The sequence below is a fragment of the Pseudoalteromonas aurantia genome, from assembly GCF_005886875.1.
Classification (GTDB): Bacteria; Pseudomonadota; Gammaproteobacteria; order Enterobacterales; family Alteromonadaceae; genus Pseudoalteromonas; species Pseudoalteromonas aurantia_A.
Genome location: NZ_PNBY01000037.1, coordinates 1 through 42,931, shown reverse-complemented (window position 1 = coordinate 42,931; position 42,931 = coordinate 1). Strand labels below are relative to the sequence as shown.

The window sequence follows — 42,931 nt, the reverse complement described above, 5'->3', positions numbered from 1 at the left end:
TTAAGCATTTAAGCATTTAAAAATTAGTCTAAGTAAAGTTTTACGAAGACTGAGTCAATAATTAAGGCATAGTTATGTTAAAAGAAAATATTACTACTCAAGCTCTTTTTGAGCGCACCACTTTAGGCCCATACGAACTGAAAAATCATATTGTTATGCCGCCATTAACTCGTTCAAGAAGCACTCAGCCGGGTAATATTCCAAATAAATTGATGGCAAAATACTACGCACAGCGAGCGGGTGCCGGTTTTATGGTAACAGAAGGCACACAAATAGAACCTAGAGGACAAGGTTACGCCTGGACGCCTGGAATTCATTCGTTAGAACAAGTCGAAGGTTGGAAGTTGGTAACGGATGCTGTACACAAAAAAGGCGGAGTTATTTTTGCACAATTGTGGCATGTGGGTCGCGTTTCTCATACAAGCTTACAACCAGATAACACCAAGCCGGTTGCACCGTCAGCGATTACAGCTGATACTGTAAGTGTTTTTGTCGAAACCGCGCCTGGTGAGGGGGACTTAGCAAAGCCGAGCCAACCAAGAGAGTTACAAACACAAGAAGTGAAAGATCTTGTGAAAATGTATGCGTTGGCTGCACAAAATGCCTTGGATGCGGGCTTTGATGGCGTTGAGTTACATTGTGCAAACGGGTATCTCATTAATCAGTTTATTTCTGAACACACCAACCAACGTACGGACGAATATGGCGGCTCGCTTGAAAATCGTTTGAAGTTTTTAAAAGAAGTGGTTGTTGCTGTGAGTCAGGTCGTCGGGGCTGAACGCATGGGGGTTCGCTTTGCGCCGTTATTTGAAAGTACAACCGAGCAGCGGGTATATTTAGGCTTAGTCGAGTCTGATCCATTAAGAACTTACGCAGAAGCGATAAAATTACTTGAAGACGCTGGGCTGGCTTATTTATCTGTTGCTGAAGCCGATTGGGAAAATGCGCCGGGTTTACCGGTGGAGTTTTATCAGAAAGCGCGTCAGTTATTTTCAGGACGAATTATTTACGCTGGTAAGTATACAGTTGAAAAAGCGCTGAGAATTTTAAATGAGGGATATGGCGACCTTTTTGCTTTTGGACGACCATTTATTGCTAACCCAGACTTACCAGAACGGTTAAAGAACCATTGGCCACTAAACCAAGTGGACCCTAATACTATGTATGGAGGTACTGATGTCGGTTACAGTGATTACCCAACTTATGACCGGAGCAAACATGCATAAACGAACATTTAAACAGTTAAACATACACCCACCCCAAATTGACTATTTTTCATTCATTGCTTATCTTTTAAATTCAGCTTAAAAGATAGGCGATTTCCGGGCTTAACGTTTAGAGTGATCAGCTAACGCCTTCAATAAGCCTTAATAACTAACGGTGGATTAGGCGTGTTTCTTTAGCACTGAGTAGGCCAATTTCGCTATCTCTTTCAGTGTAAAGCGCATATTATCCGTTCAATTTTGAGAACTCGACAATATCTCATAGGTATTTTTTAAGGCTGGCAATAATTTTAAGTGGGTGTCAATGCTCGTTTCATCGGGGACAGGTCTAGGGCTACTGCTTCCCTTGCAAGTGAGTAAACAACAACTAAGCTGGCACTATAAAATAGCGCATAAGCGCCATGAATACACAGTGCAAATAATGTTTAACCCTAAGCAAACTGAACGCCAGCGACCTCAGTGACTATTATACTGTGTGCAGCTTTACGCACACAATATAGAAACTCACCATCAGGCTTTAAGCCGAGTAAATAGGGTTAACTTCCACCTTAGTCAGAACTGAGTTAGCGATAAAGCATAATTCGTGTGCTTGATGATGTAAGGCGCTGATCTGCGCATCAGAGACGACGACGTTCTCCCCCAAAATCACCAAAGGCTTTAACAGCACATGCGTCATCGCTTTTTTTCCGTTCGCATCTATTGCCAAAGTACCGATAGCATTATCCAGATAAGATTCAACGACCCATTTTTTCCGAGCTGCTAAATCAAGAAAAAATAGCATATGACAACTTGATAAAGCAGCCACAAAAGCTTCTTCTGGATCAATATTATTGGCATCGGAATAGGGGAGTGGCACAATACTCGGCGCTGACGATGCTGCAATGCATGTGCCTGTTGAAAACTGCCATTGATGGACTCGACTATACTTTAGGTCAACGAAATATTCTGATGGCTTTTTATACCATTGAATTGATGCTTTATATTGAGACACGTTTTTACTCCTTAGATAAAATGCCGTCTATGTTGCATCAGCGGCATAGTAATAAAAAGCGATAATACGTCACTCTAAAGTGAGTTAAACTCACAAAACAATCATACTCACGCTCTGAAAAACCATAATACCTGTGTATTACTGAAGCTTAAGAACATAAACTGAAAGGTATATGATAAAAACTCACACAACTATAAAATGAGCAATCAATTTTCTTACTCGGCTATCCATACATTTACGGTCGTCACGCAAACACTCAGTTTTAGCCGTGCCGCGGCCACATTGCACATCACACCTAGCGCCGTGAGTCATCAAATGAAATTACTCGAAGCACATATCGGTGTGCCTTTGTTCAAAAGGCAAGCAAAAGGGGTCGGGCTTACCGATGCTGGACACGCCTTAATGCACAGTGCAAACAAGGGGATTTCACTTATTCAAGTCGGCGTAGCAAATAGTATTGCAGCTGCTTCACAACGATCATTACACATTGCGGCTATCCCCTCATTAGCACAAAACTGGCTGATCCCCAGACTCTCACATTTTTATAAAGTCCACCCAGATATCAACGTCATCGTGCATGCCCAAGATCAATTAGTCGATTTTTCCACTGCGCCTATTGATGCCCATCTACATTTTGGCGACGGATATGCACAACAAGCATATGCACAATTTTTAGCCGATGAATATATATACCCGGTGTGTCACCCTCAACTTCTCTTGCAAAAAAGCAATGCTGATATTCAACACCTGATTGCGTCACACGCGCTATTACAGTATGACGCAGCCGCCGAAGATGCGCCCAGCAATGTCTCTTGGCAAATGTGGTTAAAAAAGCTAAATATAACCACCAGCCAACCTATGCAACACCGTCACTTTAGTCATGTGACTTTGGTATTAGAAGCCGCAAAACACCAACAAGGCCTGGCACTTGCGTGGCATCATATCGTTGATAATGACATAAAAAGTGAAACACTTGTACGGTGTCATACACAATCCTTAAAGCTTGATTACAGCTACTACTTAGTAAGCCCTGAACAACCCGAGCCTCATTCTGATCTGGCTATTTTTGCAACTTGGGTGCGCGATCAATTTCAGCATATGACAGCTAACGAGAAGGCAAGCACTTAACAGTGCTGAGCGTGCCTCACAAACTCAGAATAAATAGAATCTTTTATCAGCCTGTCAGGCGTAAAGGCATAATAATTTTGATATACATTGTCTATGACGCCAATAGCTCTCACATCGTAATGCTTTTCAATCTCCTCTTTTACTAACAATGGCGCTGCGAACAACCCAAAGCCTTGCTGGCCTAACGCTTTCATTAATGCGCTATCATCGACATGCCCAGCAATAGAGATCTCAATTGCTTGCTCTTCCAACCAGTATTTTATTGCACTCGTCATAGGGCTCGATTTAGCCGGTAATATAACAGGCACATCTGCCAGTGATTGCGGATAACTTTCTTTCAATGTATCCAATGACGCTTTATTACCAAAAAAACCCAGCTGACTTTTACCAATTTCGTGGCAAAAAGCCTTAAATGGTAGCGAACTATCTAATGGCTTATCAGCCAATACCAAATCTAATTTGTGCGTTGCCATCTGCGCCAAAAGCTCCGCTTGCTGGCCATCTACACAATGTAAGTTGGTGATCCGGTCATTCTCAATAAACGGGGAGAGCCACTTTGATACCAATGATTTGGGCAATGCATCTGAAATACCGACTCTTAAAGTTCTAGATATATGTTCTAAGTCACCTTGGGTCGTTTCTAGCCACTCTTCGGCAATTGCAAACATATCATCAGCGTACTGCTGCGTTATTTGTCCAAATTCAGTCAACCTCAGACCACGCCCTTCTCTTAAAAAAAGCGCTTTACCTAAACGTTGCTCCAAGCTGGTTATTTGGGCACTGACTGTTTGTGGTGTTAAATGCAGCACTTTACTGGCATTAGCAATGCTGCCATGTTTACTCACCTGCCAAAAGTAATACAGATGGTTATAATTTATGTTTGTTATCATTCGCTTTTACCGATGATTAAATAAGAAATAATCAGCTTTTATCTTTTTATATACCTTAGTAGATTAAACACAAGCCTGCAATAAAGGCGCGACTAAATACACTTAATTTATATTTGGATATAGCAATGAAGCTAAAATTGACAGTGAAGAACAAAGTAATGAATGCCGCTACAAGAGTTAAGCTGTCCAAGTTAGTCTCGACGCAGCTCACTCAATACGAAACCAATATTCGCCAGATTGATGTGCAAGTCAGCGATATTACTCATGCTCAACATACTGGTTTAAAGCTATGTCATGTAAAATTTGAGTTTGCCAGGTTTACCCGACATATCGGTAAAAGCCAAAGGAAAAGACTTGCTCCAAGCATTAAAACGCGCACTCAATAATAGTCAGCTTGTACTCTCGCAAAAATACAACCTGTCTTAATCACGAGAGTTGTCATCAATTGAGTCATGCTGATAACGCGCACTGATCACCTAAGTTCATGAAACAGTAGTATTGTACAAAAACATTTTTTCCCAAGCACTTGCAGCGGCACGGATGCCGCTTATTTCACACCATTTTATCTTAAAGTAACACCGCTTTCGGCCGATATATAACATACCGACTTATCTACGAATAAATAGTTAGAGTATTAAGGATGAAAATACACCAACCAATCGCCCCTCTATCACATAATCAATTATCAACACTCGAAGAAGGTAAAGCTAACAGTGTTAAGGATGAAACTGACCGTTCAGAAAAAAGCACTGCATCTCATCAACTATCAGAACGTGACCTTAAGCAGTTAAATAACAGTGAAAAAGAGGAAAAAACTGGTTCAAAAAAAGACAGCCTCCCTTTGCATATTCAAAAAATGCTTGAACAGATAGAAAAAATAAAGGAACAAATTGAGCAAGAGCAACAACGCCTAGTTGAATTAAAAGCGCGCTCAGATCTTAATGATCAAGTAAAACAAGATATGCAGTTACAACAAGCAAATTATGTGGCCCAATTACAAACTGAATTATTTAGCATGGCAGAAAATGTAAGAGAAGCTCTAAAAAATGCAGGTATTACAGACCCAGGAGTGTTAATCAGTGCAATGGCCTAAATATCGCGTTTTAAAAGCCGACCAATAGAACTTTCCCCAGTGCCATGCCTTCACGTTGGCAACTAAAGTCAATGCGGCTGTCTGCTTGAGTTTGATAAAGTAACTCAAGCTTTCGAAAAGGTGAGGCAACAAACTTAACCGTTTTTATCCGTAAGCTCATTTTGGTTTTTTTATCTAAAAACGCAAAAGCTGTCGCACTTAGCGCCTCTTTGCTCGCATCGAGTATTTCGCTGGTTACTAAATTTTGATGGATTGCTTGCTGTACTTCTTCTGGCGAAATAACCCGAACCCCACTGGCCATGACACAGGCGGCATAGACATCAAGTATACCAACCGCTCTTATCTTTTGGCTTTCTTTATCTTCATAAACAGCCATTAAACAGGGTACTTTAGTTTCATCAAATTCTTGCGCATGTATCGGCTTGATGCACAGTGAGTCGTCTACTTGTTTATGTATCAACCTTTCGAGCTGACTGAGCTTGGGTAATGCTAATTCACCGTTAACTTCTATGTCATCCAGTATAATTTCATTTTCTTCAGCGCCTTGCACAAGTGGCAGTAAATGTGCATGAAGCTCATCATCCGTAAATGGCTTTGACAATACAAACGAAGCACCCGCTGCGAAGGCTTGATCAATTTGTGCCTGCTCATCCACCGTGGTGATCATCGCCACCGTAATATTAAGCTGACGTTGTTTGATTGCTTGTAATAGCACTAACCCTGACATATCTGGCATATACCAATCCGTTAATACAATGTCAGGCTTCCAATTACCTATATACTGCAGCGCAGATTTAGCACTATTCGCTTTTTGAATTAATAACTTACGATAGCCGAATTTCTCTAGCGCACGATTTACGATTTCTAAGGTTGCTTGACTATCATCAACAATTAAGATTTTCACTCGGCACAACTTTTATAAAAACTTGTTTTTATTATAGGCATATTTTTCATCCATCACTAAACTGAATAGATATGATTGACAAAATTAACAATAAACCATCATTATGCCAAGCCTTCAATTACCTATTACTGTATATCAATACTTAGCCATTAATTTTGGCCTGCTAATTCTCGCAATCTGGTTTTATATCTTATTGTTAATATTACGCGAATTTAGAAAGTTTGCTTCATCGGTTAGTGCAGGCACTCACACGGCTTCATCAGCACAAAACGATGAAACGCTGGCCATGTGCCGAGAGTCCGTTGACAATGCACTTGGCTATATCAATGAACATAGTAATACCATTGCTGAACTGGCCAAAATACAAATTGCGCTAGAGCAACAATTAACCGACATTCGTAACTCGACGCAAGATCACATCACCAAACAAGAAGATCAATCAATTAAAGATCTCAATAAAAAACTATTAAAGTCTCACGCACTCATTCGAAAGTTACAAGGGGATTTAGATAAAAGTATGGATAAACTCAAAGTCACGCGGAAAAAGTTATATGACCAATACGATACCGTAGAGTCGCTTCAAAAAGAAAAAAAAGAACTAGAAGAAAAGTGCTTAGCGCTTGAAAACGAAAATGGCCAAGCTAATTCATCTCCACAACAGATGCAAAGAATGGTACTTACGTTTGAACGTGAAAAAGCCGATATGTTGGATACACTTAACAACTATAAACGTCAAATATCTGAGCAAAGTCAAGCGTTAGAACAACTTTCATTACAAGCGAGTAACACGGAAAATGGGCCTGAACTATCTGAGTTACAAGGAGAGTTAGAGCAAACAAAGTTAGCCTTAAAGCACCTAACAAAGGAAAAAAAATTCATAGAAAGTCGATATTTGGAAATTGTTAAAACCCAGCAAGACAAATCCTCTTAACCCACCAACAATTTGAAATTACACAACAGCAATAAAACAAAAATAAAACAAACTATTAACCTTGGTGACTTTTTATATAATAAAGTGTATTTTGTTCTCGTGACTTTTAAATTGAATAATAACTAACGAGACTTATACCTATTTTGAATAAGCTAGTAAAAACATAGAAAGGATTCGGGTAAACAACGTATGAGCTATATCGCAGATACCAGTGCGCAAGATACACAAATAGAAAAGCCTCGCTCACTGAATAAAATGATCATTTTTTCATTTTCAACCATTTTGACAGTCATTGTCAGTTATTTTTTTATATTGCCCTCAGTGGTAAATTGGACCAAAGGGACCAGTGCTGTTCACAAGGATAAACTTAACATTGCAGCTGTAAAACAGGGCCTATTCATCAGAGATCTCTCTGTACAAGGCAAAGTGATCGCTGCACGTCGACCCATATTATACAGCCCTGCGCAGGGGACGGTGACATATTTAGTCGAGGCAGGTGATAGCGTGGTAACACAACAAACTATTGCCATAATCGATAGCCCCGAATTAAAAAGTGAATACAACCAACAAATCGCAAACTTAACTCGATTAAAGAATCAGTTAGAGCGTGAAAAAATCCAAGTCAAAAAATCAAATTTAGAACAAGAAAATCAAATTGGACAAGCACAGGTGGCACTCAATGCAGCTAAAAGAGAAATGCGACGCTCAGGCGAAGCCATGAAAAATAAAATTATTAGTGACATTGATTATCAAAAAGCCAAAGACGATTTACAAAATGCCAAACGTGAATACGAACACGCTGTTAAAGAAGTTGCATTAATAAAAGAAAGTCAAAAGTTTGAAATTAAAACCCGAGAATTCGAATTGCACTCTCAGCAAGTAAAAGTAACCGAACTAAAGCGTCAAGTTGATGGTTTAAAAATTACATCACCAGTAACAGGCTTAGTAGGCAACTTAAGCACACAACAAAAAAATTCGGTTGCAAAAAATCAAGCACTTCTAAGTATTGTGGATTTGTCTGAATATGAGCTTGAAGTCCAGATTCCAGAGAGTTATGCAGACGACTTAGCCTTAGGGATGGAAGCTGAAATTACACTCAATCAAAGTCTTTACCAAGGCGAGCTAGTCGCAATCTCTCCTGAAATAGTCCAAGGGCGAGTTCAAGGAAAAATACGCTTTACTGATAAAAGCTTAACGGGACTTAGACAAAATCAGCGCCTGACAACCCGAGTGATTTTAGAACGTAAAAATAACATTCAATATTTGCCTCGAGGCCAGTTTTTGAAAACCTATAACGGGCAATTTGCCTATGTCGTCAGCGATAATTCCGCAGTGAAAACCCCAATAAAAATAGGCTCTCGCAGCCTAGGTAAAGTAGAAGTGATATCTGGTTTAAAAACCGGTGATACCGTGGTGATATCTGACTCAGATATTTTTAAAGATGCACCAAGTGTCCGTATCCTGAAATAAGAGATAATAATAATGTTAAAAATGAAAAATTTATCAAAAGCATTTCTTACGGATGCAATTAAAACGCAAGCACTTCACCCTTTTGATCTATCCATTGAGCAAGGCGAGTTCGTCAGTGTTATCGGGCCTTCTGGTTCTGGAAAAACCACGTTTTTAAATATTGCGGGGTTGCTCGAAGAGCACTCAGATGGGTTATATGAGTTAGACGGGCAAGATGTAGCGCAGTTTAGTGATAAAAAGAAATCAGCCTATAGGAATGAGAAAATAGGATTTGTATTTCAGAGCTTTAACCTCATTCCAGAACTTAATCTCTATGATAACATCGACATGCCGCTGCGCTATAGAAAATTTAACCGTGATGAACGACACGCACGTATCATACAAGCGCTTGAACAGGTCGGGCTGGCTGGACGTAAAGACCATTACCCGACCCAGCTTTCCGGTGGCCAACAGCAACGCGTTGCTATCGCCCGAGCCATTGCGGGCACCCCTTGCGTTATTTTAGCGGATGAGCCAACGGGTAACCTCGACTCAAAAATGGCAGAAGGCATTATGTCATTACTGAAAGACATTAATGCCGCTGGCACGAGTATTATTATGGTAACTCATGATAATGAGCAAGCCGCTCAGGCTCAGCGAATTGTACAAATAAAAGATGGGCACTTATCTGACAGCCCAGATATCCAAAAAGAAATCGCGTAAAGGCCAAAAATGTATTCATACTATTTCAAATTGGCACTGCTAAGCTTGCGTAAAACGCCCCTATTAAGTCTATTAATGGTGACTATGATCGCAATTGGTATTGGCGCAACCATGACGACTTACACCATAAGCTACATGATGTCTAAAGACCCCATTCCCAGCAAAAGTGCACAGTTGTTCCAAGTTCAGTTAGACAGTATGGATGAGATTTATGGTGACGGAAAAATCCTCCCTTATACAATAACATATCAGGATACACAGGTATTACTCGATTCTGATATACCTAAATACCAGGTTGCGTTAAGTGCCATTCAACAAAAAATTGGTCATATAAATAACGGGCATGTCACTGCTAAAAGTTTAAAAGTTCGTACGACCACCAGTGACTTTTTCAGCATGTTTGAAACCCCTTTTTTATATGGTTCAGGCTGGAGTAAACAAGATGGAAAGGATGCCGCACAGGTTGCGGTATTGTCTAAAAACACCAATGACTGGCTGTTCGATGGCGAAAATTCCGTTGGTAAATCATTCAAGTTTGGCGCAGAGACTTACCAAGTAATAGGAGTGTTAGACTCATGGAACCCCTTGCCAAAGTTTTATGGTCTACCCCATATCGCATATACACAACCATATGACTTATTTATTCCTTTTAACACGCAAATAAAAAATGAGCTATTCACGGAAAAATTAGTCAGTAATGCCTGCTGGCAAGAATCTACAGATGATTCATTTTCTGCTTTTTTAGCATCAGAATGTATGTGGGTTATTTTTTGGGTAGAACTTCCCGATAAGCAAACCCATGATCAATATCAAACATTTATTGATAATCATGCCAAAGAGCAACAATCTTTAGGCCGTTTTAAGAATCGTATTTATAATAAGCTGGTTCCTCTAAAACAATATTTAATAGATGAAGAGGTTGTCAGTGATGATAGTAAAATGGCTGTTTGGTTGGCTGTACTTTTCCTTATCGTATGCCTGCTCAATTGTATGAGCTTAATGATAGCTAAATTTCACGCTAAAGCAGGAGAGATAGGGCTGCGCCGTGCAGTTGGAGCGAGCAAGCAAGATATCGTCACACAATTCGCCATTGAGTTATCGGTGGTCGGAGTCTCAGGTGGTTTATTAGGGTTGTTATTTGCACAGGCTGGTCTTCTCGCTGCTAAACAAACATACAGCTATTTGCATTCAGGCTTAATGCAAATGAATCTCCAGTTACTCATTGGCACGGTCTTATTAGCTTTAATTTCTAGTTTAGTGTTTGGCTTATATCCCATCATCAGAGCCAGTCAAATGCAGCCATCAAGCCAGCTAAAAAGCTTATAGGACGAAAAGACATGCGCGATCTTATACCCATACTGAAAACATTAAAAAAGCAAAAAATTGCCCCCGCATTGCTAGCATTCCAAATTGCGGTAACATTCATGGTACTCGTCAATGCCATTTACATGATCTCCGAACGTAGTGACTTGATTGCTCGCCCTATAGGCGTAAATATGGAAAACACATTGATAGTGGTTGCCAACTTACCCTCTGAGCAAGGTGATTTAACCACACAACTAGAAGATGATTTAACCATATTAAAAAGCATACATGGTGTTGTTAATGCTGCCCCTATCACCGGGTTGCCACTAGAAGGGTGGGGGCTTTATATGGACTTCAAATTAGACCCAAATGAAGAAGATGTTGCATATGGTGGCTACTTTGGTTCAAATGAAAACTTAATAGAAGCTTTTGATTTAACCCTGCTTGCTGGGGAAAACTTTTTACCTTCTGATATTCAGAAAGTTGAAAATGACGGTATATTTAAATCGTCAAAGATCATCATAACTAAAGCGTTGGCTGAAAAAATATACCCAGATAATTGGCGTGATATTCTCGGAAAAAGCTTGTATTACCATAAAGAGCCCCATGAAGTTATTGGTATTGTAGACAAACTACAAAATGCATGGAACTTCTGGAGCGCGCTAGAATACACCGTTATTTCCGCAGTACAAGAAGCCAATGATACACAGCGCTATGTTGTTCAAGTAGAGTCCGGCCAAATGGCCAGCGTCATCAAAGCAATACCTGAAAAGCTTTTAACACATCCATATAAACAAATAGACAGTATTGAAGCGCTTAGCGAAGTGAAAAGGCGAAGTTATCAAGAAGATATTGCCACGAATAAGTTACTCACAGTCGTGTGTATCTGTCTAACCATTATCAAAATCTTCGGTATACTGGGCCAAGCCAAATTCAATATAAGTCGTCGTACAAAACAAATTGGAACACGCAGAGCTCTGGGCGCAAGCAAGCACCAAGTCATCCGTTACTTTATGCTCGAAAATGCCATCATATCAACCATAGGCGTTTGTATAGGGATACTGGCAGCCATCATACTTAATAACCAATTTGTCGAATTACTATCACTGTCGCCTGTACCAATACATTTCCTACTTGTAGGCGCGATTGCGATTATTTTACTCGGGCAAATTGCCGTTGCGTATCCTGTTAGCCAAGCAGCAAAGATCTCTCCAGCCATTACCACTCGGGGAACCTGAGTTATCGAACCTAGCGCCCACATTCGGGCGGTGGGCTAACGCCATTTAAAGTGAATGTGGTAAACTATCCACTCTATATACTTTGAGAAAATAAATTTTGCTAAAGATATCAAATGCTGTTGAACTCGCCGCATGGGAAATTGAAATGACCGCCATCCGAGCACAAGGTGCTGGAGGTCAAAATGTTAACAAAGTATCCAGCGCTATTCACTTAAAATTTGATATTAAGCGATCCTCTCTCCCTGAGTTTTATAAATCGCGGTTATTAGCTTTAAAAGACAGTCGTTTAACCAAAGAGGGAGTGATTGTTATTAAGGCACAGAGCCATAGAACCCAAGAAATGAACAAAGAAGAAGCGTTAACACGGCTAAAGGCACTCATTTTAGATGCAACTAAGGTGGAGAAAACTCGCAGAGCAACTAAACCAACGAGAAGCTCACAAAGAAAAAGGGTTGATAGCAAAGTAAAGCATGGCCAAACAAAAAACTTACGTAAAAAGCTAAAATACTAAGCTAGATTAACGTTAAGTCGCATTTAGGGTGTTACCTTTAACAGCTTAACTTTCTCGCTAATGGGGAGGTACATCACAAACCGAGCACCCCCCAATGAAGATGTACTCACTTCACATCGCCCATTATGCCAATTCAATATTTTTTGAACAATTGCCAACCCAAGACCAAAACCACCTAAAGCTTTATTTCGACTATGGTCAACACGCACAAAAGGCGAAAACACCTTATCCCTATCTTCAGGTTTAATTCCAGCGCCATCATCTTCAACCTGCAGTTCAACCTCTTCGTGACTTACTCGTAGCGTAACATGCACTTTTGATTGGCCATATTTACAAGCATTCTGTAATAAGTTTTGCACAACTCGCGCAATATAATGCTGGCTAGCATAAATCGTAACATTGGGGCATAGGGTTACATTTAGCTCTTTTGTATTGGTTCTTTGTAGCTTCTCAATTTGACCGTGAACCAACGTAGAAAAATCAAAAGCATGATATTCTAAAGATTCAGCAGCAATTTCAAGACGCGCATAACCCAGCATTTCATCTATCAATAACTCCATTTCTTGTACATCTTGAGACATCGCTTGCACTTCTTTGGGGTCTTTCGCAGCTAACATTGCCAACGCAAATTTCAACCTCGCCAACGGGGTTCTCAATTCATGGGATACCGCATTAACGAGCTGCTTCTGATCGCTCATTAAATTCGCAACTTTGGTCGCCATAGCATGAAACTGACTGGTTAGATTCGAAATCGCAGAAAATTTAGAAGGCTGAATCGATATATCGAGCTGACCTTGTGCCAGCTGCGCTGTAACTCGCTTAAATTGCATCAAGTCGAGCCACAAAGGTCTGAGCCAAAAAACGAGCAGTAACCCCAGTACAACAAACGAAAGTAGTTTAAATAGGTATTTTTGTGCAAGCGCATTACTTGCAGGTAAAAATGGGCCCAACTGTGCAAGTGACTCTTCGCCATTGATCTGAAATGTGAGCAATGCGTCACCTTGCTCCGTGAAGGTCGTGATCACGCCACCTTGTTGTAAAGCCGCAATTTGTTCGGGTAGCCAGGCAACATCGTCGGACGATAACGTCGTAACATGAGGGGGGAGTTGGTGTATATCAGACACACTCTCTTGTAATACTTTAGCCACCAACTGAGCATGACGCAATTCATCTGGTGCTTGATGAACCCAACTGTTCCAGATCATCTCACTGCTTTGATTGATCAATACAATACTAACAAACACCACCAAATATAAGCTGATCAATAATCGGATCATAAATTCAAGTTATTCCCAAGCTGACTTTGAACACAAATATCCTTTACCCCACACCGTGATCAACCTAAATGGCTGTTCAGGGTTATCGCCCAGCTTTTTACGTAAGCGAGAAATTCGCACATCTACACTTCGGTCTAGTCCATCATATTCCCGACCAACAACGTGTTTGTAAATATACTCGCGACTTTGTGTTTCGCCCGCATTGCTTGCCAGTGCCCATAAAAGATCAAACTCATAACTGGTGAGTTCAACTTCATCACCCGCTAAATATACAGTTCTGTCAGCCTTATCAATCTTAAGCTGACCTAACTCTAAATTATCACTGCTTTGCGCAGTAGCAAAGTTTCGGCGTAATAGTGCATTAACTCTTGCAAGCAAAACATAAGGTTCAACAGGCTTTATCACATAGTCATCAGCGCCAATCTCTAATCCTTTAACCTGATCAAAGTCGCTGTCTTTCGCAGTTAAAAACAATACTGGTCCATTATAATGAGGGCGCACCGCGCGACAGATACTAAATCCATCTTGATTAGGTAACATAATATCTAACACAACAATATCGGGCTGCTTGCTAATGATAGCTTCAACAGCATCAGCACCATCATTAACAATTGTAACTATAAATTCGTTACTTTGTAGAAACTGAGCAGTCAAGGCTGCAAGACGCTCATCATCTTCTACCAACATAATATGGGCCATTAAAAGAAACTCCAATCGGTTTTTAATTTTCTTCGATAACGCTTACTCACAGCCGCATTTACCTTAACGGTTTGTGTTGCAAGTAAGGTGCCTTGCAAATCTAACAAGCTAAAACGCATACTTTGTGCGAGCGTAATCTGTAACTGCTCTGCCACTTTATCTTTTTGCTGCCAACACCGCAGCTTATTTTTTTCTTGATATAGACAGGCATCTATTTGATTTTGATTTTGCCATTGAATATTCACAGTCATCTGACATGGCTCCCCCAATTGGCGGACAACGCAAGTTAATGGCTTAATCTGTAAAGCAGCTTGTTGGAATTTATTTGATTGGGCAAATAAACTGTGCGGTAATAAAATACTTAAGCTAAAGAGATAGATGGGATTAAAACGCATATACCCCTCCAACAAAAAAATACGTCACATGGCTTTTTTCAATCAAGGGGCTGTTTGTTATGCCTGAGCCCAAAAACTGACGTTTTACACTCAATTTTACGACCCAATCATCAGAGAGTTTATAATTAATCGTTGCGCCAACAACAGGGGTTAAAACACTTTTCCCTGAATAGAATAGAGATTCATCCACCCCATCACGTTCGTGTAAACCATAGTAATAATCAACTAAGCTGCTCTCTTTCCAGTGCAGGCCCGCCATAAAGTGAAATTTGACGGGCACACTTGCTAACGGCTTCATTTCATGATGAAAAGCAGCCTTGATATGACTGCCCTGATACGTACCAGAAATATCATGTAGCCACTGTAAAGACAGTTTACTGTTTTCGTTTAAGTACCAATGTCCTAATAACCCCGAGTCTAATGCCCACCCTCTTTTAGCAATATCATCAATAGATACCGTGCGCTCTGGAGATACTGGAACATTACCCTCGCTTTCGCCAACAATCGTACCATCTGCTACGCCATAGGTTCCTGGTGCAATCAAGTTGCGGATATGAAGTCGCTCAAAAAAAGCTTGTTCAGTGTTAGGCTCTGCAATAATGCTTAAATCAAAGTCTGCAGACTCAGCAAATGTATAACCAACCGTAGTATTTTCTAAAAAAAACTTATCGTGGTAATAACGCACATAAGGCACCACCAATAATGGTAAGTTTTTTCCGCCAGATAGTGGATTCGTCAATACTCCAGCTCCAACGGCAACTGAAACTTGCCACTGATCGACACTAATACAATTGTCATCACTATGTTGACATAAAGATTCTTCAGCAACGCTAAATAGGGAGACGAGCAATGCTGTCATTGCAAAAAGATATTTCAATTTACAGCTCCTTATAATACAGCTGCTAATTTAACATTGTGTGTAGGATTTACCAGAAAGAGTTACATTAAATAACAATTCGTACGTTAAAGGTAACAGTTATTTTGAGCGCATTTTGTAAAGTATATTTCCAGCTCTTCATTCAAGGAACCGTATTATGTATCGTACACATCTACTCGGAATTGCAGCACTCACTATATTAAGCGGGTGTGGTGGAAATAATGAACAAGCCAATACATCTGACACGCCGCAAACGTTAACATTACCCAACTTTACAGGGATCAATGTTTCAACAGCGCCGTTAGAGAAAGTAACAACCCGCCAATTTTCTACCCATTTAAAAAATGGCATTTTTATGCGTTACCATCAGCCTATTAATGCAGGGTTAGAAAATAACAATAACCACAGTGCTCCTGTCAGTACATCGGCGTCGTTTTCAGCGACCAACCAACAAGAGAAAGACGTCAACGAAGCGGACAGAGTCAAGTACGACGGCAACTACTTATACATCGCCGCCAATCGAAATAATGACCTAGTTCCACAAACAGACAACCCTCAGCCACATTATATTCGTATACTTAAGCGAACAGATAATGGCATGCTGGAGTCAGTAAAAGATTTATCGACGTCATACACTGAGTTCTCTGAACAAAAATTGTATATTGAGCAAGACACATTAGTGTCAATTAACGCTCAGCCTGGCTGGTTTTCTATTGATGGTGGGCTAACTATAGAGCCATTAACCACACAAGCAACATCAAGTGCTGCCTTCGTCGCGCAAGACACACCCCAGTTTGAAATTAGTTTTGCTGACATAACTACCCCTGAACAAGCAGCTATTTCGCAGCAATATACAATTGATGGTGTGTTGATTGATAGCCGTGTAATCGATGGCACGCTTTATATCGTCAGTAACTTTAGACCAACTTATTCAAGCTTTGATCTTAGTAATTCAGATGCTCAGACACAGCTTAAAAACTACCAAGCGTTAAGCGAAACAGATATTGATCATTTGATCCCCTCGATTACACGAACAGATACCAACCAAACACAGGCCCTATTCGATACCAATGAGTGCTACATCTCACAAAGTGCATCGCAGGTGACTGGCTATGATGCAATTATGTCTATTACACGCATTTCATTAACCAACCCAACCCAACACAACACGGTATGTGTGAATACCGAGATAGAAGGTATTTATGCTTCAAAAAATGCGCTCTATACATACAGCACACATTACGAAGAAAAAAACATCAATTCTGTCATTCATAAATTCAAATTTGATACGCAAACATTCAACTATGTCGCCAGCGGAACAGTTTCGGGGCATTTTGGGCATAACCTGAAAAACCTCAGGTTTAGTGAATATAATGATCATCTGCGTGTTGTTACCTCTAATGGCGACTTCCTTGAAGGATTCGAACATAAACTTCATGTCCTTGCTCAAGAAGACGCTGAACTGACCAGTATTGCTGAGCTACCTAACCAAACGAATACCACGCCAATTGGTAAAATAAATACTGTATCAGGGGTTGTTGATGAGGATATTTATGCTGTCCGGTTTTTCAATGATCTCGCCTACGTCGTCACATTTCAACAAACCGATCCGCTTTATGTCATTAACCTAACAACTCCCACATCACCATACATAGCAGGAGCACTGGAAGTACCAGGCTACTCTGCTTACCTGCACCCAATCAGTGAAAACTTATTGCTAGGCATTGGCCAAGAAGTTGCAAATATTAACAACACCGAACCTGCAAATGTAACGCAAGGTGCCAAGGTTAGTTTATTTGATGTCAGCGATATCACTTCGCCTACTCAGCTCAGTAGTAAAATATTTCCTGATGCCTACACACCTGCTGAATATAACTATCGTGCTCTGAGCTTTTTACAAGCACAACCTCAGCTACACAGATTCAGTATGCCCCTCGAGAAATGGGAGCAAACGGGCACTGACCCGAAAAACTATCAGTGGACCAAGCACAACCAACTCGCTTTGTTTGAAATAAATACAGAGACACAAACACTCAACCATACTGGCGATAGTGGTATTAAATATGATGAACCCAATATCTATAATTTACCATTGATACCGGGCAACGATGATCGCGCGGTGTTACAAAAAGATAACATTTACTATATTCATGGTAATTATGCGTGGTATAGCCTCTGGCAAACACCGTCACAAAACACAGGGCCGCTTTAACTCACAACGGACAGTGAATATTATCGCGGTAAGGTAATATTCACTGTCACGCCACCCAACGGACTATGAGACGCTTCTATCATTCCACCATGTCGATTTATCAGATCTTCACTAATTGCTAGACCAAGACCTGTCCCCCCTTTAAATAACGATTTGTTTCGCTCGCTTTGATATAAACGTGAAAATATCAAGGCTAACTCTTCCTCAGACACACCAGGAGCACTATCACTCAAAGAAATTACATAGTGCGTTTCACTATAGGTGGCTTTGCATTCAATCAAAATCGGTGGGGTGCTATAACGTAAACTGTTAGACAAAACATTATTGAGCACCTGAGTTAATCGTTCTTTATCGGCATCAACTATCAAGCTCATAGGTAAATCAAGCATATAATCGAAACGACCCTCTGCGGTCTGATCCATACGATTTTGGGCATCTAATGTCCAATTTTTTAACCATGTCACAGCATCCATCTGCTTAACATTCAAACTCAGTTCTGACAGTTCAGTCATCGCAAGCTGATCAATATCAGCAATCATATGGTTGATGTCACTTATTCGACGGTGCAACAATTCATAGGTTTTTTCAGTATCTTCAATTAAGTTATATTCCAACCCTTCGATTTGCATTTTTAATACACTCAATGGGGTTCGGATCTCATGAGATACTTCCGCAAGAAGTTGCTTCTTTCGCTGTAACAATGCTTCGGAAAATTCGGCACGATCACGAATTCTTTGTTGTTTTTGCAAAAACTCAAACCGCCACTTTAAAGCACCATAAATGACGCCAATAAGCAGCAACAACGCCAAGGTATATGCCCACCATGTTTGCCACCAAGGGGGCAAGATAATAAAAGAAAAAGAAGTATATTCATCCGCTCCGTAAGGTGCAGATGCACGCACCTGAAATTCATACTCACCCGCAGCTAATTGCGTATACGTAATTTCACTCTGGTTAGAGGGTTCGCTCCAGTAATCGCTGACACCGACTAAACGAGTTTGGTACATTATTCGTTCAGGGTTCTTCCATTCTTGCGCGCTATACTGAAAACGCAGCTGAAAAGTTGTTGCGGGTAGTTTCGTCATTTGTTTATACAGTGAAACAAAACGAGGGCGGGGTGTATTACCCTGACTTGCACTAATATTTAGCAAGTTTACGGTGATGCCACTAGGTGCCACGAAATCATTCGCATTAAAATATGCGACACCATAGCTCGACCCCCAATAAATGGTGTTGTTAATTTTTTCTGCAGTATTTAAGGTACTATCAATGGCAATATATCCGTTGTCATGGGTATACCTTAAAGGTGTTATAAGGTCTGATGAGGAGAATAGCGTAGTAAGTGCAACAGAGTTTAACCCACGTTCAGTGCCTATCCAAAGTCAAGCTGGCATACACCTCGGCCAGTGATCCCCAACCACAAACTCTCATTGGTTGGGGCCAATGCTGCAACAGGGCCCTGACACGCCGGCCCGGCCAAATCAATACGATGTAAAATTGAATTTTCGAGCGTATATAGGCCAGAATCCGTGGCTAACCAAATGCTTGACCCCTCTTTTTGTGCCAATCGATTTACTTTAAGTATTACATCGCTTTCTAATTTTGATAAAACGCCATTAGAGATAACATATAGTCCATTATCCGTGGCGATAAAAACGCGGTCTTTAACAAGTAATATATCGTTCACTTTAGTATCAAACACGGTATCACCCCGATACACTTGATACATTGATTGACCTTTAAGAACACTGACACCTTGATCTGTCGCAAACCAAAAATCGCCACTGGCGCTACGAGCAATGTCCCATACTCTGTTATTGTTTAAGCCATGCAAGCTCGTCAAACAGCGCAAATAAAGGCCAGAATATTGGCATGCACCTTCTCCGTTCGTGCCCAACCAGACCATACTATCTGTATCTTCAAATACACTGTATACCGCGCCGGTTGGTAAACCTTGACGAATTGAAAAGTGCCTTACATCGGATTGAACGTTCAGCTCATACTGCGCCGGTTTAACGGCTTCTCAAGGGATATTATCAATTGTCCCTGAGACAATAAGCTCCGTGTTAGATGACTGCCAACCCGTGGGCCTAACTATAACTTGAGCATGACCATTAGGTGTAAAATCTAGCGATTGAGAATAACCTAAATTGGCGGCTGTTGATTTTTTAAGGGTCGCAGCGCCACTCGGTAATGTGGTAGTTAACAATGGTTGCCAAAGCGCTTTGCCCAAATCAACAGCAGAAACCGTATCAGATGTCGAGGGAAGTGTGTGCTGGGAGAAACAACTAAAGGATGCAAGCAAACAGCAATACAACAAAGTCAGACAGTAGTACAAATACGTTCCCATAAAAATATTTAGTCTCATGGAGGTGTTATAGCTTAATGTTTCTCGTACCTCCAATAATTACGTAAAGGTACGTTGATGAGTTCACTCTTTTTATTTGGTCAGCTCAGTTAAAATTGCTTCATAATGTCGCATTTTCTCCTCATTAAAACCCGAGAATTGTACTACTTTCTTGCCTTGCACATCATAAATAATACTGCTCGGCATACCTTTTAACTGATTGGCCTTACCAATGCTCATAGAAGGGTTATAAACAACCGGAAAGTCTGCAGGGTTAGTTTGCAAAAAAGCCAATGCATCGACTTTATCCGCATCCATGTTCACTGCTATTACTTGCACTTTACCCTCAAATTTTTTATCGAGTGTGTTCATCCATATAAACGCTTGCTGACAAGGCGTACACCACGACGCCCAGAAATCGATATAAATAACTTTGCCCCGGTGCTGTTGAATTAGCGACTGCAATTCTACCTCTGGTAACTTCGCCTTTACTGAAGTGCATAAACTCACCAAGAACAAGGCTCCAAACCCTATTATATTTCGCATCTTTCCCTCATTTTCACTCCTAACATTTCAGCATAAATCATACTGACTGTTGCCATAGGTGTATTACTTTAACGTATCGATATATCGCCTCGTAATACTATGTTCCTCTTCTGGCAAGTAATTTAGGTGTGCCTCAATGAAGGGTTCTTGTTTATACAACTTCACCATTACGTCATTCACTTTAGTTATAAACGCGCGGGTCATCTTAGTGTCATTGCACATCACATGTCCTAAAATATACTCTGGTGAATTGGCTATTCGATAAGACTGGTACGTTGCTTTATCTATTTTGACATGTCGATACATTTCGGCTGGATAGGCTACTAAAAAGTCTACCCGTCTTAAATTAAACATACGATACACTGTTTCGTAGTGATTGCTGCCTTCTATTAACACTTTATTTTCACTATTAACTTGCGCTAATTGCTCATCTAAAAATGGGCCATATGAAAAGTCACCAGCGATAACAATGAGTTTGTTCTTATGAACGTCCAAAAGTAAAGGCAGTGACTTAACATTGCCTTGCTTATCAAGCAAGGCTTCCTCTAAAGGAGCCACATGGCTATGAATATATAAGCGGCGACTCAAATATAAGTTGATTGGTAAGCTAAACAAGAAATTAGCTTCACGAATAGGCGTTTTTACCTTATTAAACAAACAGGTAGGATGAGGCTGCTGAGACATGATCCGTAAGGCGCGTTTATAACTCGATGGTACGAATTCAATCGGGTACTCGCCAATCGCATTCAACAACATATTATTGGTCGCCCCAGCAATATTGATGGGTTCGACTTTACCGGTAAACACGAGCAAGTCTTTTTCATCGTCAATATAAATACGAAGCGACTCAGCCATGCTTATATTACAAAACAAGCCAAGTAATAATATAACTGCGCGATAACGGATCCGGTTAATCATTGACTGCACAACACTCCTGAAACATCTGTAATGGGCCCATCTTACCCCTCTTAAAAGGAGCTTTTCTTCCTTTATTGTATACTACTGCGCGCAATAAAGTGATTCAAGCACACGTCACGTGATCTAAAGTCACCTGTTTAAAACGAAAAAACCTGCTTAATTAAAGCAGGCTTTTTATTACTAAACACACTGTCTATTTTTCTGCGTGCTTATCAAACCACCATTGAATATAAGCCACTTTATTCATCAAATTTGAAGGTCTAGCAGTAATGCCATGCGAAGCGTCTGGAATGCGCACCATCGCAGTATCCACCCCCTGCAACTTCAAAGCTTGGTAATATTGTTCAGTTTCTGAGATGGGCGTACGATAATCTGCATCCCCAGTTAACAACATAGTCGGCGTTGTGACATTACCAACATAGCTGATTGGAGAACGCTTCATATAATGCGCCATATGCTCCCACGGTTTACCTGGGAACCAATAATCAGCAAAAAATGGATAGTAGTCGGCGGTTAGCACAAAGCTATACCAATTAATAACAGGCTTTGCCACAACCGCGGCGGCAAAACGGTTTGTATGACCAACAATCCATGCAGTCAATACACCACCACCTGAACCACCTGTGACATATAAGCGTTTCTCATCGATAAAGCCTTTTTCCACCAAAGCGTCGACACCTGTCATTAGGTCATCAAAGTCATTACTTGGGTAATTATGGTGGATTGTTTGTGCAAACGCCTTGCCATATGAGTCACTACCACGTGGGTTCATATATAAAACTACACTACCTTTTGCGGCAAATAGCTGCGCTTCAGCACTAAAGTGCGGTCCATAATTAGCGACGGGCCCTCCATGAATCTCTAACACAAGTGGGTACTTCTTAGACTTATCAAACCCAGGTGGATAAACAATCCAGCCTTGAATATCTAACTGATCATGCTTTGATTTAACCCAAATTTCTTCAACTTTACCCAATGTTTTGTTGCTTAACGCATCGTTATTTAAGTCCGTGAGTTTGATCGGTTTACCGCGTTTTACGAGCGCAATATCCGCAGGCTTTTGAGGATCTGCGAGCGTAAAAGCAACCTCTCCTCGAGGGCTAATATCATAACTGCCACCGGAATAAGGACGGCCGAAAGCGACGCTGCCTACAGCATCGGTCAAGACTTTACTTTTTCCTTTCAAAGGTTGGTGTGCGACGGTCGTTTTTCCATGTGAGTCGTAGCTAAAATATATACCTCGGCTTTTATTGTCCCACTGGATCTCCTCAACACTGCGATCTAGCGCATCCGTGATCACTTTTGTCTCACCACTTTCAAGGTTACGAATATAAATATCCGCATTTTCATAGTTCATACGCTTATCATCAAAGCCAATGAAAGCCAGCATGCGACCGTTCGGAGACACCCTAGGTGACCAATCAGGACCCTCTCTATCCGTGACAGCACTAATACTCTTGTTTTTCATATCTAATGAATATATTTCACTATTACTCGGCTTTAACGCATGATTCTTATGCCTATTTGCACTGAAATAAAGTACTTTTCCTTCTGTATCAAAACTCACTTCTCCGCGGTGATCAAAATCCCCAGTCGTCAGCTGCTGTGCATTCCCACCATTGGCGTCAATTTTAAATAAATGATAAAAACCAGAGTTTAAATAACCAGCGCCGTCAGAACGATAATATACATCATCTATAAATATCGGAGACTTTGCCCACTCAGCGCCTTTTGGTTTTCCTGGTAAATTCACCGGAGCTTTTGGTTTGGCGGGTACAAATTGAGAAAAAACAAGCTGTTTTCCGTCAGGTGTCCATGTGAGGCCAGATGGAGACTGAGTTAGATTACTAATCTTTGCAATAGCGCCTGATTTCAGCCACTTCATATATATTTGACTGCTGCCATCACGCGTTGAGATAAATGCTAATCGCTTACCATCAGGCGATATCACGGGAGCATAATCCATATGCAAACCAGAAGTAATTGGCTCCAACGCATTTGACTCCACATTAACAGACCAAATATTTCCAACTTTTCGATCTGTTTTTATGTCCATTCTATTTCTAACAAAGTAAATAACTTTACCGTCTTCACTAAACTCGACTTGATTAGCGTACTCTAAGTCAAACACATCGTTAAGTGCTAATGAGGAGGAGGCTGAAAAGGCCGAACTCGCAAACAAGCCAAGACCCAATGCAACCAAAAATAACTTCATAAGGATTCCTTTAATATTGAGCAAACGTAAAACATAAGAGCCTATATAAGCCTTTGGGTCAACTGTTTGCGTTTAGTTAGTCATTACGTTGCGATTTCAAATGTCGCGTACAAACCTGAGCGATGCAAAACGCACAGGCGGCCATGCACTGAATCACAGTACGAATGTAATGGGGGTTTACATTCGTACTGGATAGTCAATTGGTTTATTTAACTATTGGCGCTGTTGCTTAAACTTCAAACGAAACTCATGTAATAACGGCTCGGTATAACCATTAGGCTGTTCAGCACCTTCAAATACTAAGGCAAGTGCAGCTTGAAAAGCCAAATTCGTTTGTAACTCTTCTTCACTTGTAGCCATTGGCTTATAATTGGGATCATCTTGATTTTGCCCATCCACCACCTCAGCCATTTTTAAGAATGTGCTATGCACTTGCTCTGGAGAGCAAATCCCATGTACTAACCAATTGGTAATATGCTGGCTAGATATTCTCAGTGTCGCTCTGTCTTCCATCAACCCCACATGGTTAATATCAGGTACCTTCGAACAACCCACTCCTTGGTCTATCCAACGTACCACATAACCTAATATACCTTGGGCGTTATTGTCCAACTCAACTTGAATATCTTCTTTGCTCAACTGAACATCATGCAGTAACGGTGGCGTCAATAATTCGCCTAAAGCCGCTTCTTCGCGCTTGATAATTTGTTGCTGTACATCAAATACATTGACTTTGTGGTAGTGCATAGCATGCAAAGTCGCGGCTGTAGGGGAGGGTACCCAAGCCGTATTTGCACCAGAGTTTGGATGTGCCAACTTTTGTTCCATCATCAGCGCCATATTATCAGGCATTGGCCACATACCTTTGCCTATTTGCGCTTTACCTGAAAAGCCGCAATTCAGACCAATATCAACATTACGATCCTCATAAGCCGATATCCATGGTTGTGACTTAATACGTGACTTAGGCAGCACTGGACCCGCAAGCATGGAAGTATGAATTTCATCTCCAGTACGATCTAAAAATCCGGTATTGATAAACACCACCCTAGATTTAGCTTGCTCAATACATGCAGCGAGATTAACAGAGGTGCGACGCTCTTCGTCCATGATCCCCATTTTTATTGTATTGCAGGGTAACGACAATAGCGCTTCTACGCTTGAAAATAGCCGAGCTGTAAACGCCACTTCTTCGGGGCCATGCATTTTAGGTTTTACAATATTAATACTTTTAGAAGCCGAATTATTATACTTACCTAACCCTTTAAGATCATGCAAAGCACAAAGTGACGTGATCACTGCATCCAAGATCCCCTCAAAGATAGCCTGTCCATGACGATCAACAATTGCTGGGGTTGTCATTAAATGGCCAACATTGCGCACAAACATCATGCTTCGACCTTTTAACGTTATTTTCTCTCCAGACACCGCAATAAAGCGCTTATCATCGTTTAATTGACGAGTAAAAAGTCGCCCTTGCTTAGAGACTTCTTCTGTAAGCGTGCCCTTCATTAAACCAAGCCAATTACTATATACCGTCACTTTATCCTGTGCATCCACAGCAGCGACCGAGTCTTCGCAGTCCATAATAGTCGTCAGAGCTGACTCTAACACAACATCCTTAATACCTGCTTTGTCTGATTGACCAACAGGGTCATGGCAGTCTATTTGCACTTCAATATGTAAATCATGATGTTTAAACAACAGTGACGACGGGTCTTGCGCTTGACCTTGATAGCCAATGAACTGCTCAGGTGCTTGTAACGTCACATGTTGACTATCATTCAACGTAACCATTAGCTGACCATTTAGTACTGCATAATTTGTACTTTCTATGTGTGAACCATTACTTAAAGGCAAAGCACTATCAAGAAACTGACGTGCAAACGCCATCACTTTGAAGCCTCGTACAGGGTTATACTCTGGGGTTTTCTCCGCTCCTTCGTCTTGCGAAAGCACATCAGTGCCATACAAAGCATCATATAACGATCCCCAACGAGCATTCGCTGCGTTCAAAGCAAACCGCGCATTATTCACCGGCACCACCAATTGCGGACCAGCCATCAATGCGATTTCTGGATCAACATTTTCTGTATCAATACTAAATTTTTTAGGCGGGGTGACTAAGTAACCAATATCTTGCAAAAATGTCCGATACTTGTGGCTATCCCATACAGGGTTTGCTCGATGATATTCATCAATTTCTTTTTGTAGATTAGCCCGCTTACTTAACAGTTCTCTATTTATAGGTGATAAAGACTCAATCAGATCCGCGAATCCATCCCAAAATGGCAATTGTTGAATACCTGTACCAGGAAGTACTTGTTGATTTACAAATTCGAAGAGCGCCTTATCTACCGACAAGCCAGAGTGTTGGACCATTATACTCATATCTAAATCCTAGTTAATTTGAACGGGTTTGAGTAACCATAACGTAAAGACCACCCACTCGAACAGCAAATGCACATTCACATAAATGATAATGACAATAACAACTATAAATTTAAAAAATCATCAAAACAGACTTAATGTTTAATTAATCACCGGGGTCAGACCACTTGGTGCACTCTCATATTAAAAACAGATATAAATTAACCGTTCGAAGGATAACTCGTTATGAAAAACTACCAAGCTAAAGTAGATCACTATACAACCCTTTGTCAGAGCAACAAGTCAACATGGCAGTCTATAAACCCAGAGTTTGCTAGTCGAATGAGCCTTCAAAACAGGTTCAAGACGGGCCTTGATATTGCGAAATACACAGCAAATATCATGCGCCAAGATATGGCTGCGTATGATGCAGATAACAGTCAATACACACAATCGCTAGGCTGCTGGCATGGTTTTACTGCACAACAAATGATGATGGCTGTGAAAAAGCATCAAAAAACAACCAAGCGCTCATACGTGTACCTAAGTGGCTGGATGGTTGCAGCACTGCGATCAGAGTTTGGCCCGCTGCCAGATCAAAGTATGCATGAAAAGACATCTGTTGCGTCATTAATTGAAGAGATCTATACCTTCTTAAAACAAGCAGATGCACGCGAGTTAGACCACTTATATCGGGAGTTGGATGATGCAATATCCCAAGGTAAACAGACCCAAGAAATCATTTCGCGAATTGATAATTTTGAAACACACGTTGTACCAATTATAGCCGATATTGACGCGGGTTTTGGTAATGAAGAGGCAACTTACTTATTGGCTAAAAAAATGATTGAAGCGGGTGCCTGTGCCATTCAAATAGAAAATCAGGTATCAGATGCTAAGCAATGCGGCCACCAAGCAGGAAAGGTCACGGTGCCACATGAAGATTTTCTCGCAAAAATTAATGCTGTACGCTACGCATTTTTAGAACTGGGTGTAGAAGAGGGAATAATTGTCGCCAGAACAGACTCTTTGGGCGCGAGTTTAACGCAAAAGATCCCGGTATCAAAAACGCCTGGAGATATCGCAAGCCAATACACCGCATTTTTAGAAACAACCGTGGTCGATAATATAGATGAGCTAAATGACGGCGAAATGGCGATAAAACTCGATGGGCAACTCCGCAAACCAACACGCCTTGATAATGGCCTATATCAATTTAAAGAAGGGTCAGAAAAAGCGCGTGTCATATTAGATTGCGTTACGAGCTTACAATCCGGTGCCGACTTACTCTGGATTGAAACTGAAAAGCCAAACGTTAGTCAAATCGCCGAACTGGTCAATAGTATTAAAGAGCAAGTGCCCGATGCTAAACTAGTTTATAACAACTCACCTTCATTTAACTGGACACTGAAATTCCGAGAGCAAGTCTATGCACAGTGGCAAGCGCAACAAAAAGACTTAAGTCACTATCCAGATCCAAGCCATGATCCGAAAGCATTGATGAGCCCAGAGTTAGATAATACAGAACTTGCCCGTGAAGCTGATTTACTGGTACAGAATTTTCAAAAGGATGGGGCGCGAGAAGCAGGAATTTTCCATCACTTGATCACATTACCCACCTATCATACAGCAGCACTCAGTACTGACATTCTTTCTGAAGGCTACTTTGGTGAACTCGGAATGCTTGCATATGTCAGAGATGTGCAACGTCAAGAGATCCGTAGAGAACAGGCATCAGTGAAACACCAAGACCTTGCAGGGTCTAACATTGGGGATACTCATAAAGAATACTTTTCAGGAGAGAATGCATTGAAAGCTGGCGGGTCAGCCAATACTATGAATCAATTTTAAAAATGATGCCAATAAAGAGCCTTTTAGGCTCTTTATTGTTCTAGACACACCGGATCATATTTTTACTACCTTTTGGCAAATTCAACGTAGTATTCAAGAATTACCGCTAAAACATATTTTCAGTCAATTATTTCACCAATAAATAGACCTTAATCGCTCACAGAGCACATTTTTACTAACTTTAACACAGTTATAAATCAAATTTTTACTAACGCCCAGCATTGATAAAACACAATTTTACTAACCCTTTACCTTAATGCCGATAAAATAATTGCACAAAATGCAATATGTAAAGGCCCTTTACAGGCATCATAATTCAACCATATTAATCATAAAGAAGGTGTGCAGTTTTCAATACAATAAGCATTATGAAACGCTATCTAGCTCAGTTTATTTATTCTTTAATATTACTTTAACTGACATTGTATTAGCACAACCATCATTCAATGATGTGGATATACTGAAAAAGCAAGGGCAATTAACACAAGCATATACTTTGCTAAAAACACTCGAACGCAGTGGTAAGTTCGATGAAAACAAAACTCAAACTCGCAAAAGTTTTACGTAAACAAAATAGGTATGCTGACGTAATCATACAGCAAAAAACAACGTGGTACTGTCTATGGAGTAACATTCAAAGGCCCAAAAATTTCTTAAAACATCTAAAGGTTGGGAGATGAAGGCTTCCAACTTTTATAACTTAGGTGACCTATCAGTCTGCATTCAGAACTTTGAACAAGCAGAACACTGCTATAGGGCTTGCAGAGATAAAACTTAAAAATAACAAATACAACGAAGCGTTAGATCAATTTATAGAAGTCATCAACATACTAAAGCCCCTGGAGGCCAATGCAAATCTAGCACGTGCATATAACTCATTGCACCGCATCTACTCGAAGCTAGATAACCCTCATATGGCGCTTAGTTGATTACAAAAAAGTTTAAACCATGCTTTAAAAACACAGTCTCCAATAGGAAAGTACATGCCTATTTAAATCCAATAGAACTACATATTCAGTAAAAAAACACTAACCTTCTTAAACTATACCTCCCAAAAGTCCAAGAGCTCCTCAAGGGCATAGGTGATAAAAAACTAGATGCACAGCTTCAATATACTAAAGCACAATACCGTATGCTTAAAAATCACTATGAAGAAGCATATCACACTTTGCTGAGCGAATTTGCTATTCATAAGTAGGCAGTTCAGGAGGTAAACCAAGGTGCAACTAAACAATAAAGACAGCAAGTCAATGCTCTTGTTCAATAACAAAAACTAGCCCAAACAGAACAAAAGTCTGCTGTAATAAAGGTGGAGCTTGAGAAACAAATTTTGCAAAGGCGCACATGGCTGCTGGCATGTATCATAATTTTACTATTCAGAGTCGTCTCCGTGTACTTGTATGTCATAAAACATCGCAATGCCCAATATAAGGCAAGTCTATATCAATCGAATTTGAATCAAAAAAATAAAATGTTAGCAGATATCTCTCATGAACTCAGCACACCTATGGGCGTATCACAATTACATATCTAAGTTTTAGAGCACAACTTACTCGACGGTAAGGCGCTTGCTTATAGCAAAATAAATAATCTCATCTCTGACGTGTATCAATTATCTCAAGTGCAAAACCTGTCAACGCATTTGATATGGCAAGAGTGTCAATTAAGTGCACTCACTTCACTTTACATAGCGGATATGAAAACACTCGCAACTCAATGCCATTTACGATTTATAGCTGACATCGATATTCTTGAAGCAACGGTATTCAAGACCGATAAACAAAAAGTGGATCAAATTATTACTAACTTTGCTAAAAATGCGTGTTTATACACTGACAGTCCAGAACACATTCAATTAAAAGTCAGAGTAAATACAAAGTATATATTCATTCAGATTGACGATAGTGCCCCAGGTGTTTCTGAAACCGAGCTAAATAAATTGTTTGAGCGCCTGTATCGCATAGATGAGTCTCGTAGTTGGGCATTAGGTGGATCAGGTCTAGGGCTCTCTATATGCGAAGGCTTAACGCACGCCTTAGAAGGTAACATTAATCTACATCACGGCAAGCCTGAGGGCTTATGTGTTCGTTTAACTTTACCTATAATAACAACAAAAGAATAAGTTAACGATTTTACTCATCCAACCAGTTTCAGGCTATAAAGCCAAATATTAAGCGGTTCACTTCATTTTTCTTCCACATTGTATTGATGTAATAAGCAGGTAAAATCTTGGAGGATAATTATGACACAGCAAACAAGCAAACAAGCAAACAAGCACAGTGATTGGGTAAAAATTGTAGAATCACGCACGGAGCAAAAAAAACAATCATTGCGTAAGAACACGCCAAAAAGCAATAGAATGAACGTCACGTTCATTTCGATGTTATTGGGCGGTTTTATTATTCTTGCAAGTGCATGGATGTATTTTTCAGGCGGGGCTAAAATACAAGGTACAATGTTAGATTTAACTGCCCAAAATAAAATATCTCGCTATTTCTCTAAACAATTTATGACGGGTAGTTGGCAGTTTCAGAAAGCGAAATTCGATGATGGCGAAGTCAATATTTTTATCAGCATTCCACAAAAGCTCTCTATGAATGAAAAAGAGCTCGAAAGCTACATTAAACATTCTTTATGTCCCCCAGCCAGCAGCAGAGTGTGGTTAGATATCAATAAAAGTGAGTTGTACATTAACTTATATGTCGACCCTCCAAGAAAAAGTAATTTTGCGCAGTGTCAAAACCCACATAGTCATGCCTAACTCGTTGTTTGCATTCTCTTCTATATTTTTTATATTTAATCCCCCCTGTAAAGGGGGTTGACGATTATAAGCCTCACTCATATTACTCAAGCTCTAACTTAGACTTTTCTACCAGTTCTTTTGGCATTTCTTTATTCACAGACACACCTAACTCTTTAAATTCTGAAGCTTGCTTTATCAAGTTCGCTTTTCCATGATACAGCTGTGAGAAGGCTGTGTCGTAGCTTTCTTTGGCTTTATCTAACTGACGCCCAACACCTTCCATACTGTGCAAAAAACTATTGAGTTTGTTGTAAAATTTCTCAGCTCTTACTGCGAGCTCTCTACTATGCTTGCTCTGCTCTTCAAAACGCCATAACTGCTTAACAATATTCATGCTCGTTAATAAGGTTGTTGGTGTGGCCACCAATACATTTTGCTCTAATGCATGTTGATACATATTAGGCATATGCTTGATCGCCTCAACAAAAGCTGACTCTATCGGAATAAACATAATAACGACGTCTGGTGAGTTGAGTCCTGGTAATCTTTCATAAGATTTACTACCCAGTTCTTTGATCCGAGCAATTACCGCTTGTGAGTGAGCAACGAGCGCATCACTTGCTTCTAGCTCAGTGTCTGCATTAACATATCGTGTGTAGGCATTAAGTGATGTTTTCGCATCGATCACTAGGTGACGTTCTTGAGGCAAATATACCACAACATCAGGCCGATATTTTCCTTCATCCGTGGTAAACGAAACCTCTCGCTTATAATCATAACCAGCACGAAGGCCTGCACTATCGAGCACATTCTCAAGCATCAGCTCACCCCAATTCCCCTGCGTTTTTTTCTGTCCTTGCAGCGCACTAGTGAGTTGGACTGCTTGCTCTGTGATGTTTTTATTGTTTTCTTGTAAATGCAGCAGCTCAGTTTTAAGTGCAGCACGTTGCTTTAACTCTTCACTGTGAATAGCTTCCATTTTATCTCTAAACCCTTTCAGTTCACCCTGAACAGGTTTAAGTAATTGATTTAATTTCTCTTGGCTTTGGTGATTAAAACGCGTGGTCTTTTCTTCAAAAATTTGATTTGCTATATTTTCAAACTCATGTTTTAAAAGGCTTTTAGAGTTCTCTAACTGTGAAACTTGTGCATCAAAACTGAGTTGCTTTTGCTCTAACGTCACTTTCAAATCGTTTAACTCAAGTTCTAACTGGTGAGTATTTGAGCGGTTTTCTGACAGACTTTGTTCACTGCGCTGCCACAACTCCTGATATTGCGTTACTTGAGATTGCTTCTCAGACAACCTAGCTTGGTATTGCTGACAATGACCATGTAATTGAACTTTTTCTGCCTGTAACTGCTGTAACTCTGTTTGCAATGACTGTTGCTGAAGCGCCAGTTGTTCATGGCTGTTTAAACTGTGAAGATGTTGCTGCTCTAGCACCGAAAACTGTGTTTTTAGTTTTTGACGACTGAGAAAATAAAAAGGTAAAGGGCAGATAATAGCCGAAAAAAACACGGCGACATGCGACCAAGAAAGGTGAGAAAAAAGCGCATCTAACATAATGTTCTCAGATAATATTTTTATTAATAATACCTGAGAGCAACACGGTTATCACTTAATTACTGTTATTGATTTGCTGCTCATCATAGCGATAGCCGGCACCGTAAACCGACCCAACCAATTTTGGAGAAATATTCAAAGATTTTATTTTTTTCCGAATATTTTTGATGTGACTATCAATGACTCGATCTGAAATATCAAAGTTGTCAGGTTGAATACAATCTAGGATCTGCTGACGTGAGAAAACTCGGCATGGCGCGTTATAAAGTAATGCAAACACATCAAACTCCACCTTCGTTAAGGCTAATAGTTGCCCTTTTAATGTTACCGTCAACTGCGCCTCATCGACATTCACCAACTTTTCAGACTCAGCATCTGCTAAAGGAGCACAGCGACGCAAAATGGCCTTCATACGCATTACCAATTCAGCCGCGCTAAAAGGTTTACACACATAATCGTCAGCACCAAACTCAAGCCCTTTTAGCCTATCTGATTCAGCCACTTTGGCCGTCATCATAATAATTGGCACCATAGAAAAAGCTCGGATCTGCTTCATGCACTCCACACCATCTTGGTTCGGCAGCATAATGTCCATTAAAATCGCATCAGGGCTATTTTCTTCAACCCAAGGCACAACCTCTTCACCATCAGCGATGTGTGACGTTTTAAATCCAGATGCTTTAAAAAACAACATGACTTGCTCTGCTATATCAAAGTCACCTTCAACTATAAGGATGTGCTGCATAATTTCTCTTCGATTGGTAATTAGTTTAATTGATTTGCTTTCAATTGATTCTTTGCGTCGTTTTTCAACGAGTCAGACAATGTCTCATCAACTAATAGCATAGTTAGAATGCTATTTAGATCATCGCTGGTCGCAACCTCTGCTAGTAGATCATAATCACATTGTGAAAGTGGTTCGATAAAGTTTAGATGCGATGGAGCTTCTTCATAACACAACATTTCTATTCGCCTTCTAGAGCTAATTAAGTGACACCAAACCAACTAACTTGGTGCGTCGTTGTAATATGTTTATTAAAGCGAAACAATGTGGACAGAATGTGGAATTATTTCTAAATGAATAAATTGCAACTGCAAAAACAAAAAAGCCAGCAAAGTCTGCTGGCTCCATTACAAATAAGTAATCAAGGGGGAAATCAATGTTAAACTCATTGTTGCCAACAAGTACAATAATAGACCCCGTGATTTTGAGTTAGTTCAAATTATTTTTAATTATTTTTAATTATTTTTACGACTGCAGCATAGCTAACATTTGCTGCTCATCAAACTTACCTAAATTCAAACTCTTATCAGCAAATAAAACATCAACAAGTGCCTGCTTTTGCTGTTGCATGCTAAATACTTTTTGTTCGATAGAGTTAGCCATGATCAACTTATAGACAAACACAGGCTTATCTTGACCTATCCGGTAAGCTCGATCAGTTGCTTGATTTTCGACCGCGGGGTTCCACCAGGGATCAAAATGGATCACCGTATCTGCTTGAGTGAGGTTAAGGCCTGTACCGCCAGCTTTTAAACTTATCAAAAACACATCACAATGCCCGTCAGTAAAATCGCTAATAGCACGCTCTCTATTTCGGGTTTGCCCAGTCAATGTCGTAAACACAATATCATTGGCTGTAAGTTGCTGTGAGATCAATTCAAGTACAGACGTAAATTGACTAAAAATAATCACCTTACGACCCTGTGACAGCATATTAGGTAAATGCTCGGCTAGCCATACAAACTTTGCACTTTCGCTCCCCATTCCTTTATCTACCAGTTTCGGGTGGCAGCATATCTGCCTTAACTTTAATAACGCATCTAAGAAGGCAAGCTTACTTTTTTGAGCACCTTGTTCTTTAAACAAAGAAACTAACTTGTCTTCTATTTGCAACTGAACACTGCGATACAAAGTTGCCTGTTCTGGGCTAAATTCAAGCTCTTTGACTAACTCCGTTTTATCGGGTAATTCTTTAACTACTTCAACTTTCGTGCGACGCAGAATAAATGGTGCGATAAGCGTTTTAAGCTCTAAAGCGCGTGCTGTATCTTGCTCTTTTTCTATCGGTATTTGGAAGTGGTGCTTAAACTGTTGTTTCGTGCCAAGAACATCTGGCATCACAAAATCGAGTAATGACTTTAATTCCAATAAGTTATTTTCAATCGGCGTACCACTTAAACACAATTTAAACTGTGCATTTAACTGCTTTACACACTTAGAAACCTGCGCAGTTTCATTCTTTATGTATTGCGCTTCATCAAGCACAATAGAGTCAAACTCTAATTCTTTGTAATAGGCGAGATCACGTTTTAATAAGGGATAAGTCGTTAAGATAAAACGTGCTGAATGCACCTGTTCCAGTGTTTTTTCTCTATCTGAACCATGAACCGTTGTTAAAGTTAAATGTGGTGCAAATCGCTTAAATTCGTTTTGCCAATTCCCTACCAAACTAGTTGGGCAAACAATTAAACTGGGCTTCGTAACCAATGTATTATGTTGACCAACAAAATAAGCTATTACCTGTAATGTTTTACCAAGGCCCATATCATCCGCTAAAATTCCGCCGAGCTGATGACGGTTCAAAAACTTTAGCCAACTTACACCTTGCTCTTGATAATCCCTTAATACAAAGTTTTGTTGATTGCTGTGCGTTGCACAAGCACTAGACTCAATCGGCAACTCTAGCTCTTTCAAATAGTTTAGCAGCCTTACATCGTTACTTACGGACTCTATAGTGCTTAACTCAAATACTTTTTTTGCATAAGACAGCGGAAACTTAAACTGTTGACCAGACATATAATAGCTAAATCGTTGCTTTAGAGTGAGCAACTCATTAAATGTTGCAGTAGGTACCGCATAGAATTGCTCAGCAATTTTTACATACTGATGATGATCGGCCAAATTATTAATATCTAGCGGTGTTGTGATGTCCCAATCAAGTAGAATAGGCTTACTATTAAACATCACTTTACCTAAGATATGGTGTTGCTTGTCACGTTTTAATGACAGCGTTATATGTGGCAAGTTTACAGGGTCTTTATGTGAAAGTTCTTCTACTTCCCAGCCTTGTTTTAGTAAATTAGGTTTAACCTCATTATTAAACCAATGCACGCCATTGGCATCGTTTACTGGTAATTGAAATACTCCATCCCTCGCATTAAGCCCTAAACCCAGCAGCACTTGCTCGCTGCGCTTAACGTGTTTTGCCTGTTCAGCTTTGGAAAGTCCAACGGTGTTTTCGATCGACAGTGCTAATGTCTGCTCAAGGCTGTTATTCATTCCTTTTAGCTTGGCAAAAACCTGAGTTGGTTTAACTACGCTTTTATACCCTGCAGGAGGCAGGATCACGTCATTCGCGAACAGATCATTAAAGCGCGTCATGACTTGATTTAGCTGATCAAGTGCAACCGGTGGCATATTCTGTAAATGCGCTATTTCCTGAGCGTTTAATTCAGAGTTGATCCGGCCTATGATCAGATCATCTGTATTAAGGTACATAGGTGGATCGGTTCTTAACAATAGCCAATTATCAACTTGAGACAAAAATCCGCACAATTGTGCATTTTTGTTATTGATCTGCCACTCGAAGCGCAGGCGTTTTTGGTGGCCTAATACAAGTGGCTGCCTCTTATTTTGATAATAGAACCGATTGGTTTTAATCAATTGCTCAACAGCTGTGAAGCCCCAATTACCAAATATCTCAAAATGGCCCGGAGTATTTTGAGAACGAACCCAATTGAATAACCTAAAGTCTGTTTCTAACACATCTTTTGGCGCTAAATGGCTATTAAGTTGTTGCTCAGAAAGAGATCTACCTAATGGATAAACGCCATCGGGTTTAAAAGGTGACAGTTTTGGATTTAACAATAGCTCTTTGCCATGCGGTTCAAGTACAAAAAGCAAGACATTATTGGTACTTTGGAAATTACTTTGTTGTAGTTGCGTTAGCTCATTGAACCAATCATTTACGAGATAAGCTTCGCCAAAGCCGCCTGAGTGATCTATTTTTAACTTCAAAAGCACGGCAGCAATGTGTCGACATTTTGCGTTGTTTGAACAAGTGCATTGTGCTTCCACACGATTTGAATTATTAACTGTCGTAATTTTGATATGCTGAGAAAACGTATTACCAAAGTTGCCCAAAACTTGAGAATCAATGCGTGAAAAATCTTCACTGTGATCCAAGTAACTAATTTGAGAATTATTCAGATACTCTTTCGCTTTGACAAGGAGCGCACTATTAAAGTACTGCTTCAAAAATCGTTCGGAAAGGGGAAATTGCGTGGCTTGTTCTTGTTTTATTTCTTCAAACAAAGCAAACAATTGCTCTTTAGATAACTGCGTTGACATCAGCTCAGCATGACAAATGAAATATTTTTCCAGTATATGAAATTATAGGAACGAGCTAAAGGGAAAAGTCATAATAAAGTTACGAACAGAAACTGGTTGGCGTTCACCGTCATAGACCAAAGTATGAATATCAACCAGTTACGTTAATTTTTTAAGATGTTAATTATAGCCAGCTAACAATTTTTGCAGCTGTTCAAGGCGCTTATCAGTTAACACTTTATTGTTGATTTTAATTGTTATATCACCACTTTTTATATTGCGTTGTAATTTAATGAATTTGTTTTCTAACAAAGCTTCTGTGCGATTGGCTTTATCGCCAAATGTTGTTAAAAACTGAGTTGTAAGAATTGCCCGTTTTTCATCGCTCTGTTCATCGCTAATGAATGATTGTTGACTGAAATGACAAACTTGTTGTTCAAATGCTGACTTATTATCTTTAATGGCGTTAATGAGTTTTTTAGCCGCTTCTCTACCTAAGTGATTTGGCGTTGGATATAAGCTAAGAACACTTTTAGGAATGATCTCGAAAGCTTTTATAGCATCAGCAACCGCGGTGTGAGAAATGCCTTCAATAGCAGCAATCTCACGATAAGACCCTTTTAAGCCTTGATTAACTAAGTTGTGTTTAGTCGTGTTATAAGCTTTTCCTAGTTCCCATAAGCTTGGTGCAATATATTGATCTGACGAGATGGCAAGAGCTTTTGCATCATCATCATTAAAATCAGCGGACGTCAATACAACATAGTCAGCCTGAGCGAGCATACAAGCCTTTCTTCTCCTTGAACCTGATAACACCCATTGCTGAGCACCTTTTTGCCAGCAGAGAGCTGGGTGGAGGTTTCTCTTGTCGTGATTTATGGCTGGCAAGATGTCTGCAACAGATTTTTCGTTCAATAGGCTTTGTTCCCGTCTATTTTGACCATAAACTTGAGTAGTTGTTTCTATATCGGCTGACTTTATTACCTGACATGTTAATGTGATTGTTCGTAATGGATCACTAGGTGCTGGCATGGTGATCACATCACCTATTTTAGCTTGATCTAAAAGATCATCTAAACTGCTCCCCTCAACTGCAGTTGCAAATGGATCTAACCGGGTATCGTTCTTACGTTTTTTAGCCATTTTTTTGCGACCCTATTTAAGATTGTGCTAATGAAGATTGTGTAGACAACCAATTTGATCTGATCAACATTTCTAGTTCGTCTACAACATCTTTAATATTTTCTTGTGATTTAACAAGTGACTCCCTACTTGCCAAACTATCAGATGTTTTTTGATCAAAAATTGTGTTGAACGATGATGAACTGGCTGTAATTGCAGAACTATGATTTATTGGGTAACTCATAACTTGTCGTCCAAAAGCACTTCTCACATCTTTTACGATGTCTCTTTGAGAATGGTTACCTTTAACATAATTTGTCACTAAAAATTGCATGAAATCCCAACCATCATGGCCAAGCGCGGCGACAGTATGATAAATCTCACCAAGTCTTTTTAAATATTTGTTATTAGCGTCAAAATCAACAGCTTCTGGGTGGACTGGTATGAGCATTGCTGTAGAAGCCATCAGCGCATTGTAAAACATAAAGTTCAACGAAGGCGCCGTATCTATTAGAATTAAATCAAATTGTGACTCAACAGGTGCAATAACTTTTTCTAATAGTTTGTGATAATGTCTGGTTTGTTCATATCCTGAGCTTTCTTTAAGTTCAGTGGCCGTTTCATGTTCAAAATAAAAATCGTCCATCCCTGAAGGTAAGACACGTATATTTGGGATATGGGTTTCTTGAAACGCATTTGATACAACCTGAGCCCATGTTTCGTTTTCATCTAATTCAATACAATCTCTCATTAGATCGCCCACTGTTATAGGTTCAGGGTCGTTAGCAGGAAAAAAGCTCGATGATGATCCCTGAGGGTCAAGATCGATTATACCGATCCTATAGCGCTTAATATTGGTTGTAGCTAGCGCTGCTGCAATATTGACCAAAGATGTAGTTTTACCACACCCACCTTTCAATGAATTGATAACGATAACTTGGAGTTTATCACCTGCCTTTCTTTGATCAGCTTGTACTCCTAAAGTTTCAGCCATTGCGAAGATATTGGACAAAGTGTATGCGTAATGTCCGTTTGCACCTTTTTGGATACTAAGGTGATCAAAATCACCTTGGTCATGACGTCGTTTCAATGTTCTATTATTACATCCAAGTAAATCAGCTGCAGCTTTTTGTGTGTAGGTTCTTAGCTCTTTCTCATCTGTTTTTAAATGGGCCCTATAATGCTGAATACGACCTTCTAGTGATTGTTCAGCAACTTCTGCTGTTGCTTTTAATAAACGATATGTTGAAAGTGCTTTGTTATTAATTGACATACGCGATATCCTTGACTTGATACCTATCATTATAATGTCCATTACTTTGGTAGTAAACACAAAAAATATAAGACATCGTATTAAATTATTTAATTAAGTATAAATAAGAAGATTAGATATGGTTAAGTATATAGGTAATAAAGGATAGGGGTGATATAAATAACAATAACCATATGATATATATTAATAATTTAAAAAATGATGGATCTGATTTGTACGAAGTAAAGATCAGATCTTTATGTACTCATGGATCCTATTTTTACTAACTCTTATATTCAAACTAGAGAAGTGCACAGGTTACCCACAAACTTATGCACGCTCCCCACTCGACAGATCACATTTTTACTAAGTAAATTCATATAGTTATAAACATTTTAATTTTGATTTCTATGATCAAGTAAATAAAGATCGGATCTATCCTAAGTACAGATCTGATCTATACCAACATTGTGTGCAGTTATCCACAATCAACCTAATAACACTGCATTACAACAAGAATTAAACAGCGTATTGTGCAAAAAAAGCTAAATAACTAACCTGAGTTAGTAAAAAAATGATCTCTAATTATGATTAGTTAGTAAAAAATCGATCTCAAAAAAAAAAACTTGGATAGATCAGTTTTATACTAACTTAAATCATTAACTTTTGTTCATGAATATGTTGTTATTAACTGTCATAAATTTTGGAAGTAAAATAATGAGCCGAAAGGTGAACATCTCTGTTGATAATCTGCCCGATTCGCTAAGAGGTCAGATACATGGTGTGGAAAGCGCTATTGATAACGAAAGTTTGGCGCTGTTTACGGATAATAAAGATGTTCGCATATCATTAGAAAATGCGGCGCATGGACTCCGAGCGTATTCAAATACATTCAATCACTATGATCTTTGGGGTCGGTTTGTCCGTTCTGGTCATAAAAAACTACCCTTGGAAGAGGCGCCTAAGAAAACGATTATAACACGCCGTATTTCAGAAAAAGTTGACGGTATTTTGTATGAAGGCGAGATAAAAATAACTCCGGCAGTTGTAAGTAGTAAAAAAGATGGAGAAGATCTCGAATATTTGGTTTGGCCATCTGATAGAGAAGAAAAGGTAGAACGTGCGCTTATTCGTCTAGCGTCAAAAGGCAAGATTGTAAAAATAAATTTTAAGTCCGGTATTCAATATGCTGTGGTTTTTTCAATGAACGAGTTAGCCCAAGAGCTAAAAGCTGTTGGTCAGTCTATGCCTTATCCGCAAATTAAAGAATCTTTGGAAGCGTTACAAGGATCTAAACTTTCATTCAAATACTCAGCGACGGATACGAAAAATACCGATATTGATGATTCATTCTATGAATCAAATATGAACTTTTTGTCTTCATTACATTTTAGTGGTAAAAAGGGGCAGGGTGGAAACATTAAATGTGTCGCATGTTTGAATGCATTTGTTCATAATATGATCGATAATTTGGAATATAAAGGGTACTATTTTAATAGTGCACAAGAGTTAAAACGCGGTTTGTCACGTTGGATGATGTTACGTTTATATCATCTATGGCGTTATGCTGCTCCAGGGAAAACATATCATTTTCGTCTACTATCGATTATGGAAAAGTATGGGTCAATATACTCTACCGATGAAATTGTTGAGAACAAGTTGAAGGCTTTACGCCGTGATATGACAACAACAATGAAAGATTTGATTGAAAAAGGCGCTATTTCTGATTACAGCATAAGCAATGTAAAGGATGATAATACAGGTAAGATAATCGATTACGTTTATGAGATGCATCCATCATCACAGTTTTGTGATGAAATACTTACTTTAAATAAACATAACAAGCGTATTGAGATCCAAGGTGGAAAGCGTATTGTTGAAGATGTTGAAGTGATTGATGAAGAAATCTTAGAACAAATTGTTAAAAAGTAAGCTATTCGCTTACTTTTTCTAGATATATTCTGTCTACAAGAAAATTATATTCCCTTTTTCTTGGATGATTCTCAACTTTTTCATAATGTCTCAGTGTGCCTATTTTTGTATTTTTGCTCGGATTAAAAAGAATAAATGGCAAAGCTGCACTAACATGATATCTGTTTTCTGCAGTAAATCGAACATTTACTTCAGGTGAAACTCGGGTTGGCCTTCTAATTCTCAATTTACTTTTTTCAGGTAAATTGGCTACGCGTACTTTTTCTTTTTGTACAAGAGATAACCAAGATTCTTGGTCGATCATTCGAGGATTATTGTAATTTGAAGATTTACTGAGCATTTCTAAAGCGGCATCTTTAGTTAAAGTACGTGTGGCGTGTTTTGTCATCCATGTAAACCTTACGGAATATGGTTCTCCTAACTCGCTATGTATTTTTCTATAAGCAGCTAAAGTCATTAAGTTAGGGATTGCACTATGTACTGCTTCAAAGCGAGCATCGTTATTTTCGATTTGTAAAATTGCATTCTTAAAGTCTTCTTTGGCTTTATTTACTTCTTTTAGTCTTGCTTGAAGAGTATTGGTTTCGTCGTTAATAAGTATGATACCTGGATGGCGTAGCAGCACTTTTCCACTGATTTTTTCATCCAAAAATATATCCTTATAAGCAAGTGCAATTTTATCGATTGCTTTACTTCCGGTTATTTTTTGAACTTGTATTTTTTCAGGCGCCTTTTCTTCTGATTCTTTTGTTATGTTCGGGAGTTGATAATAATCAGCAGAGATAACATCCGATTGTTTTAATTCGACACAAAATAATGAAGTAAGCTCCATTAAATGGTCAAAATGAGCCTTAAGCTTAAATTGATTTGTGCTTGATGACATTTTAAATATAAATAGTTGTAACGTTCTTTAGTTTATTATAACTTAAAAGTATGATGTGTTCTAATTTTATAAGGATTAAAAGTATCGAAACCCTTTTTGTCAACCAACAATACTATGATGTGTTCTTTTTTGTATTTTAACATTTATCATGTTCTTCGGTCGAATTTATTTTACTAAGACGGTGTTGAATGTTTATTTTTAAATACATACTTTGGTCAATGAACCTATAACTACATGTTAAAGAGGCAATTAAATAGCAGAGAGTAATTAGACGGATTGCTGAATGTTCTTTTAGATCATGTTGCTTTTTAGATAAATTATTTCTTTACTACGTATCGTTTTGGTGTTAGCAGGCGATATGAAGAAGACACTTCCTATTTTTGACTAGGCTGTCAATCCTCTGATACAGAGGACTTTGGAATTAGCAGTGTTAAATATCACTTGAGCTAAATTTTTAACTATGAGATCTGATTTTTTTCTTCATTTTTGTTTAATAGTCACGATCTTTCATAATTGAAAGGCTAACTTTATTACAGTATTTTATGCTTTATAGCACTATTCCATCCGTTTTATAATTTTTGTTAAATAAAAGACCTAAATGAAAAATTTTTAGAAAAATACTTATCCTATACTTTTAACCCTTACTGCAGTGCAAATTGGCGTACTATTGAATAGTTATTGGTAATTTTTCATATCATGAAAATTATATCAATGTAGATCCGTGAGTAACTTTCAATGAATGGCTCCTCTGTTTTAATACTTATTATCTTTGACTGTGAAATGTATAATCATTTTACAATTGCGACTACCATAATAAGGTAAAAGTAGGATTGGTGGTCTTGATTGAAATTAAATCCTTTCAGGATTACTGGATAATGCTGTCCTTTTATTGTAATTGAATTCATCAAAGTACTCGTGGCATAAAACTATAGTGCTGTCTATAAATTTCATTTGCCCTAGAAATACACTTTATACAAATATTTATCAAACCCGAATTCAACATCGAAGT

At 39.3% G+C, this 42,931-nt stretch carries 36 protein-coding genes; 15 read left to right on the top strand and 21 right to left on the bottom strand.

The features are described from left to right. Positions 1-74 precede the first annotated feature (74 nt). Positions 75-1,226 (top strand): alkene reductase, encoded by a 1,152-nt coding sequence (locus tag CWC18_RS09185; protein ID WP_138675141.1) that lies wholly within the window; start codon positions 75-77, stop codon positions 1,224-1,226. A 514-nt stretch (positions 1,227-1,740) separates the two neighbouring features. On the opposite strand, the gene CWC18_RS09180 is transcribed toward CWC18_RS09185, so the two are convergent. Next, positions 1,741-2,214: an OsmC family protein gene (locus CWC18_RS09180; RefSeq protein WP_138593496.1), complete on the bottom strand. Its 474-nt coding sequence runs from the start codon at positions 2,212-2,214 to the stop codon at positions 1,741-1,743. A gap of 198 nt (positions 2,215-2,412) precedes the next feature. On the opposite strand from CWC18_RS09180, the gene CWC18_RS09175 reads away from it, so the two are divergent. Continuing rightward, complete coding sequence (locus CWC18_RS09175; RefSeq protein WP_138675140.1) at positions 2,413-3,342, top strand: LysR substrate-binding domain-containing protein; 930 nt, start codon at positions 2,413-2,415, stop codon at positions 3,340-3,342. On the opposite strand, the gene nhaR is transcribed toward CWC18_RS09175, so the two are convergent. Then, positions 3,339-4,232 carry a transcriptional activator NhaR gene (gene nhaR, locus CWC18_RS09170; RefSeq protein WP_138593497.1) on the bottom strand — a complete coding sequence of 298 codons (894 nt, stop codon included), beginning with the start codon at positions 4,230-4,232 and terminating at the stop codon, positions 3,339-3,341. The genes CWC18_RS09175 and nhaR overlap by 4 nt on opposite strands. A 125-nt stretch (positions 4,233-4,357) precedes the next feature. On the opposite strand from nhaR, the gene CWC18_RS09165 reads away from it, so the two are divergent. Both CWC18_RS09165 and CWC18_RS09160 read left to right on the top strand, forming a co-directional pair. Further along, a complete protein-coding gene (locus CWC18_RS09165; RefSeq protein ID WP_138675139.1) occupies positions 4,358-4,618 on the top strand; it encodes a hypothetical protein in 261 nt (86 codons plus the stop codon). A 254-nt stretch (positions 4,619-4,872) separates the two neighbouring features. Further along, positions 4,873-5,325: a hypothetical protein gene (locus CWC18_RS09160; protein WP_138593499.1), complete on the top strand. Its 453-nt coding sequence runs from the start codon at positions 4,873-4,875 to the stop codon at positions 5,323-5,325. A gap of 10 nt (positions 5,326-5,335) precedes the next feature. Here the strand turns inward: CWC18_RS09160 and CWC18_RS09155 are convergent, their stop codons facing one another. Continuing rightward, positions 5,336-6,229, bottom strand: a complete 894-nt coding sequence (locus CWC18_RS09155; protein ID WP_138593500.1) for a response regulator — start codon at positions 6,227-6,229, stop codon at positions 5,336-5,338. 103 nt (positions 6,230-6,332) lie between these two features. Between CWC18_RS09155 and CWC18_RS09150 the strand changes: the two genes are divergently transcribed. The 6 genes from CWC18_RS09150 to arfB all read left to right on the top strand — a co-directional run bounded on the left by CWC18_RS09150 (position 6,333) and on the right by arfB (position 12,386). Further along, positions 6,333-7,160: a chromosome partitioning protein ParA gene (locus CWC18_RS09150; protein WP_138593501.1), complete on the top strand. Its 828-nt coding sequence runs from the start codon at positions 6,333-6,335 to the stop codon at positions 7,158-7,160. A gap of 189 nt (positions 7,161-7,349) precedes the next feature. Continuing rightward, the gene (locus tag CWC18_RS09145) at positions 7,350-8,630 is read left to right on the top strand and encodes an efflux RND transporter periplasmic adaptor subunit (protein ID WP_138593502.1); all 1,281 of its coding nucleotides are present in this window, start codon (positions 7,350-7,352) and stop codon (positions 8,628-8,630) included. Positions 8,631-8,642: 12 nt separating this feature from the next. Then, a complete protein-coding gene (locus CWC18_RS09140) occupies positions 8,643-9,332 on the top strand; it encodes an ABC transporter ATP-binding protein (protein ID WP_138593503.1) in 690 nt (229 codons plus the stop codon). Positions 9,333-9,407: 75 nt separating this feature from the next. Beyond that, positions 9,408-10,658, top strand: coding sequence for an ABC transporter permease (locus CWC18_RS09135; protein WP_249930092.1), 1,251 nt, complete (start codon positions 9,408-9,410; stop codon positions 10,656-10,658). Between the two features lie 11 nt (positions 10,659-10,669). Further along, on the top strand, positions 10,670-11,875 hold the full coding sequence (locus tag CWC18_RS09130) for an ABC transporter permease (protein WP_138593505.1): 1,206 nt from the start codon (positions 10,670-10,672) through the stop codon (positions 11,873-11,875). Positions 11,876-11,972: 97 nt separating this feature from the next. Then, complete coding sequence (gene arfB, locus CWC18_RS09125; protein WP_138593506.1) at positions 11,973-12,386, top strand: alternative ribosome rescue aminoacyl-tRNA hydrolase ArfB; 414 nt, start codon at positions 11,973-11,975, stop codon at positions 12,384-12,386. Positions 12,387-12,409: 23 nt separating this feature from the next. Here the strand turns inward: arfB and CWC18_RS09120 are convergent, their stop codons facing one another. Genes CWC18_RS09120 through CWC18_RS09105 form a run of 4 tightly spaced genes read right to left on the bottom strand, consistent with a single transcriptional unit; the run spans position 12,410 to position 15,634 of the window. Next, positions 12,410-13,663 (bottom strand): ATP-binding protein, encoded by a 1,254-nt coding sequence (locus tag CWC18_RS09120; RefSeq protein ID WP_138593507.1) that lies wholly within the window; start codon positions 13,661-13,663, stop codon positions 12,410-12,412. Positions 13,664-13,672: 9 nt separating this feature from the next. Continuing rightward, positions 13,673-14,362, bottom strand: coding sequence for a response regulator (locus CWC18_RS09115; RefSeq protein WP_138593508.1), 690 nt, complete (start codon positions 14,360-14,362; stop codon positions 13,673-13,675). Beyond that, on the bottom strand, positions 14,362-14,757 hold the full coding sequence (locus tag CWC18_RS09110) for a DUF3019 domain-containing protein (RefSeq protein WP_138593509.1): 396 nt from the start codon (positions 14,755-14,757) through the stop codon (positions 14,362-14,364). Before CWC18_RS09110 ends, CWC18_RS09115 begins: the two co-directional genes overlap by 1 nt. Beyond that, on the bottom strand, positions 14,747-15,634 hold the full coding sequence (locus CWC18_RS09105) for a MipA/OmpV family protein (protein WP_138675137.1): 888 nt from the start codon (positions 15,632-15,634) through the stop codon (positions 14,747-14,749). Before CWC18_RS09105 ends, CWC18_RS09110 begins: the two co-directional genes overlap by 11 nt. Before the next feature lie 157 nt (positions 15,635-15,791). Here CWC18_RS09105 and CWC18_RS09100 point away from each other — a divergent pair, with 157 nt between their 5' ends. Further along, positions 15,792-17,846, top strand: a complete 2,055-nt coding sequence (locus tag CWC18_RS09100) for a beta-propeller domain-containing protein (protein ID WP_138675136.1) — start codon at positions 15,792-15,794, stop codon at positions 17,844-17,846. Between the two features lie 20 nt (positions 17,847-17,866). Here the strand turns inward: CWC18_RS09100 and CWC18_RS09095 are convergent, their stop codons facing one another. The 7 genes from CWC18_RS09095 to CWC18_RS09065 form a co-directional block, all read right to left on the bottom strand. Continuing rightward, positions 17,867-18,931, bottom strand: coding sequence for a sensor histidine kinase (locus tag CWC18_RS09095; RefSeq protein ID WP_138675135.1), 1,065 nt, complete (start codon positions 18,929-18,931; stop codon positions 17,867-17,869). A gap of 287 nt (positions 18,932-19,218) precedes the next feature. Continuing rightward, complete coding sequence (locus CWC18_RS09090) at positions 19,219-19,809, bottom strand: two-component regulator propeller domain-containing protein (protein ID WP_283957022.1); 591 nt, start codon at positions 19,807-19,809, stop codon at positions 19,219-19,221. Between the two features lie 60 nt (positions 19,810-19,869). After that, complete coding sequence (locus CWC18_RS09085; RefSeq protein WP_138675134.1) at positions 19,870-20,214, bottom strand: hypothetical protein; 345 nt, start codon at positions 20,212-20,214, stop codon at positions 19,870-19,872. Positions 20,215-20,286: 72 nt separating this feature from the next. Beyond that, positions 20,287-20,739, bottom strand: coding sequence for a TlpA family protein disulfide reductase (locus CWC18_RS09080; protein ID WP_138675133.1), 453 nt, complete (start codon positions 20,737-20,739; stop codon positions 20,287-20,289). 63 nt (positions 20,740-20,802) lie between these two features. Further along, positions 20,803-21,657 (bottom strand): hypothetical protein, encoded by an 855-nt coding sequence (locus CWC18_RS09075; protein ID WP_138593087.1) that lies wholly within the window; start codon positions 21,655-21,657, stop codon positions 20,803-20,805. A gap of 193 nt (positions 21,658-21,850) precedes the next feature. After that, a complete protein-coding gene (locus CWC18_RS09070) occupies positions 21,851-23,872 on the bottom strand; it encodes a S9 family peptidase (RefSeq protein WP_138675132.1) in 2,022 nt (673 codons plus the stop codon). Between the two features lie 213 nt (positions 23,873-24,085). After that, entirely contained in the window at positions 24,086-26,263 is a 2,178-nt protein-coding gene (locus CWC18_RS09065) for a malate synthase G (RefSeq protein ID WP_138675131.1), read from the bottom strand. Positions 26,264-26,488: 225 nt separating this feature from the next. On the opposite strand from CWC18_RS09065, the gene CWC18_RS09060 reads away from it, so the two are divergent. From CWC18_RS09060 to CWC18_RS09050, 3 genes are all read left to right on the top strand, one after another. Beyond that, positions 26,489-28,093, top strand: coding sequence for an isocitrate lyase (locus tag CWC18_RS09060; protein ID WP_138593081.1), 1,605 nt, complete (start codon positions 26,489-26,491; stop codon positions 28,091-28,093). A gap of 1,696 nt (positions 28,094-29,789) precedes the next feature. Next, complete coding sequence (locus tag CWC18_RS09055) at positions 29,790-30,215, top strand: sensor histidine kinase (RefSeq protein WP_138675130.1); 426 nt, start codon at positions 29,790-29,792, stop codon at positions 30,213-30,215. A 120-nt stretch (positions 30,216-30,335) separates the two neighbouring features. Further along, a complete protein-coding gene (locus CWC18_RS09050) occupies positions 30,336-30,854 on the top strand; it encodes a hypothetical protein (protein WP_138675129.1) in 519 nt (172 codons plus the stop codon). A gap of 82 nt (positions 30,855-30,936) precedes the next feature. Here the strand turns inward: CWC18_RS09050 and rmuC are convergent, their stop codons facing one another. The 6 genes from rmuC to CWC18_RS09020 all read right to left on the bottom strand — a co-directional run bounded on the left by rmuC (position 30,937) and on the right by CWC18_RS09020 (position 39,128). After that, the gene (rmuC, locus tag CWC18_RS09045) at positions 30,937-32,400 is read right to left on the bottom strand and encodes a DNA recombination protein RmuC (protein WP_138675128.1); all 1,464 of its coding nucleotides are present in this window, start codon (positions 32,398-32,400) and stop codon (positions 30,937-30,939) included. 55 nt (positions 32,401-32,455) lie between these two features. Beyond that, on the bottom strand, positions 32,456-33,145 hold the full coding sequence (locus CWC18_RS09040) for a response regulator (protein ID WP_138675127.1): 690 nt from the start codon (positions 33,143-33,145) through the stop codon (positions 32,456-32,458). 20 nt (positions 33,146-33,165) lie between these two features. Further along, positions 33,166-33,363, bottom strand: a complete 198-nt coding sequence (locus CWC18_RS09035; protein ID WP_138675126.1) for a hypothetical protein — start codon at positions 33,361-33,363, stop codon at positions 33,166-33,168. 286 nt (positions 33,364-33,649) lie between these two features. Further along, positions 33,650-36,754 (bottom strand): DEAD/DEAH box helicase, encoded by a 3,105-nt coding sequence (locus CWC18_RS09030; RefSeq protein ID WP_138675125.1) that lies wholly within the window; start codon positions 36,752-36,754, stop codon positions 33,650-33,652. 159 nt (positions 36,755-36,913) lie between these two features. Continuing rightward, entirely contained in the window at positions 36,914-37,876 is a 963-nt protein-coding gene (locus tag CWC18_RS09025; RefSeq protein ID WP_138675124.1) for a transcriptional regulator, read from the bottom strand. Positions 37,877-37,892: 16 nt separating this feature from the next. Continuing rightward, entirely contained in the window at positions 37,893-39,128 is a 1,236-nt protein-coding gene (locus tag CWC18_RS09020) for an AAA family ATPase (RefSeq protein WP_138593604.1), read from the bottom strand. A gap of 696 nt (positions 39,129-39,824) precedes the next feature. Here CWC18_RS09020 and CWC18_RS09015 point away from each other — a divergent pair. Continuing rightward, positions 39,825-41,039, top strand: coding sequence for a replication protein A (locus CWC18_RS09015; RefSeq protein WP_138593605.1), 1,215 nt, complete (start codon positions 39,825-39,827; stop codon positions 41,037-41,039). Between the two features lies 1 nt (position 41,040). Here the strand turns inward: CWC18_RS09015 and CWC18_RS09010 are convergent, their stop codons facing one another. Further along, positions 41,041-41,922 (bottom strand): DNA replication terminus site-binding protein, encoded by an 882-nt coding sequence (locus tag CWC18_RS09010; protein ID WP_138593606.1) that lies wholly within the window; start codon positions 41,920-41,922, stop codon positions 41,041-41,043. Between the last annotated feature and the right edge of the window lie 1,009 nt (positions 41,923-42,931).

What these genes read in the sequence shown, in the direction of transcription:
- CWC18_RS09185 (WP_138675141.1), top strand. Translation starts at nt 75, where the DNA reads ATGTTAAAAGAAAATATTACTACTCAAGCTCTTTTTGAGCGCACCACT.
- CWC18_RS09175 (WP_138675140.1), top strand. Translation starts at nt 2,413, where the DNA reads ATGAGCAATCAATTTTCTTACTCGGCTATCCATACATTTACGGTCGTC.
- nhaR (WP_138593497.1), bottom strand. Translation starts at nt 4,232, where the DNA reads ATGATAACAAACATAAATTATAACCATCTGTATTACTTTTGGCAGGTG.
- CWC18_RS09165 (WP_138675139.1), top strand. Translation starts at nt 4,358, where the DNA reads ATGAAGCTAAAATTGACAGTGAAGAACAAAGTAATGAATGCCGCTACA.
- CWC18_RS09160 (WP_138593499.1), top strand. Translation starts at nt 4,873, where the DNA reads ATGAAAATACACCAACCAATCGCCCCTCTATCACATAATCAATTATCA.
- CWC18_RS09150 (WP_138593501.1), top strand. Translation starts at nt 6,333, where the DNA reads ATGCCAAGCCTTCAATTACCTATTACTGTATATCAATACTTAGCCATT.
- CWC18_RS09145 (WP_138593502.1), top strand. Translation starts at nt 7,350, where the DNA reads ATGAGCTATATCGCAGATACCAGTGCGCAAGATACACAAATAGAAAAG.
- CWC18_RS09140 (WP_138593503.1), top strand. Translation starts at nt 8,643, where the DNA reads ATGTTAAAAATGAAAAATTTATCAAAAGCATTTCTTACGGATGCAATT.
- CWC18_RS09135 (WP_249930092.1), top strand. Translation starts at nt 9,408, where the DNA reads ATGGTGACTATGATCGCAATTGGTATTGGCGCAACCATGACGACTTAC.
- CWC18_RS09130 (WP_138593505.1), top strand. Translation starts at nt 10,670, where the DNA reads ATGCGCGATCTTATACCCATACTGAAAACATTAAAAAAGCAAAAAATT.
- CWC18_RS09120 (WP_138593507.1), bottom strand. Translation starts at nt 13,663, where the DNA reads ATGATCCGATTATTGATCAGCTTATATTTGGTGGTGTTTGTTAGTATT.
- CWC18_RS09115 (WP_138593508.1), bottom strand. Translation starts at nt 14,362, where the DNA reads ATGGCCCATATTATGTTGGTAGAAGATGATGAGCGTCTTGCAGCCTTG.
- CWC18_RS09110 (WP_138593509.1), bottom strand. Translation starts at nt 14,757, where the DNA reads ATGCGTTTTAATCCCATCTATCTCTTTAGCTTAAGTATTTTATTACCG.
- CWC18_RS09100 (WP_138675136.1), top strand. Translation starts at nt 15,792, where the DNA reads ATGTATCGTACACATCTACTCGGAATTGCAGCACTCACTATATTAAGC.
- CWC18_RS09095 (WP_138675135.1), bottom strand. Translation starts at nt 18,931, where the DNA reads ATGACGAAACTACCCGCAACAACTTTTCAGCTGCGTTTTCAGTATAGC.
- CWC18_RS09085 (WP_138675134.1), bottom strand. Translation starts at nt 20,214, where the DNA reads ATGAGACTAAATATTTTTATGGGAACGTATTTGTACTACTGTCTGACT.
- CWC18_RS09080 (WP_138675133.1), bottom strand. Translation starts at nt 20,739, where the DNA reads ATGCGAAATATAATAGGGTTTGGAGCCTTGTTCTTGGTGAGTTTATGC.
- CWC18_RS09075 (WP_138593087.1), bottom strand. Translation starts at nt 21,657, where the DNA reads ATGATTAACCGGATCCGTTATCGCGCAGTTATATTATTACTTGGCTTG.
- CWC18_RS09070 (WP_138675132.1), bottom strand. Translation starts at nt 23,872, where the DNA reads ATGAAGTTATTTTTGGTTGCATTGGGTCTTGGCTTGTTTGCGAGTTCG.
- CWC18_RS09065 (WP_138675131.1), bottom strand. Translation starts at nt 26,263, where the DNA reads ATGAGTATAATGGTCCAACACTCTGGCTTGTCGGTAGATAAGGCGCTC.
- CWC18_RS09060 (WP_138593081.1), top strand. Translation starts at nt 26,489, where the DNA reads ATGAAAAACTACCAAGCTAAAGTAGATCACTATACAACCCTTTGTCAG.
- CWC18_RS09055 (WP_138675130.1), top strand. Translation starts at nt 29,790, where the DNA reads ATGAAAACACTCGCAACTCAATGCCATTTACGATTTATAGCTGACATC.
- CWC18_RS09050 (WP_138675129.1), top strand. Translation starts at nt 30,336, where the DNA reads ATGACACAGCAAACAAGCAAACAAGCAAACAAGCACAGTGATTGGGTA.
- rmuC (WP_138675128.1), bottom strand. Translation starts at nt 32,400, where the DNA reads ATGTTAGATGCGCTTTTTTCTCACCTTTCTTGGTCGCATGTCGCCGTG.
- CWC18_RS09040 (WP_138675127.1), bottom strand. Translation starts at nt 33,145, where the DNA reads ATGCAGCACATCCTTATAGTTGAAGGTGACTTTGATATAGCAGAGCAA.
- CWC18_RS09035 (WP_138675126.1), bottom strand. Translation starts at nt 33,363, where the DNA reads ATGTTGTGTTATGAAGAAGCTCCATCGCATCTAAACTTTATCGAACCA.
- CWC18_RS09030 (WP_138675125.1), bottom strand. Translation starts at nt 36,754, where the DNA reads ATGTCAACGCAGTTATCTAAAGAGCAATTGTTTGCTTTGTTTGAAGAA.
- CWC18_RS09025 (WP_138675124.1), bottom strand. Translation starts at nt 37,876, where the DNA reads ATGGCTAAAAAACGTAAGAACGATACCCGGTTAGATCCATTTGCAACT.
- CWC18_RS09020 (WP_138593604.1), bottom strand. Translation starts at nt 39,128, where the DNA reads ATGTCAATTAATAACAAAGCACTTTCAACATATCGTTTATTAAAAGCA.
- CWC18_RS09015 (WP_138593605.1), top strand. Translation starts at nt 39,825, where the DNA reads ATGAGCCGAAAGGTGAACATCTCTGTTGATAATCTGCCCGATTCGCTA.
- CWC18_RS09010 (WP_138593606.1), bottom strand. Translation starts at nt 41,922, where the DNA reads ATGTCATCAAGCACAAATCAATTTAAGCTTAAGGCTCATTTTGACCAT.